At 66.7% G+C, this 57,671-nt stretch carries 45 protein-coding genes and 1 pseudogene (1 of these 46 running past the window's edge); 30 read left to right on the top strand and 16 right to left on the bottom strand.

The window, feature by feature from the left end; all coding sequences use genetic code 11:
• From ACIRA7_RS02695 to ACIRA7_RS02685, 3 genes are all read left to right on the top strand, one after another.
• A protein-coding gene (locus ACIRA7_RS02695) for an OmpH family outer membrane protein (protein ID WP_396219256.1) crosses the window boundary here: on the top strand, window positions 1-319 show its 3' portion. 290 nt of this gene lie to the left of the window's left edge; the window shows 319 of its 609 coding nt (coding positions 291-609); its start codon lies beyond the left edge, outside the window; it ends in the stop codon at window positions 317-319.
• Window positions 319-1,236 carry an ATP-binding cassette domain-containing protein gene (locus ACIRA7_RS02690; RefSeq protein ID WP_396219255.1) on the top strand — a complete coding sequence of 306 codons (918 nt, stop codon included), beginning with the start codon at window positions 319-321 and terminating at the stop codon, window positions 1,234-1,236. The genes ACIRA7_RS02695 and ACIRA7_RS02690 overlap by 1 nt, the downstream gene beginning before the upstream one ends.
• Before the next feature lie 147 nt (window positions 1,237-1,383).
• Complete coding sequence (locus ACIRA7_RS02685) at window positions 1,384-1,995, top strand: PH domain-containing protein (RefSeq protein WP_396219254.1); 612 nt, start codon at window positions 1,384-1,386, stop codon at window positions 1,993-1,995.
• 14 nt (window positions 1,996-2,009) lie between these two features.
• Here the strand turns inward: ACIRA7_RS02685 and ACIRA7_RS02680 are convergent, their stop codons facing one another.
• Entirely contained in the window at window positions 2,010-3,602 is a 1,593-nt protein-coding gene (locus tag ACIRA7_RS02680) for an amidase family protein (RefSeq protein WP_396219253.1), read from the bottom strand.
• Window positions 3,603-3,624: 22 nt separating this feature from the next.
• Window positions 3,625-4,053: a CBS domain-containing protein gene (locus ACIRA7_RS02675; RefSeq protein WP_396219252.1), complete on the bottom strand. Its 429-nt coding sequence runs from the start codon at window positions 4,051-4,053 to the stop codon at window positions 3,625-3,627.
• A 231-nt stretch (window positions 4,054-4,284) separates the two neighbouring features.
• On the opposite strand from ACIRA7_RS02675, the gene ACIRA7_RS02670 reads away from it, so the two are divergent.
• From ACIRA7_RS02670 to ACIRA7_RS02660, 3 genes are read left to right on the top strand one after another with little or no spacing between them, the layout of a single operon-like run.
• Window positions 4,285-5,838: a CRTAC1 family protein gene (locus ACIRA7_RS02670; protein WP_396219251.1), complete on the top strand. Its 1,554-nt coding sequence runs from the start codon at window positions 4,285-4,287 to the stop codon at window positions 5,836-5,838.
• 2 nt (window positions 5,839-5,840) lie between these two features.
• A complete protein-coding gene (locus ACIRA7_RS02665; protein WP_396219263.1) occupies window positions 5,841-6,302 on the top strand; it encodes a (2Fe-2S)-binding protein in 462 nt (153 codons plus the stop codon).
• Window positions 6,299-8,671: a molybdopterin cofactor-binding domain-containing protein gene (locus tag ACIRA7_RS02660; protein WP_396219250.1), complete on the top strand. Its 2,373-nt coding sequence runs from the start codon at window positions 6,299-6,301 to the stop codon at window positions 8,669-8,671. Before ACIRA7_RS02665 ends, ACIRA7_RS02660 begins: the two co-directional genes overlap by 4 nt.
• A gap of 18 nt (window positions 8,672-8,689) precedes the next feature.
• On the opposite strand, the gene ACIRA7_RS02655 is transcribed toward ACIRA7_RS02660, so the two are convergent.
• From ACIRA7_RS02655 to ACIRA7_RS02645, 3 genes are all read right to left on the bottom strand, one after another.
• The gene (locus ACIRA7_RS02655) at window positions 8,690-11,092 is read right to left on the bottom strand and encodes a carboxypeptidase regulatory-like domain-containing protein (RefSeq protein ID WP_396219249.1); all 2,403 of its coding nucleotides are present in this window, start codon (window positions 11,090-11,092) and stop codon (window positions 8,690-8,692) included.
• A 131-nt stretch (window positions 11,093-11,223) separates the two neighbouring features.
• Window positions 11,224-11,904: a TetR/AcrR family transcriptional regulator gene (locus ACIRA7_RS02650; RefSeq protein WP_396219248.1), complete on the bottom strand. Its 681-nt coding sequence runs from the start codon at window positions 11,902-11,904 to the stop codon at window positions 11,224-11,226.
• A 70-nt stretch (window positions 11,905-11,974) separates the two neighbouring features.
• Window positions 11,975-13,588: an ABC-F family ATP-binding cassette domain-containing protein gene (locus tag ACIRA7_RS02645; protein WP_396219247.1), complete on the bottom strand. Its 1,614-nt coding sequence runs from the start codon at window positions 13,586-13,588 to the stop codon at window positions 11,975-11,977.
• 49 nt (window positions 13,589-13,637) lie between these two features.
• Here ACIRA7_RS02645 and ACIRA7_RS02640 point away from each other — a divergent pair, with 49 nt between their 5' ends.
• The 7 genes from ACIRA7_RS02640 to ACIRA7_RS02610 all read left to right on the top strand — a co-directional run bounded on the left by ACIRA7_RS02640 (window position 13,638) and on the right by ACIRA7_RS02610 (window position 21,995).
• A complete protein-coding gene (locus ACIRA7_RS02640) occupies window positions 13,638-14,624 on the top strand; it encodes an alkaline phosphatase family protein (protein ID WP_396219246.1) in 987 nt (328 codons plus the stop codon).
• Window positions 14,625-14,695: 71 nt separating this feature from the next.
• Entirely contained in the window at window positions 14,696-15,697 is a 1,002-nt protein-coding gene (locus ACIRA7_RS02635; RefSeq protein WP_396219245.1) for an NAD-dependent epimerase/dehydratase family protein, read from the top strand.
• A 176-nt stretch (window positions 15,698-15,873) separates the two neighbouring features.
• Window positions 15,874-16,104 carry a hypothetical protein gene (locus ACIRA7_RS02630; RefSeq protein WP_396219244.1) on the top strand — a complete coding sequence of 77 codons (231 nt, stop codon included), beginning with the start codon at window positions 15,874-15,876 and terminating at the stop codon, window positions 16,102-16,104.
• A 134-nt stretch (window positions 16,105-16,238) separates the two neighbouring features.
• Window positions 16,239-17,669, top strand: coding sequence for an aminopeptidase P N-terminal domain-containing protein (locus tag ACIRA7_RS02625; protein WP_396219243.1), 1,431 nt, complete (start codon window positions 16,239-16,241; stop codon window positions 17,667-17,669).
• Complete coding sequence (locus ACIRA7_RS02620) at window positions 17,666-19,315, top strand: M1 family metallopeptidase (protein WP_396219242.1); 1,650 nt, start codon at window positions 17,666-17,668, stop codon at window positions 19,313-19,315. The genes ACIRA7_RS02625 and ACIRA7_RS02620 overlap by 4 nt, the downstream gene beginning before the upstream one ends.
• 165 nt (window positions 19,316-19,480) lie before the next feature.
• Window positions 19,481-20,095 (top strand): DUF305 domain-containing protein, encoded by a 615-nt coding sequence (locus ACIRA7_RS02615; protein ID WP_396219241.1) that lies wholly within the window; start codon window positions 19,481-19,483, stop codon window positions 20,093-20,095.
• Window positions 20,096-20,159: 64 nt separating this feature from the next.
• Entirely contained in the window at window positions 20,160-21,995 is a 1,836-nt protein-coding gene (locus ACIRA7_RS02610; protein ID WP_396219240.1) for an LVIVD repeat-containing protein, read from the top strand.
• Between the two features lie 86 nt (window positions 21,996-22,081).
• Here ACIRA7_RS02610 and ACIRA7_RS02605 read toward each other — a convergent pair whose 3' ends face one another.
• Entirely contained in the window at window positions 22,082-22,798 is a 717-nt protein-coding gene (locus ACIRA7_RS02605; RefSeq protein WP_396219239.1) for a hypothetical protein, read from the bottom strand.
• A gap of 201 nt (window positions 22,799-22,999) precedes the next feature.
• On the opposite strand from ACIRA7_RS02605, the gene ACIRA7_RS02600 reads away from it, so the two are divergent.
• Window positions 23,000-24,133 carry a serine hydrolase domain-containing protein gene (locus tag ACIRA7_RS02600; protein WP_396219238.1) on the top strand — a complete coding sequence of 378 codons (1,134 nt, stop codon included), beginning with the start codon at window positions 23,000-23,002 and terminating at the stop codon, window positions 24,131-24,133.
• A 146-nt stretch (window positions 24,134-24,279) separates the two neighbouring features.
• Entirely contained in the window at window positions 24,280-25,416 is a 1,137-nt protein-coding gene (locus ACIRA7_RS02595) for a PQQ-binding-like beta-propeller repeat protein (RefSeq protein ID WP_396219237.1), read from the top strand.
• 13 nt (window positions 25,417-25,429) lie between these two features.
• On the opposite strand, the gene ACIRA7_RS02590 is transcribed toward ACIRA7_RS02595, so the two are convergent.
• Complete coding sequence (locus ACIRA7_RS02590; RefSeq protein ID WP_396219236.1) at window positions 25,430-25,975, bottom strand: hypothetical protein; 546 nt, start codon at window positions 25,973-25,975, stop codon at window positions 25,430-25,432.
• A 262-nt stretch (window positions 25,976-26,237) separates the two neighbouring features.
• Here ACIRA7_RS02590 and ACIRA7_RS02585 point away from each other — a divergent pair, with 262 nt between their 5' ends.
• The 6 genes from ACIRA7_RS02585 (at window position 26,238) to ACIRA7_RS02560 (ending at window position 32,051) form a co-directional block, all read left to right on the top strand.
• Window positions 26,238-26,762 (top strand): hypothetical protein, encoded by a 525-nt coding sequence (locus ACIRA7_RS02585; protein WP_396219235.1) that lies wholly within the window; start codon window positions 26,238-26,240, stop codon window positions 26,760-26,762.
• 110 nt (window positions 26,763-26,872) lie between these two features.
• Window positions 26,873-27,754 (top strand): DMT family transporter, encoded by an 882-nt coding sequence (locus ACIRA7_RS02580; RefSeq protein WP_396219234.1) that lies wholly within the window; start codon window positions 26,873-26,875, stop codon window positions 27,752-27,754.
• Window positions 27,755-27,950: 196 nt separating this feature from the next.
• Window positions 27,951-28,541 carry a Tfp pilus assembly protein FimT/FimU gene (locus tag ACIRA7_RS02575; protein ID WP_396219233.1) on the top strand — a complete coding sequence of 197 codons (591 nt, stop codon included), beginning with the start codon at window positions 27,951-27,953 and terminating at the stop codon, window positions 28,539-28,541.
• Window positions 28,538-28,939, top strand: a complete 402-nt coding sequence (locus ACIRA7_RS02570; RefSeq protein ID WP_396219231.1) for a prepilin-type N-terminal cleavage/methylation domain-containing protein — start codon at window positions 28,538-28,540, stop codon at window positions 28,937-28,939. Before ACIRA7_RS02575 ends, ACIRA7_RS02570 begins: the two co-directional genes overlap by 4 nt.
• The gene (locus tag ACIRA7_RS02565; protein ID WP_396219230.1) at window positions 28,936-30,129 is read left to right on the top strand and encodes a PilW family protein; all 1,194 of its coding nucleotides are present in this window, start codon (window positions 28,936-28,938) and stop codon (window positions 30,127-30,129) included. Before ACIRA7_RS02570 ends, ACIRA7_RS02565 begins: the two co-directional genes overlap by 4 nt.
• Entirely contained in the window at window positions 30,126-32,051 is a 1,926-nt protein-coding gene (locus tag ACIRA7_RS02560) for a TadE/TadG family type IV pilus assembly protein (protein WP_396219229.1), read from the top strand. Before ACIRA7_RS02565 ends, ACIRA7_RS02560 begins: the two co-directional genes overlap by 4 nt.
• A gap of 125 nt (window positions 32,052-32,176) precedes the next feature.
• Here ACIRA7_RS02560 and ACIRA7_RS02555 read toward each other — a convergent pair whose 3' ends face one another.
• Entirely contained in the window at window positions 32,177-33,889 is a 1,713-nt protein-coding gene (locus tag ACIRA7_RS02555) for an FAD-dependent oxidoreductase (protein WP_396219228.1), read from the bottom strand.
• Between the two features lie 10 nt (window positions 33,890-33,899).
• Here ACIRA7_RS02555 and ACIRA7_RS02550 point away from each other — a divergent pair, with 10 nt between their 5' ends.
• The gene (locus ACIRA7_RS02550) at window positions 33,900-34,901 is read left to right on the top strand and encodes a hypothetical protein (protein WP_396219227.1); all 1,002 of its coding nucleotides are present in this window, start codon (window positions 33,900-33,902) and stop codon (window positions 34,899-34,901) included.
• Window positions 34,902-35,025: 124 nt separating this feature from the next.
• A complete protein-coding gene (locus tag ACIRA7_RS02545) occupies window positions 35,026-36,357 on the top strand; it encodes an amidohydrolase (protein WP_396219226.1) in 1,332 nt (443 codons plus the stop codon).
• Between the two features lie 92 nt (window positions 36,358-36,449).
• Here the strand turns inward: ACIRA7_RS02545 and ACIRA7_RS02540 are convergent, their stop codons facing one another.
• From ACIRA7_RS02540 to ACIRA7_RS02530, 3 genes are all read right to left on the bottom strand, one after another.
• Window positions 36,450-37,244, bottom strand: coding sequence for a DUF4397 domain-containing protein (locus ACIRA7_RS02540; RefSeq protein ID WP_396219225.1), 795 nt, complete (start codon window positions 37,242-37,244; stop codon window positions 36,450-36,452).
• A gap of 5 nt (window positions 37,245-37,249) precedes the next feature.
• On the bottom strand, window positions 37,250-38,761 hold the full coding sequence (locus ACIRA7_RS02535; protein ID WP_396219224.1) for a SusD/RagB family nutrient-binding outer membrane lipoprotein: 1,512 nt from the start codon (window positions 38,759-38,761) through the stop codon (window positions 37,250-37,252).
• A 71-nt stretch (window positions 38,762-38,832) separates the two neighbouring features.
• Window positions 38,833-41,919, bottom strand: a complete 3,087-nt coding sequence (locus tag ACIRA7_RS02530; RefSeq protein WP_396219223.1) for a SusC/RagA family TonB-linked outer membrane protein — start codon at window positions 41,917-41,919, stop codon at window positions 38,833-38,835.
• Window positions 41,920-42,194: 275 nt separating this feature from the next.
• Here ACIRA7_RS02530 and ACIRA7_RS02525 point away from each other — a divergent pair, with 275 nt between their 5' ends.
• Complete coding sequence (locus ACIRA7_RS02525; RefSeq protein WP_396219222.1) at window positions 42,195-43,214, top strand: fatty acid desaturase; 1,020 nt, start codon at window positions 42,195-42,197, stop codon at window positions 43,212-43,214.
• A 10-nt stretch (window positions 43,215-43,224) separates the two neighbouring features.
• Here the strand turns inward: ACIRA7_RS02525 and ACIRA7_RS02520 are convergent, their stop codons facing one another.
• Window positions 43,225-44,385 (bottom strand): flavin monoamine oxidase family protein, encoded by a 1,161-nt coding sequence (locus tag ACIRA7_RS02520; RefSeq protein ID WP_396219221.1) that lies wholly within the window; start codon window positions 44,383-44,385, stop codon window positions 43,225-43,227.
• A gap of 187 nt (window positions 44,386-44,572) precedes the next feature.
• Between ACIRA7_RS02520 and ACIRA7_RS02515 the strand changes: the two genes are divergently transcribed.
• Entirely contained in the window at window positions 44,573-45,268 is a 696-nt protein-coding gene (locus ACIRA7_RS02515) for a cyclase family protein (RefSeq protein ID WP_396219220.1), read from the top strand.
• A 91-nt stretch (window positions 45,269-45,359) separates the two neighbouring features.
• Window positions 45,360-47,738 carry a hypothetical protein gene (locus tag ACIRA7_RS02510; RefSeq protein WP_396219219.1) on the top strand — a complete coding sequence of 793 codons (2,379 nt, stop codon included), beginning with the start codon at window positions 45,360-45,362 and terminating at the stop codon, window positions 47,736-47,738.
• On the opposite strand, the gene asd is transcribed toward ACIRA7_RS02510, so the two are convergent.
• Window positions 47,739-48,584 carry an archaetidylserine decarboxylase gene (asd, locus tag ACIRA7_RS02505; RefSeq protein ID WP_396219218.1) on the bottom strand — a complete coding sequence of 282 codons (846 nt, stop codon included), beginning with the start codon at window positions 48,582-48,584 and terminating at the stop codon, window positions 47,739-47,741.
• Window positions 48,585-48,607: 23 nt separating this feature from the next.
• On the opposite strand from asd, the gene ACIRA7_RS02500 reads away from it, so the two are divergent.
• Together ACIRA7_RS02500 and ACIRA7_RS02495 are read left to right on the top strand one after the other, a co-directional pair.
• Complete coding sequence (locus ACIRA7_RS02500) at window positions 48,608-49,399, top strand: hypothetical protein (RefSeq protein ID WP_396219217.1); 792 nt, start codon at window positions 48,608-48,610, stop codon at window positions 49,397-49,399.
• A gap of 23 nt (window positions 49,400-49,422) precedes the next feature.
• Window positions 49,423-50,433, top strand: a complete 1,011-nt coding sequence (locus ACIRA7_RS02495) for an alpha/beta hydrolase (protein ID WP_396219216.1) — start codon at window positions 49,423-49,425, stop codon at window positions 50,431-50,433.
• A gap of 50 nt (window positions 50,434-50,483) precedes the next feature.
• On the opposite strand, the gene ACIRA7_RS02490 is transcribed toward ACIRA7_RS02495, so the two are convergent.
• The 3 genes from ACIRA7_RS02490 to ACIRA7_RS02480 all read right to left on the bottom strand — a co-directional run bounded on the left by ACIRA7_RS02490 (window position 50,484) and on the right by ACIRA7_RS02480 (window position 52,939).
• The gene (locus ACIRA7_RS02490; RefSeq protein WP_396219215.1) at window positions 50,484-51,341 is read right to left on the bottom strand and encodes a PEP-CTERM sorting domain-containing protein; all 858 of its coding nucleotides are present in this window, start codon (window positions 51,339-51,341) and stop codon (window positions 50,484-50,486) included.
• 212 nt (window positions 51,342-51,553) lie between these two features.
• Window positions 51,554-51,883 (bottom strand): DHCW motif cupin fold protein, encoded by a 330-nt coding sequence (locus ACIRA7_RS02485; RefSeq protein ID WP_396219262.1) that lies wholly within the window; start codon window positions 51,881-51,883, stop codon window positions 51,554-51,556.
• Window positions 51,884-52,024: 141 nt separating this feature from the next.
• Window positions 52,025-52,939 (bottom strand): alpha/beta fold hydrolase, encoded by a 915-nt coding sequence (locus ACIRA7_RS02480; RefSeq protein ID WP_396219214.1) that lies wholly within the window; start codon window positions 52,937-52,939, stop codon window positions 52,025-52,027.
• A gap of 101 nt (window positions 52,940-53,040) precedes the next feature.
• On the opposite strand from ACIRA7_RS02480, the gene ACIRA7_RS02475 reads away from it, so the two are divergent.
• Both ACIRA7_RS02475 and ACIRA7_RS02470 read left to right on the top strand, forming a co-directional pair.
• The gene (locus ACIRA7_RS02475; protein ID WP_396219213.1) at window positions 53,041-57,219 is read left to right on the top strand and encodes a serine hydrolase; all 4,179 of its coding nucleotides are present in this window, start codon (window positions 53,041-53,043) and stop codon (window positions 57,217-57,219) included.
• A pseudogene (locus tag ACIRA7_RS02470) lies at window positions 57,216-57,671 on the top strand (hypothetical protein); the annotation flags it as partial. The gene ACIRA7_RS02475 and the pseudogene ACIRA7_RS02470, both read left to right, overlap by 4 nt.

Genomic DNA, 57,671 nt, shown 5'->3' with positions numbered 1-57,671 from the left:
CAAACTCAACTTGCGGGCGAGGGAGCTGCTCGTGGAGCAGATGCTCGAGAACCTCGATGGCATCATTCAGCAGCGCCTCGACGAACTGCGTGGACCCCTATTGCTTCGGATTCGCGATGCCGTCCGCGTGGTACGCGTGCGCGAGGGATACCACCTCGCGCTCGATCGTGCGACGAGTGGCCTCGAGGTTGACGCCGATGACTCGATCGACATCACCAGGGCGATCGTGGCCGAGTTGCGACGTCCACTGGCCGAGCGCCCACCGTCGGCACCGCCTGAGGCACCTGGGCGGTCACTCCGCCCGCGGCCGGACAGCTGATGCATCCGTCGATCGCGATCGAGGCGCTCCGGGAGCGTCGCACGCAGCAGATGCGGGTGGATCACCTGACGAAGCACTACGCCCACTGCCCCCGCGCCCTGGACGACGTGTCGCTCACCCTGATGAGCGGGCTCACATGCGTGATCGGTCCACCGGGGGCCGGCAAGTCGACGCTGTTGAACGTGCTGGGTGCGCGCGAGCGACCCGATGAGGGCACCGTATGCTTCGGAGAGATCGATGTCCTCGGCAGTCCGGCGCTGCTGCGACCGATTGCCGCGCACGTACCGAGGGATACGCAGGTCCCGCTCCCGATGCCCGTCCATGTGGCGCTGGAGCACTTCGCCGCGCTCCACGCGCCGTCCGCTCCCCAGATCCGGTCGGCGCGTGTGGAGGCGCAGTTGAACCGTGTCGGGCTGTGGCACGCGCGGACGCTGCGCGTCGGTGAACTGACGCCTGCGATGCGCTGGCGAATGATGCTGGCTATCGCCTTGCTGGGATCACCACGACTGCTGTTGTTGGATGCGCCGTGTCACGAACTCGACGATGCCGACTTTTCTTCCCTGCTGGACCTTGCCGAGGAGGCCGCTGAGCACCGTCTCGTGCTTCTTGCGACTTCGAAGCCACACCTGATTCGTGATCGTCTCGTGCAGATCGTGCTGCTCCATCGTGGTCGCGTCCTGCGGGACGGGGCCGCAGATCGGGTACTCGATGAATTCCGGGGGCGGGTCTGGGAGGCCCGCGTTACGCCTGAAGCGGTACCGTACATGACGCATCGGCATCGCGTGCTGTCAACGCAGCCAGTCGGCGGTGCCGTGACCATCGTCGTGTTTGCCGACGAGCAGCCGGGAGCCGGCTTCGTGGCGATCGAGCCGGATCTGACACATGTCTACCACCACGACCTGGCGGCGTCCCGCTGACTACGTGCGGGCTGAACCTGGGGAATTCGCCGATACTCCTGCGATGCTGCGCCGTGCGAAATCCGTGGCCCGGTTGGCTGCGGTGATGGCGATGCAGTAGCCTTCGTCGGTCCCGCGCCGTCCCACCTTCCAACTTCTGGAGATGACATGTTCAAGAAATTCGCCGCCGAGGCGCTGGGCCTCAGCGACATCGGTGTGATCGTCGAATCCAAGGACTTCGACAAGGTTGACGCCGACGACTACCTGTTTCACGAGGATCAGGAACGGATCTACTTCCTGATCAAGTCACGGAAGGACGAGTACTGCTTCACGAACTTGGCGCTCATTCACGTGGATGGTGAATCCGCCATCTCGGCGAAGCGCGTGATCCGTCGCTACGACTACGCGCAGTACCCGATCGCCCACGTATCGATCGAGACCGCCGGCACGGTGGATCTCGACATCGAGCTCAAGTTCACGATCGGCGACAAGCCGTTCAGCATCGATGTGCGCAAGAGCCATCTGGAAGCGCTCAAGGACATGTACAAGGCGCTCCACACCATCGGCAAGCTGCAGAAGCGTGACGAAGTGGGACGGGCGCACGCGATGACCGCGGCCTCGGTGCTCGGTGCCATGATGAAGCTGAACAACACGGTCACCGATCCGGCGTCGGTGGTCAGTCATTATCGCGCCGTGCTCGATGCCATGAACGACGCGGTGCGCGACGATCACACGCGCAAGGATTTCAGCGCGGTCTTCGAGAAGTACATCCACGCGTGATGCCTGGATGACCCCTACTTGACCACCACCGCCTCGCCCGGCAGTGCCGGTGTCGTCACCGGCCGCCGGCGGGCGCGGGTGATCTGCTCAAAGCTGTAGCCGAGCGCGATGAGCTTCGGTTCGCTCCACGCGGTGCCCAGAAACGAGATCCCGATCGGCAGTCGGTTGTCGCTGAAGCCGGCCGGCACGATGAGGTCAGGAAAGCCGGTCAGATTGGCGATGTTCTGCGCATCGGGTGCCGCACTGCTCCCGGCGGCGTCGATGCGCCCGGGCTTCACGGACTGCGTCGGGTACACGATGGCATCGAGCTGGTTCGACGCCAGCACGCCGTTCACTACGTTGCGCATCATCGGCAGCGCATGATCGTACACCGAGCGATAGCGATAGTCTTCGGTGGTGCCGCTGGCCAATTCACTCACGAACTTCGCCCAGCGCGAGGCGTTCGGGGCCGTGCCGCTCGCGCCAAGCGACGTGAACCCTTGACTGCGCTCGATCAACTCGGCGAGCGTCTTCGGGTAGCCCGCCGGCGTGCTCCGCAGGTAGTCGGCAATCTGCGGAGGAAACTCGGGGAAGCGCACGGCCGTGTACCACGCATCCTTGGCCTCGAGCATCCACGTCGGAAAGCGTACCTCGACGATCGTGGCGCCAGCCTTGCGCATCGCGCTGAGCGACGACTCCACGATCCAGTCGACCTCGGTGTCGAAGCCGGTAAAGTCGCGCGCGATACCAATCCGCGCGCCTTTGAGCGCATCGGCCTTCAGGTACCTGGTGTAATCGCGCTCGGCATGTCCCTCGCTGCGACGCGTGGCGGTATCGGCGGCATCGACGCCGGTCATGGCGCCAAGTGCGATCGCGATGTCGGTGACGCTGCGCGCCATCGGGCCACCGGTGTCGAATGACAGTGCTAGCGGAATGATACCGGTGCGGCTGAGCAGGCCGTGCGTCGGCTTGAGCGCCACGATGCCGTTCACTGTCGCTGGTCCGCGAATGCTGCCGCCGGTATCGGTGCCGAGTCCGAACTGCGCGAATGCGGCGGCAATGGCCGCGCCAGTGCCGCCCGATGACCCCCCCGGCGCAAAGGCCAGCTGGTGCGGATTCAGGGTTTGGCCACCGAGCGAACTGTAGGCTCCCGATGACGCGAACTCCGACATGTTCACCTTCGCGAGCACGATCGCCCCGGCATCGCGCAGCTTCTGCACCAGCACCGCATCGCGGGCGGGGATGTAGCCCTCGAGCAGCACCGACCCACCCGTGGTCGGCAAATCGCGCGTGTCGTAGTTGTCCTTGAGTACGACCGGAATACCGTGCAGAGGCGACCGCGTGCCTTTCGTCTTGCGCTCGGCGTCAAGTGCGCGGGCGGTCTCGAGGGCCTTCGCATTCAGCGTGATCACGGCGTGGATCGCCGGTCCCTGCCGGTCATACGCGGCGATGCGCGACAGATAGCGCGACACGAGTTGCACCGAGGTGAGCGTGCCGGCGTCGAAGGCGGCGTTGAGCTCGGTGATGGTGGCCGCGTCGAGATCGACTACCCGTTGCGCGCGAAGGGTCGAGCCGAGGGACAGCAGCAGGGCAACCGCCAGCCCCCGGGCGGCCATGCCGCGTGTCATGATGGGCAACGATGGGGTGCGGTTACGAGTGGATGTAGCTGTGCAGCGTGGCGATGGTGCTCTCGTGATCGGCGATGATGTCATCCATGATGTCGCGGATGGAGATCATGCCGAGCACGCGGTCGCCATCGAGCACGGGCAGGTGGCGGATCTTCTTGGCACTCATCAGCGCCATGCAGTCGCGCGTCCGCGTAGTCGCGTTCACCGTGAACACATCGGCCGTCATGATCTCGGAGACTATGGTCTCCTTCGAATTGCGACCCTGCAACGTGATCTTGCGCGTGTAGTCTCGCTCCGAGAAGACACCCGCCAGCCGGTGTCCGTCCATCACGAGCAAGGCGCCTACACCATAGTGCGCCAGCTGCACGACGGCCGCATACACGGTTGTGTCGGGGGTCACGTGCCAGAGCGTCCCGTCGTGCTTCTTGAGGAGTTCGCCGACAGCTTTCATGACGCGGTACCAGGTAAGGGTGATCGCACCTCTCTAGGGTACGTCGTGGCCGGCGGGTACGCCAGAAGGGGAGTGCCACGGTTGGCCTGAGCTTGACTCGCACCGCCGCTCTAGCCCCGTGGCGCTGGTCGTCCTATTGTTGCGGTGGTCCGAGCCGCTACGCGAACGCTCCGGTGCGCGCAGCGGCTCGATACGAGCGAGCGATGTCTGATGGTACGAACGAGACGATGTGTGTACGCGGCGCTGGCATGGTGGATCGGTTTCGCGGGCGCGCTGTCGGCGCAGCCGGGCCGGCCCCGCTTCGTGCCGCTACAACCCGAACTGTTCGCGGCTGGTGGGGCCTTGGCCAACGCCTTCGCCGACATCGACGGGGATGGCGATCTCGATCTCTTCGTGGGCTTCAACGGGACGCCGAACCGGCTGTACCTGAACACGGGCGGCACGTTCCGCGACATTGGCGCCGAGGCCGGTGTGGCCGATGCGCGCGCCACCCGTGCCGCCGCGTGGAGTGATGTTGATGCCGACGGCGACCCCGACTTGCTGCTGGGCTTCACGCCGGGTGCGGGGCCTGTCTTGCGCCTGTACCGCAACGACGGGGCGCGGTTCACCGATATTACGGCGGCAAGTGGGCTCAGCGTGGAGACCGGGGCGGTACGTCAGCCGGCGTTTCTCGATGTGGATGGCGATGGTGATCTCGATCTGTTCGTGGCGTTTCGCGATCGCGCGAATATGCTCTTTCGCAATACCGGTGGGGTGTTCGCTGATGTGGCGGCGCAGGTCGGGCTGGCCGATCCGCGCAAGAGCGTGGGTGCGGTGTGGTTCGACTATCAGAAGGATGGGGACTTCGATCTGTACGTCGCCAATCAGGACGGCGATGCGAACGGCTTCTACCGCAATGACGGCGGCACCTTCACGGATGTCGCGGAGTCGCTCGGCTTGGCGTGGGGCGGGCGCGGGGCGAACGTCGCCACTCAAGGCACCGTGCGCCCCTGCGTCGCCGATGTGAACAACGACGGCGTCGCGGACATCATCGCCGCCAACTACGGACCCAACGGGCTCTTCCTCGGCTCGGTTAATGGATCGTTCCGCGACGTGAGCACGGCGTGGGGAGTGGCTATCGATGGGCGCTACGACACGTGTGCGCCAGCTGACATCGATCACGACGGCTTGCTGGATCTGTACGTGAACGGCACGGTGTCGGCCACGGAGAGCTTCCGCGACTATTTGTTTACCCGAAAAGCCTCCGCCTTCGTGGACGCCACGCCGGACAACCTGCTGGCGCTGACCGCCAGTCATGGGGTGCAGTGGGCCGATGTGGACGGCGATGGTGCGCTCGATCTCGCGTTGGCGGGCTCACGGCCGGAGGCATCGCATCCCGTCTTGCGCCACGCGCTGCCGCCGGCGGTAGCGCGACGATCGCTGCAGGTGCGCGTGGTCGATGCGAACGGCCACGCCACCGCCGCCGGCGCGGAAGTGCGTGTGTACCGCGTCGGCAGCCGCGTGCTGCTGGCCACGCGATGGGTCGATGCGGGCTCCGGATACGACGCGCAGAGCGACATGCCGGTGCACATCGGCCTCACGTCGATGCAGGCGGTGGACGTGGAGGTGACGCGGATGGTGGCCGGGCGGCGCGTGACGACCATCGTGCGGCGGGTCTCGCCAGCTGCGTATGCAGGGCGAGCGTTGGTGGTGCCCGCTCGCGCGGGCATGACGCGTGGTGCGCGTGTCCCGCTACGGTCGCAGGCGGACGTGCGTCCTGGATCCTACTTCGTGGAGACCCCGTGAGTATCGCCCCGATTTCCCTCACCGTGAACGGTGCTGCTCGCACGTTCGACGGCGATCCCACCATGCCGCTGTTGTGGTATCTGCGTGACGAGCTCGCGCTCACGGGTACCAAGTACGGCTGCGGTATCTCCCAGTGTGGTGCGTGCACGGTGCATGTGGACGGCGCCCCGGTGCGCGCCTGCCAGCGGCGTATGCAGTCACTGGCCAACACGAGTGTGACCACCATCGAAGGGTTGCATCCGACCGGCGGGCATCCGCTGCAGGTGGCGTGGCGCGAGATCGACGTGCCGCAGTGTGGATTCTGTCAGAGCGGCCAGATCATGCAGGCCGCCACGCTTCTCTCACGCAATGCGACGCCGAGCGATGCCGACATCGACACGGCCATGAACGGACATATCTGTCGCTGCGGTACGTATCCACGCATTCGTGCGGCCATCAAGGCGGCGGCGGAGGCGACACGATGAGCGCGACGCCGCGACTGCCCTGGATCACCCGCACGGCCAGCTCGCCGGAGCTCGGGTCGGTGTCCACCGGTACGTTGGACACGCATCGTCGTGACTTCATGAAGCTGTTGGGGATGGGCGGCTTGCTGGTGGCCGCGAGCACACTCGGTGTGCGACGGCTCGAGGCCACCGACGCGCCCTTCGCGCCCAACGCCGAGCCGTGGGAACCGCATGCGTACGTGCGCCTTGGCGACGACGGCATCATCACGATTATCTGTCATCGCTCGGAGATGGGGCAGGGCATCCGCACCACGATGCCGATGATCATCGCCGACGAGATGGACGCCGACTGGGCCACCTGCCGGGTGGAGCAGGCCCTCGGTGACGACAAGAAGTACGGCAATCAGAACACCGACGGCTCCACGAGTATCCGCGACTTCCTGCCGGCGTATCGCCAAGCGGGTGCCACGGTGCGTGCGCTGCTCGAGGATGCGGCGGCGAAGGAATGGGGCGTGGCGGTGAGCGAGGTACGCGCCAGCAACGGTGCGGTGGTGCACACGGCAAGTGGTCGCACGAAGTCGTTCGGCTCGCTGGTGGGCACGGCGCGCGCGATTCCGATGCCGGCCAAGGAGCGCGTGCGCATCAAGGCACCGAGCGAACGGCGATGGGAAGGGAAGCGGATGCCGTCGGTCGATCTCGTGCCGATGACGACGGGCACGGCGATGTACGGTGCGGACATAACGCTGCCGGGGATGAAGGTGGCGGTGATCAGCCGGCCGCCGGTGTGGGGCGGCAAGGTCGTGAGCGTCGACGACAGCCTCGCGCTCAAGGTGCCGGGGGTGGAGCGGGTGGTGCGCATTCCCGAGACGCCGGTGCCGAGTGCGTTCTTCCCGCTGGGTGGTGTGGCGGTGATCGCGACGAACACGTGGGCGGCGATCCGGGGCCGCGACGCGCTGCGTATCACGTGGGACAGCGGCCCTCACGCGACGTACGACAGCACCGCCTACAAGGCCACCCTGCTGTCGTCGGTGCGGGCGCCAGGAAAGGCGGGGCGTGCGGTGGGCGACGTGCCGAAGGCGATGGCCGGCGCGACGAAGCGCGTGACGGCGGAGTACTACATGCCGCACTTGTCGCATGCGCAGATGGAGCCGGTGGCCGCCTTGGCGAACGTGGCCAACGGCAAGGTGGAGGTGTGGGCGCCCACGCAGTCACCGCAGGACGCGCGCAATACGGTGGCGCAGTATCTCAAGGTGGACGCCGCACACGTGGCGGTGCATGTGACGCTGCTGGGCGGTGCATTCGGTCGCAAATCGAAGCCGGATTTCATCTGCGAGGCGGCGTTCCTGTCTCGCGAGGTGGGTGCGCCGGTGCGCGTGCAGTGGACGCGTGAAGACGACCTGCGCCATTCGTATCTGCATTCGGTGGCGGCGCATCGATTGGAAGCCGGGCTCGATGCGAACGGCAGGGTCACGGCGTGGCTGCACCGGTCGGCGTATCCGGCGATCGGCGCCACCTTCGCGCCGAATGTGACCGGCGCGGAGCCCGATGAACTCACAAATGGTGCGAGCGACATTCCGTTTGACATTCCGAACATGCGCGTCGAGATCTGCGAGGCGGTGGCGCACACGCGCATCGGCTGGTATCGCAGCGTGAATGCGATTCACCACGGCTTCGCGATCGGTTCGTTCGTGGATGAGCTGGCGTATGCCGCGAAGAAGGATCCGGCGGACTTTCTCCTTGGATTACTGGGCCCCGATCGCGTGGTCGATCTCTCCAAGGCGGGCTTGGTGGCACCGGCGAGCAACTACGGCGCCACGTGGGCTGATCATCCGCTCGACATTGCCCGCGCCCGCACGGTGGTGGAGCTGGCCGTCGAGAAGAGCGGATGGCGCGGGGCGAAACTTCCGCGCGGCAAGGGACGCGGCATCGCGATCCATCGCAGCTTTCTGTCGTACGTGGCGATGGTGGTGGAAGTCGAGGTGCAGCCCGATGGCACGGTGCTGGTGCCGAAGACCACGGTGGCGGTCGACGCCGGCTTCATCGCCAATCCCGATCGGGCGCGCGCGCAAATGGAAGGCGCGCTGATCATGGCGATGAGCAACCTGCTGACCAGCGAAGTCACCTTTGCCGGCGGCAAAGTGGTGCAGTCGAACTACCGCGACTATGGCGTCACACGTATGCGGGCGGCGCCGCACGTAGTGGATGTGCATCTGGTGAGCAGCGAAGGATTGCCGGGTGGTATCGGCGAGCCCGGTGTGCCGCCGGCCGGTGGGGCCATCGCGAATGCGATCTTCGCCGCCACCGGCGTGCGGGTGCGTCAGTTGCCGGTGGCAAAGCAGCTGGCGGGATGGCAAACGCGGACGGCGAGTGAAGTGCGCGGGGGCGAGTAACGCCCCCGCGGCCATCGGTCAGAACTTCCAGTTGATGCCACCCACCGGCAGGAACGACGTCTGCTCCCGCCACTGGGCGCGGCCGGTTTTCGGATTCCAGTCGAGCGTGGTCTTGTTGAGCCGGTTGGTCACGTTCTGCAGTTCGATGTACGTGGAGAGCCAGGTGCCGCGAATGGGGAGTCGCTTGTCCAGGCGGATATCCAGCCGGAAGTAGTTGGGCGCCCGACCGGTGTTCAGCTGTGCGACATCAAAGATCAGCCGGTTCTGTGCGGCACTCGCGCTGTTCAGCAGCGGCGTGGTCGGGCGGCCCGTTCCCCAGCTGAGCCGGGTGGAGAGCTCGCGCCGCGATCCGGATTTCACACCCAGAATCATCGTAACGAGGTCGGGGGTGTCGTACGCCCCGCGCCGCCACACGCCGTCACGGGCGCGATGCTGAACGGACGAGCGGGTGTAGCTGAGTTGCCCGTACGTGCGTCCCGTGAACTTCTGCTGCACGAACAGCTCGAGCCCCTTGGCCCGTCCCGTGCCTCGGCTGAGCATCGGCACCGTGACGGCGCCGATCCCGAAATCATCACCAGTGTTCGCCACCGACAGCATGGGGTAGTCGCGCGACACGGGATAGTCGGCGTAGCGCTTGTCGAAGCCCTCCACCGAAAACAGCAGGTCGCTGCGCGGCGTCCAGCGCAGCGAGGCGATGGCCTGATCGGCACGCATGGGTGATAAGTCGGCGTTGTCCTCAATGTTGGCGGTGATGAACAGCGGGACCTGCTGATGATACCGGCCCCAGGTTCCACTGAGCGCCAACTGATCGGAGAGGTGCCACGTGGCTGACGCCCGGGGCGACACGCGCACCGCCTGTCGCGCCTGATACCGGTCCACGCGGGCGCTGGCGACGAGATCCACCGCACCGATGGAGCGCGTGAGTTCGAGCCAACTGCCGAGCAGCGGGGTGGCGGTGGATTGCATCACCTCGATGGCATCCACGCGTCCGGGTACGGGTGTGAGTGGATTCTCGACACCGAACGGGGCCTGGAGATCGCTGCGAAGCGACAGCCGCTTCGCGCTGACGCCGGTGGAGAGATCGGCCACGCCGGGGAATGACCACTGGAGCTCGTACCGCGCGGTCAGGTCCGTGTCACGCGAATCGGTATCCAGCACCGGGGTGGTGCTCACCACCGTTTCGATCGTGCGCACGGCCGTATTCGTGGTGGCCGCGCTCAACACCAGCCGACTGGAGCCTCGCTGTCCGAGCAGCTGATTCCAGGTGACGCCGCCAATCCAGCGATCGCCGCGGAAGCGCGTGCTGCCCAGGGGGCGGGCGTCGCTGGTATCGGCGGCGCCGCTCTTGAAGGTGATGTTGTCGAGCCCACCCAGGCCGACGAAAGCGATGGTGCTGCGCGAAGTCGGATGCCAGGCCAGCTTGGTCTGGAAATTCGTGGTGTACGGGGTGGCCGTCAGCCCCAGCGCGGGAGCCAGCAGGTCGAGGTAGCTCTGGCGGGCGGACATGATGACCGAGGCGGAGCGGCCGAGTGGGCCTTCGGCGATCAGGCCGGCGCCGGCCGTGCTCAGATCGAATTCAGTGCGCCACGCGTCGGTGGTCCCTTCCCGCAGGCCGATGTCGAGGACGCTGGAGAGACGATTGCCGTACTTGGAGGCGAACCCGCCGGCCATGAAGGTGGCGTCGCGCACGAGTTCGTTGTTGATCATGCCGATGGGTCCACCGGTGGTCCCCTGATCGGCAAAGTGATTGATGTTGGCCACCTCGATGCCGTCGATCAGGGTGAGATTCTCGATGGGGGAGCCGCCCCGGGCGATGATATCGTTGCGCGAATCGTTGCCGGAAACCACGCCGGGGAGAGCCTGGACAAGGCGGCTGACGTCGCCGACGGCACCGGGGGAGCGTCGGATTTCCTCGTAGCTGAGGGCCACGCGCGAGTTGGGCATCTGGCGCGGGGGTGTGAGCGATTGGCCACCGCCCTCGACCGTGACCGCCGAGAGCGCGGCGGCGGCGGTTTCCAGCTCGACGATCGTTTGGGTGGTGCGGGCGGGCACGACCAGCAGATCCGGCTTGAGCGCGATGCGATAACCGAGGCGGGTGATGCGAAGGGTGTAGGTCCCATCGGGAACGCGCGCGACGGCGAAGCGCCCGGCGGAGTCGGTACGAGCGGTCAGGGTGGTGCCGACGACGGTGATCTGGGCGTCGGGCACCGGGTGTCTCGTCGTAAGATCGAGCACGGCGCCGGTGATCCGTCCGGTTGCCGCCGTGGGTGCGGATTGACGAGTGGCGGATGGGGGCGGCGTGGTCGACTGGGCCGAGGCGATGGGGGCTGAGGCCGCGAGGGCGGACGCCACGACGGTGGTGGCCCAAGCGAGCGTGGAGGCGGCGAGCGGGTGGCGGGGGCGGGGAGTGTTCGGGCGCATGGTGGCGAGTCGTGTGGTGTTGTTGGTAGTAGCGTGATGTACGGCAACGATTTTGTTAACGCTGTAATCTTTAAAGCCCAAAAAAAACGCGGTTCGCTTCGTGGGCCGATGGCGTCGGACCGGACCGGCGGTCAGGGAGAGTGAAATCCAGCAAGCACGACCTCCGACATGGCGTGGGTCATCGCGAGGAGCTGGGCGGGGGGGAGGAGGTTCATGGTGACCGCCATCGCCGCCATGCCGTGGACACCGCTCCAGAGGATGAGACTGGCCGGACCCACTTCCAACTTTCCCAGACCACCGGCCGCGGCGAGCGCCGCGACGGCGTCGCTGAGGACCATGAAGCCGGTATCTGCGGCAACGTCGTCCATGGACATTCCCATCCCCCAGTCGGGGCGCTCCAAGAACATCAGCTTGTAGATGGCCGGGTTCTCGATGGCGTACTGCACATAGGCCTGCGCCTGCGCCAGAAGCCGTTCCCGCGGCATGGTCGCCGACCGGTCGGCGGCGCGCAGTACCTCGCCGAACTGCGCGAAGTACCCCTGACACACCTCCTCCAGCAACGCATCCCGGTCGGCGAAGTAGCGGTACAGCGCCGTGGGCGAATACCCAGCCTCCTCCGCCACCTCGCGCAGGGAAAAGCGCTCGTAGCCGTTGGCCACCAGCTGCCGACTGGCGATCTCCAGCACCGTGTCCCGAAGCTGGAGTCGCTCGGCTTCCCGCCGCGCGATCGACCGGGTGCGAACGCGTTCCGCCCGCGTGGTCGGTGATTTTTCGCCCAAGTCGGCGGTGGGAGGCGCGTGATGTGCGATCATACGACTTTATGTTAACAGTGTAAACTTGAGCGGTCAAGGGGGGAGTCCGGTGGGCCGGTCTCCCCCCGCGCTACTTCGCGCGGCGTGCCTGATCCGCCTCCCATTCCTCGAACGGGCCATCGAAGTCCATCAGCCGCGTCCCGTTGAACCACCAGACGCGCGTGGCCACCTGGCGCAGGAACGCCCGGTCGTGGCTCACGATCAGCACCGTGCCCTCGTACTCGTCGAGCGCGTCTTCGAGCACTTCGATGTTCTCGACGTCGAGGTGATTCGTGGGCTCGTCGAGCACCAGCAGGTTGGCCCCGGTGAGCGTCATGAGGGCCAGCGCCATGCGGGCGCGCTCGCCACCACTGAGGGTGCGGATTTCACGGAACACTTCGTCGCCGCTGAAGCCGAAGGCGCCGAGATGGTTCTGGATGTTGCCGCGGCTCCAGAGCGGCCGCTGGGCCTGAATGGCGTCCGACAGTGACAGGCGAAGCGGGAGATCTCCCAGGTCTTGCCGGAACCACGCCGGCGTGATCGAACTGCCCACGCGCGCCTGACCACTGGCCGGCGCGAGATCTCCCAGCATGGTCGAGATGAACGTGGATTTGCCGGCACCGTTGGGGCCGACGAGCGCCACGAAGTCGTTGCGCCGCAGCGTCGTTGTGAAGTCATTCACGAGCACGCGCCCCGGCACTTCGACGCGCAGTTCATCGATGGAGACCACTTGGTCGCCGCCGCGCTCCGCGACGGTGAACTGGAGCGACATCGCGGCTGGATCACCCACCGGTGGCGCGAGGCGCGGCAGGCGTTCGAGTCGCTTGCGCTTGCCCTTCGCCTGGAACGAGTTGACGCCGGCCAGATTCCGGCGGATGTATTCCTCTTCCTTCTTCACGTACGCGCGCTGCTTCTCCACTTCGCGCTCGCGGGTGAGTCGTCGTTCGGCGCGCTGCGGCACGAATTGACTGTAGTTCCCCTTGTACGCCTCGCACGACTTGGCCTCGATGTGCAGGATGTTCGTGCACACGGCGTCCATGAACGCCCGATCGTGCGACACCACGAGCACGGTTTCGTCGCACTCCTTGAGCCACTCCTGCAGCCACGTGGTGGTGTCGAGGTCGAGGTGATTGGTGGGTTCGTCGAGCATGAGCAGGTCGGCGGGCGCGATGAGCTGCGCCGCCAACCCCACCCGTCCGCGCTCTCCGCCCGATAGCGTGGAGACGAGCCGCGTTTTCGACTCCTCGGCGTCGAAGCCGAGTCCCTGCAGCACGGCATCTACGCGGGCGTGGTAGATGTAGCCGCCGAGGTCGGCGAAGCGTTCCTGATCGTGCCCGAACTTCTCGAGCATCTCATCGGTGCATTTGTCGCCCATCTCCCCGAGGGCCATCGCTTGCTCGGCGATGCGCTGCTCGAGGGCGATGACCTCGCGCCATGCCGCGGCGCCGGCCTGCCACACCGTGGTGGCCCCTTCGAACGCCCGGTGCTGGTCGAGGAGCGCATGACGGAGCCCCGGCTTGCGGGCGACGGCACCGACCGTGGGCTGGATCTCGCCGGTGATGACGCCGAAGATCGACGTCTTCCCGGCGCCATTGCGACCGATGATCCCCCACCGCTCACCTTCGGCGACGGTGAAGGTGATCTCTTTGAGGAGTTCGGTGGCTCCGAACGAGATACCGATATTGGAGCAGGAAAGAAGCGTCACGAGGCGAAGGAAGGCGTCGAGTGGAAGAGATCGTCGTAAATTACACCGGATGCGTACCCTCCTCCCCGTCCTGCTCGGCCTCACGCTGTTGTCGGCCTGCCGCGTGCCCGTGGGTAAGACCGCGGGAATCCCCCGCAAAGCCGTCTTCATCCTGCTCGATGGCATCCCGGCCGATGTGATCGAGCAAGTCCCCACGCCGGTGCTCGATGAGATCGCCAAGGCCGGTGGCTACGCGCGCGCCCACGTGGGTGGCGAGAAGGGAGGCCGCACCGAGACCCCGACGATTTCGGCGCCCGGCTACATGAGCCTGCTCACGGGCACGTGGGCCAATAAGCACAACGTCTGGAACAACAACAACCAGTCCCCCAACTACGCGTACTGGAACATCTTCCGCATCGTGGAGTCGGTCGATGCCTCCCGGAAGACCGCGTTGTTTTCCACGTGGCTGGACAACCGCACCGTGCTCGTGGGCGAAGGGCGCCCCGGGGCGGGCGACTTCCGGCTCGATCATGCGGCCGACGGATTCGAACGGGATACGGTCGCCTTTCCGCACGATCCGGCGTCGCGATATATCCAGGCCATCGACGAGCGCGTTGCCTCCGAGGCCGCTGCGTACATTGCGGCGAACGGGCCCGACCTGACGTGGGTGTACCTCGAACACACCGACGATGTGGCGCACGCGCGCGGCGACAGCGACGCATTCCACACGTCGGTGCGGGAAGCGGATGAACGGGTGGGGCGCATCTGGGCGGCGGTGAAGCAGCGTCAAGCCCTCGGCGAGGATTGGATGATCGTGGTGACGACCGATCACGGGCGCGACGCGCGCAACGGTAAGGGGCACGGCGGTCAGTCGGAACGGGAACGCACCACGTGGATCGTGACGAACCAGTCGCGTCTCCGTGCGCGCTTTACCAGCGGAGCATCGGCGATCGTGGACATCGCGCCCTCGATCCTGCAGCATCTGGGTATCGCGGTGCCGACGGCCGTGAGCCGAGAGATGGATGGCGTCTCGTTCCTGCAATCGCGTGCGCGATGAGCCCTCGCGCGGCGTCGCGTACGCGCTCTCGATCCCCGTTCTTGCCCCTCTCGCACTCAGCGGAGTAAACCATGGCGCGTGTCCTTGTGATCGGCGGCACCCAACTCATCGGGCGCGCGCTGGTGGAGCAGTTGCTGGCGCGTGGCGACGAGGTGGCACTGATGCACCGGGGACACGACACGCCCTTTGGCGACCGCGTACGATCCATTCGCTGCGATCGTAACGATGCCGCGGCGGTGCAGGGTGCGCTGACCGGTGAACGGTTCGATGTCGTGTACGACAATGTGTACGATTGGCAGCGCGGGACGACGCCCGAGCAGGTGCTGGCGGCGGCGCGCGCCACGGCTCCCGGTCTGTCCCGCTACGTGTTCACGTCGAGTGTCGCGGTGTATCCCACGGGTGGCGTATATACCGAGGATTCCGCGCTGGTGGCCGAGGATCATCCGGAGGTGTACGGCGCGCAGAAGGCCAATACGGAGCGCGCGCTGTTTGCGCTAGGTGCGCACGAAGGGGTGCCGGTGAGCACCTTGCGTCCGGCGTTCATTTACGGACCGAATAACGCATTCGATCGCGAAGCGTTCTTCTTCGATCGCCTGCGCGACCACCGGCCCATCATCATTCCCGATGCTGGGCAGGCGACGATGCAGTGGGTGTCTGCGCACGACGTGGCCCGGGCGGCCATCCTCGCCGCCACGCACGACGTCGCGATCGGGCAGGCGTACAATCTGGGGAGCTTTCCGCCGATTACGCAGCTTGATTTTGTGAGGCTGCTGGCGCGGGCATCGGGACACGCGTTGCAGGTGGCCCACGTGCCGCGCGCACAGATTCAGCAGATGGGCGGCGGTCTGATGCAGCCACCCAATTACTTCGGTGTGTATCTCGATCTCCCCGCCATCACGGTTGACTCCTCGGGCGTGACGGAGCAGCTCGGTCTTACGCTCACGCCGCTGGAGGCGGGGATGGGCGACACGTATGCGTGGTATGCAGCGCAGCCGCGCGTGACGCGGGATTATGCGTGGGAAGACGCGCTTCTCGCGAGTGATGGCGTCGAGGTCGTGTCACACCACGGGTAGCGCGCCGCACGGGTCAGTCGCGGGATCGATGCGAAACAGGTGCAGCCACCCGTGCTCGACCAGCGGTCGCACCAGCGCGTGTTTCGCGATCATGCCATCGATCACCTCCGCCAACGAGTCAACAACTGCTCGAAATTAGGTGCGTTGTGGTGCGCTGCACGGTTCTGGGCATCGCCATGTCGTCCGCCTCGGCGATGATTGTCGGACGCACCCTGCGCCTGCTGGCCCGCGAACTCAATGCCATGGCCCCGGTGCCCGCCGTGGTGGTGCGCGACGAGCTCCGTGACGTCGCGCTGCGGGAGCACGGCGCGGTGCCGGATCTCCTCGAGGAGTTTCACGCGATCCGTGTGACGCGACAGTATCAGCCGCCGCTGTTGCGCGCGCTGCTTGCCCGGCGTCCCACCTAGTGGCTCGGTGAAGGTTCATAGTCGGCGTTGATGGGGTGATCGATCGCGAAACTCAGGGATTGCTGCCGCCGCGACAGGGGCCGTATGCTTTCCGGGTCCTCGCCCACCCGCCGCCCTCGCCTCCCCGCCGCCTCATGTGTTCTCCGCGTTCGTGGTGTCTGACCGCCTGTCTGCTGCTCGCCGCACCGTCGGCCAGCCGCGCCCAGGAGAAGCACGCCTACCAGACCGACTTCACGGTGGCGGAATTCGCCGCTCGCCGCGCCAGGATCTTCGACGCGATCGGCACGCAGGCGATCGCCGTCGTGCAAGGCGCCAGCGGCGTGCCCGGCTTCAGCGTGTTTCGCCAATCGAACGATTTCTACTACCTGTGCGGCCTCGAATCGGCGCACGCGTACCTGCTGCTGAACGGCCGGACACGAACGGCCACGCTGTATCTCCCGCATCGCGACGAGGGACGGGAGCGCTCCGAGGGGAAGATTCTTTCGGCGGAGGATTCGGCCCTCGTGACACGACTCACCGGCGTCACGCAGGTGAAGGGACTGGAGAGTCTCGCGCTCGATCTCGTAAGCGCCGACCTCATTCGTCCGCCGGCGTTGGCGCTTTACACGCCACTCAGCCCCATGGAGACCGGCAACGACAGTCGCGACGAACTGTTGGCGGGTCAGGCACGCGCGGCGAGTGATCCGTGGGATGGCCGCCCGTCTCGCGAGGCGCATTTCGTGCGACTCGTGAACGAGCGCTTCCCGCAGTTCGTAGTGCGCGATCTGTCGCCCGCGCTCGACAGTCTGCGGGTGATCAAGAGCGCCGCCGAGATCGTGCTCATTCGCCGGGCCACGCAACTCGCAGGACTCGGCATCATGGAAGCGATGCGTTCCACGAGCCCCGGCGTGTACGAGTATCAGCTCGATGCGGCCGCCAAGTACGTGTTCCATGCGGGTGGTGCACGCGGCGACGGCTACGCCTCGATCATCGGCGGCGGCACGAACGCGTTTCTGGGCCACTACTTCCGCAAGTCGGATGCGCTGCGCGACGGCGATCTGGTGCTGATGGACTACGCCCCCGACTACCGCTACTATACGAGCGACGTGACACGCATCTGGCCGGTGAACGGGACGTACACCGCGGCCCAAGCGGCGCTGTACGAGTACATCGTGGCATATCGCGATGCGCTCTTCCGGTATATCAAGCCCGGCGTCACCGCTGATGAGGTGCTCGACCGCGCGGCCGCCGACATGACGCAGTATCTGGTCGGGAAAACATTTGCGTCACCGGCCCATCTGAAAGCCGTGCAGCAAGGGCTGGTGTTCCGCGGACACTTCCAGCATCCGGTGGGTATGGCCGTGCACGACGTGGGTCGGGTGCGCGGCGTGCCACTCAGGGCGGGGATGGTGTTCACGATCGATCCCATGATCTGGATTCCCGAGGAGCGACTCTACATCCGCATTGAAGACATGGCACTCGTCACCGCCGACGGCGTGGAAAATCTGAGTGGCTTTGTGCCGACTCGCATCAGTGATGTACAACGCACGATCGGCGAAGCCGGCGTGATTCAATTCCGCAAATGAGATACCACCTTTCCGCCGCCGTGCTGGCCGTCGTGGGCGCGTTCCTCGCGCCACCCACGCGCACGGATACGTACCCCAAGAATCCCAACATCGATGCGCTCAACTACGCGTTCACGATCGAGCTGTCGGATACGACCGACCTGATCGTGGGCGAGTTGACGCTGGACCTCCGTTTCGTGGGGCCCGGCGTGCGTGTGGTGCGACTCGATCTCGTGAGTACGAGTGCGGCGCGAGGCGGCACAGGGATGCGCGTATCGGGGGTGACGATGGATGGCACACCGATGCCGTTCACGCACGACAACGATGTGCTCCTGGTGCCGCTGGCGTCGGCGCCGGCGGTGCATCAGCGCGCGCGGTTGGTGGTACGCTATCGGGGCAAAGCCGCCACCGGGCTCAAGATCGGCAACAACAAGTACGGCGATCGCACGTTCTTCAGCGACAACTGGCCCGATAAGGCCCGCCACTGGCTGCCGACGATCGACCATCCGTACGACAAGGCCACCAGCGAGTTCATCGTCACGGCCCCGAGTCAGTATCAGATCGTGTCCAATGGCGTGCAGGTGGAGATCACCGATGTGGCCGGTGGCCGCCGTCGCACGCACTGGAAGAATTCGGTGCCGATTGCGCCGTGGCTGTACGTGCTGGGTGCGGCGCGCTTTGCCGTGCAACGCGTGGGGACGTTCGAGGGGAAGGCCATCGAGACGTGGGTGTATGCGCAGGATCGCGACGCCGGGTTTGCCGATTTTGCGACGCCCACGAAGGACGTCCTGGCCTACTACAGCGACTACGTCGGGCCGTTTGCCTACGAACGCTTGGCCAACATCCAGTCGAATAGCGTGAGCGGTGGTATGGAGGCGGCATCGGCCATTTTGTACAGCGAGAGTTCGGTCACGGGAACCGGCAGTGTGCGGTGGCGCAATGTGGTGATCCACGAGATCGCCCATCAGTGGTTCGGCAACGCCGTGACCGAGGCCGACTGGGACGATGTGTGGCTCAGTGAAGGCTTCGCGACATACTTCACGCTGTTGTACATCGAGCACGCGTACGGCCGCGACGAATTCGTGCGCGGGCTACAGGCCAGCCGCAACACGGTCATGGGCTTCGCGGCGAAGAATCCGGCGTACACCATCATCCACAACAACCTGAGCCGCATGGAGGATGTCACCAGCTCCCACACCTATCAGAAGGGGAGCTGGACGTTGCACATGCTGCGCGGCGTGATCGGCGAGGCGGCGTTCCAGCGCGGCATTCGCGCGTATTACGCGCGGCATTTCAACGGCAGCGCCACCACCGCCGACTTCCGGCGTGCCATGGAGGAAGCGTCGGGCCAGGAGCTCGGGTGGTTCTTCGAGCAGTGGCTCTACAAACCGGGCACCCTCGAGCTGGCGGGCCGTTGGACGTATGATGCTGCGGCCCGCCAAGTACGCGTAACGCTCGATCAGGTGCAGCGCGACGGGAGCCTGTTCACGATGCCGATCGAGATCGGCGTGTACAGCAAGGGGCAGCCCACACCGACCTTGGAGCGGGTGCGGGTGTCGGCGAAATCCAACTCGTTCACCATCGCCGCCCTGACCGCGCCGGATAGCGTACGCTTGGATCCGAACCTGTGGGTGCTGATGACGGCCACGTTCGAGAAGAAACCGTAGGGCTGGTCCGCGAGATGCTGGATCAGCGCCCGGTGGACCCGACGAGAGGGCACGACGCCTAGTGCGCCGCCCCTTCGCGCCGTATCCTCAAGTACATTTCTCATGCTACGACCCCCCTCCGCCCGGCTCGCGCGTTGGCCCGGCACACCGATGGAGCACCCCTCTATGATGTCCCGACGTCCGATTCTCGCGTTCTCGGTCCTTTCCCTGCTGGCGGGCGCCTCGTCGTCCGCATCCGCTCAGGCGGGCATGGACCACAGCATGCACCGGATGGGCCCGGAGATTGTCATCCCGAACGGTGTGCTGTACACGAAGGCCGACGTTGAATTCATGCAGGGCATGATCGCCCATCACGCGCAGGCGATCGTGATGTCGCGCCTAGCGGAAAAGAACGGCGCCAATCCGCAGGTGCTCAAGTTGTCGCGGAAGATCGATCAGTCGCAGGTGCCCGAGATCGAAATCATGCAGCAGTGGCTGCGCCGACACGATCAGTTCGCACCGGACACCGCGTCGTGGCACGGCATGCGGATGGACGGCATGCTGACGGACGAGGAGATCGCGGCGCTCGATAAAGCGAAGGGCGTCATGTTCGATCGGCTCTTCCTCGTCGGCATGATCAAGCACCATGAGGGCGCGCTCAAGATGGTCGATGATCTCTTCAAGGTGAAAGGCGCCGGTCAGGAGGTAGACGCCAACACTTTCGCCAACGATGTGGTCAGTGCGCAGACCGCCGAGATCGGCATCATGCGCGGCCTGCTGGCCAAGCTCCCCCCGAAGTAGCACGGACGTACAACGCCAGCCGGCGTTTCGTTTTCCCCATCCTCACCGAGTGGAGTGTGAACTGATGCGCGTCATGCGTGGCTTGATTCTGCTGTTTGCGACTGCCGTTGTGCCGACGCTGGCGTCGGCGCAGACGTACCCGAGCAAGTCCGATCCCCGGAACAATCTGAAGTCGGGCCGACTCGATGCGGGCGTCGCGGCGAGCAACATGAAGCTGTTGTCGTTCACGCCGAAGCCGGCCCAGTTCGACACGGTGCGCGGCCTGACGTTCGTCAACTCCGACCTCGCCTTCGGCACGCACTACGTCTACCAGGCGAACTTCGCCGGCTTCTCGATCTGGGACATCACCGATCCCGCCAAGCCGACGATGACGGCGGTGGTGCAGTGCATCACCTCGCAGGGTGATCCGTCGATCTACGGCAACCTGCTGTTCATCTCCGCCGAGGGAGCGGGCAACCGCAACGATTGCGGCAGCGGCGGCGTGCAGGATCCCAAGGATCACATGGCTGGCGTGCGCATCTTCGACGTGTCCAATCCGAAGGCGCCGAAGCTCGTGAAGAACGTGCAGACGTGCAAAGGTTCGCACACGCACACGATCGTGCCCAGCCCGACTGATCCGCGCACGATCTACATCTACGTGTCGGGACAGCAGGCGGCGCGGCCGGAGACGGAGCTGGCCGGGTGCAAGAACGGCAGTGATCCGGCGGATCCCACGAACTCCCTCTTCCAGCTCGACATCATCAAGGTGCAGCTCGATCGTCCTGAGCAGGCCAAGGTGATTCCCGGTGCGCGTATCTTCACCGGTCTGGACGGGGCGAGCGAGTGCATGCGCTTTTGCGCGCCGACCGACGCGCGCCGCGCGGCGGGGCGCGCCCGCCCGGTGGCTGATCCGACCATGCCCACCGGACCGCGCAACTGCCATGACGTGACGGCGTATCCCGCCATGAATCTGCTCGCGGCGTCCTGCTCGACGCACTCCATTCTCGTGGACATTTCCAACCCCGAGAAGCCGTTCCGCATCAGTGCCCTCGCCGACACGAACAATTATCAGGGGCGGCACACGGCGGCGTTCAGCAACGACGGCAAGAAGCTGATCCAGACGGACGAGTGGGGCGGCGGCACGGGCCCGATGTGTCAGGCCTCCAGCATGATCGAGCTGGGCGGCAACACGGTCATCTCGCTCGACGCGAAAAAGAAGCAGAATCAGCGCGCGTACTTCAAGCTGCCCTCGGCGCAGACGGCCGAAGAGAACTGCGTGTCGCACAATGGTGGCATCATCCCCGTGCCGGGACGCGACCTGTATGTGCAGGGCTGGTATCAGGGCGGCGTGAACATCATGGACTTCACCGACCCCGACAAGGCGATTGAAATCGGCTACTTCGATCGTGGTCCGATCGATCCGCCGCAGCCGGTGGACGTTCCCGCCGCCGCCGCGTCCGCCGCGCCGGGCGCGCGTCCGCGCAGCAACACCATTGGCGGCTCATGGGGCGCGTACTACTGGAACGGCCTCATCTTCTCGTCTGAGCTCGATCGCGGCATGGACATCCTCGAACTCACGCCGAGTGCGCAGCTGTCGGCGAACGAGATCGCGGCGGCCAAGCTGGTGACCTTCACGGATTACAATCCGCAGAGCCAGCCGAAGATGACGTGGCCGGCGGCGTTCGTGGTGGTGCGCTCGTACCTCGATCAGCTGGTGCGCGGCAACGGCCTCGCGTCCGATCGCACGACGGCGATTTACGCGGCGCTCGATGCGGCGGAGATGAAGTCGGGGCTGGCGCGCGCGACGGCGCTCAACGCGCTCGCGTTGCAGGTGGACAAGGACATCGCCGGCGCCAAGGATGGCGCGCGGGTGAAGACGATGGCCGGCGAGATCCGGCGGCTGGCGGCGGCGTCGAAGTAATCCGACACCGACCAGCATGAACGATCACGGGCGCCCTTCTTGCGAGGGGCGCCCGTGTTGTTGGTGTACAGGCCGTGACGCGTGGGTTACCGACGCCAGAGCACCAGCGCGCCGCAGCTTCCCGCGTCTCTCAACTCAGCGGGCATGGTGGCGTACAGTTCCACGGCCGACAGGTCGTCGGTGAAGATCTTGTCGAGATCCGGCGGTGCGGCATTCTCGAACGGATACACGCGCAGGCCGTCGCGAATCACTGCCGCGTAGCAGGTCGCGCGGCCGCTCGCGGCAAGGAATGATTCGCCGTTCGGTCCCGTGGCAATGCCGGCACCGGCATCGACCTTCAGCAGGTTCGCGAGCGGACGTCCGTCGGCCGCCTTGAGCTGTGCGAGGGTAAAGAATCGTCCTTGCCCCTTGGCGCGACGTGCGGCCACGCCCTCGAGTGTAAGCGTTGTCATCACGCCCTTGGGCTTGGTGGGCGGGGCAAAGGCCAGAATCTCGAGATCGATCGGCATGGGCACGCCGGGGCCGCTCGTGAACTTGTCGAAGAACGCCTGATAGCCGCGCGCCACCGCCTCGACGATGTGTCCACCGTCCTCGAGGTCCGGGATCGACACCATGCCGAGCGAATCCGTGACGCCGGCCTCGATGGTGTGATCGATGGTGATCTGGGCATTGCGAATGGCGACCGTGTCGCCCGCCTTGCGGAAGCGCAGGACCACGGTGCGTACGTCCTGGGCGTGGGCCTCGCTCGCCACGAACATCCAGGCGGCGGCCGACAGCAGATACAGCGCGTGTGTGATTCTCATGCAGAGGAACGATAGCGAGAAATCGTGTCCGCGTGACGCCAACCTGAGCCGGTGGGGGCGGACCGCTGCGCGCCCACGCACGGTCCGTCGTTCGACGCGCCATTAACGCCGGGCTCATCGTGACGTCATTCTTCAGGAACGCGGGAGCGCGCGGTGCGCCCCGCCCGGCGCCGTCCCTCTCGTTACGCGGAGTATTCCCGGATGCCTGCCCGCCTCTTGATCGCCGTGATCGGCGTGCTGATCGTGTGCGCCAGCACGGGTCCGATCGCCTGCACGTCGTCGGCGCCGACCACGGTCGATACCTCGATCCCCTCACCGCCCACCGTCGCCGTCGATACGACATGGATGGCGCGGATGCAGCGGACGCTCGACAGCGCCGTCCGGGCCGTCCCGCTGCGCGGGGCCTCGGCGGCCGTGGTGCTGGCTGACGGCCGCATCTGGCGCGGGGTCGCCGGTTTGTCCCAGCCCGGCGTGCTCATGGACACCGCCATGCGCCTGGGGATCGGTAGCATCTCCAAGAGCATCACGGCCACGTTGCTGGTGCGCCTGGCCGAACGGGGACGGCTGTCGCTGGACGATCCGGTCGGGCGCTGGCTCCCCCCCATCGCGTATGTGGACCCGGCCATCACGGTGCGCCAGCTCCTCAACCACACCAGCGGTGTTTACGATGTCACCGACGCCCCCGGGTATCGCGACTCCATTCTGGCGAACGTGAACGCCCGGTGGACGCCGCAGCGGATGCTGGCGCTGCTGCGCCCGCCGCTGTTCGCGCGTGGCACGGGGTGGAGCTACTCCAACTCCAATTACCAGCTGGCGGGGCTGGTGGCCGAGGCCGTCGGCGGGCGCCCGCTGCACCAGCAGGTGCGCGACGAGCTGCTGGCCCCGCTGGGACTCACGGCGCCCTTCCTGGACCAACACGAGGCACCCACGGGGCCGCTCGCCGGCGGGTGGGCGGGAGGGACCCAGAATGTCATGGACGCGCGCACCTCCACCTACAGCGCCGCGTGGGCTGCGGGGGCGTACTTCTCCACCCCCGAGGAACTTGCCCGCTGGTGGCAGGGGCTCATGACTGGGCGGCTGGTGGGGGCCACGTCGCTGGCCGCCATGATGACCACCGTGGGGAGTGAGGGGTACGGGCTGGGGATCGTGCGCCGGCAGCTGGCGGGGCGGCCGGTGTGGTCGCACACCGGGGAGATCCGCGGCTTCGCGTCGGTGGCGGCGCACGACCCGGCGGGGCGTTTCACCGTGGTGGTAATCGCCAACGAGAACCCCGCGCCGGTCATCGTCATCGCGGGTGTGCTGGTGGGCGTCGCGGCGTCGGTGACGGTGCCCTGAGGGGTGCCGCAGAGCCGCGTCGGCGCGGCACCCGCACCGCGCGCTGATGGACACGCGGTCCCGATCCGAAGATCCGGCGACACCTCCGACCCGGCTGGATCGTCTGGCGCACAGACCAGCGGGCACGTCCGCTGCGCGCCCACGCGATGCCCACCACCCGCCGCCTCACGACATACCCCATGGCTTTCCTGCGGCTTCCCGCAACACGCTCCGGGCAGGTGGGCCTCGGCGTCATGGCCGTCGTTGCCCTGCCGATCGCGCTCTCGATCGGGCTCGGCCAACGCGGCGACGATCGGCTGGTGTTCAGCTACGCCACGTACCATCCGCGCTTCTGGGACGGCGATTGCGTTTGCCCGGCTCCCGTGGCCACCGACGACCTGCTCGTGTTCTGCGGCGGCAATGGCTGGAAGGATCAGACGCGGCTGGTCGCGGTCGACCGCCGGACGAAGCAGGAAGTGTGGCGGCAGCTGCGGCCGAGCGGATGCGGGGCCCTCCGGGTGATCGGGGGGGTGATCTCCCTCTGGGACGGCCGGGAGCTCAGCGCGTTCAACACGGGCGGCTCTACGCTGTGGACGCGGGGCGATGTGGTGGGGCTGCCGTTCGAGGTCGACGGTCGCGTGTTCCTGAGCGCCGGTACGAGTTCCGCCTTGCTGGTGGTGGACCCGCGCAACGGGACATCGGTCGATGAGATCCCGATCCCGGAGCGCCCGGATGGAACCCCGTTGATCGACGGCAACACGATCACCTACGGGACGCACAGCGGCCGGCTGGTCTCGCTGAATCTGATGGACCGCACGGCGACGGTGGCGACGGTGGCCACCCGCATCCTGAGCCCGCTGGTGCGTCACGGGTCGTTGCTGGTGTTCAACGCGGAAGTGGCCAGCGGCTTTTCGCTGATCGCCTACGATGTCGCGCGGGCGGAGGTCCGGTGGTCGGTCGATACCCGGACGCTGAGCCAGGCGACGCCGCTGATCGACGGCGAGTGGGTGTACTACGGCGCCGACCGCCTGTACGCGGTCCGTCTCGCCACCGGGGCCGCCCGAACGTACGCACTGGCCGAGGGGCCGGTCGGGACCCCGGTGATGCACGACGGGATCATGTACGTGGCCGGTGGGCGGTTTCTGCACGCCCTCGATCCGGCCACTGGGGTGGTGCGGTGGCGGTTTGCCGCCAACGAGTGGATCAACGCCCCGGCGACGACCGGTCCGCCGGTGCTTCGGGACAACGTGCTGTACTTCGGCAGTCTCGACTGCCGCGTGTACGGCATCCGGGCCGGCCCCTAGGACGGCCCGTCGGTTACGGTTGCGGCGTGGTCGCCCGCTTCCGGATCCGGTCGATCACGATGGTCTCGAGGGCACCGGTGGAGCCGCACCCGGCGCTCCGGCGCGTACTCGGGTCCAGGTCCTGTGCCCCGGCCACCAACGCGATGCGCACGCGACTCCCGGCGTCGCCGGCCCGTTCGACCCACAGCATGACCGCGGCGGTCAGGCGCCAGATATCGGCTTGTGGCCCACTCAAACCGGTGCCGCATTCGAAGAACGTCGAGAGGCGATCGTTGCCGAAACGGCGGAGGAGCCGGAATCCACCATTCCCCACGAGTCCCGCGGGATCGTTGGTCGTGGCCGGGATCTTGAGCTCCTCGAGGACGGCCGCGGCGGCGGCGCGCGTGACCTCGAAACCCGCCGAGATCGTTTCCGGTGGTCCGGCCACCGAATCGAGCGACAGGGGGAGATTGTAGCCGGGGAGGCGCACCCGGACCGGTGCGAGCTGCGCCGACGCATCGGTGGCGAGCACCCCGCACAGCAGCGCTGCCGCCGTGGCCGCGTGGGCAATGGTGTTCATGGCTGATACTCCAGCGGAGCGTTCGTCGTCATCGCGCGGTGGCGTGTCGTGCAGGCATCGTCGCGGTAATGTCGTACGCGACGGGCCCGCGCGTGAGTGCCGCCGCGCCGGCGCCGGCTCACACGGACGGATCGGAAACGCACCGATGACGGGCGTCGTCTCCGTACACACCGGCCGGCCGGCGACACCACAGGTGAGTCGCCTGGACGGCCCCGCTCCCCCGACTACGTTCGGCGCCACGCGGTGTGGCGCCCGAGGCCCCATGTCCGCTCGTTTCCGCATCGTGTTCGTGTCGCTGCTGGCGCTGCTGCTCGCCGTCGACGCGCAGCGCGTCATCCGTGAGGCCCCCGACAGCGCGGGGCTGTTTGGCGGGATCACGCTTGGTGTGCATGAACTGGGGCATGTCCTCTGGAGTCCCTTCGGCGAGTTCATGGCGGTCGCCGGTGGCAGCCTTACACAGCTGCTCGCGCCGCTGGCGGCCTGCCTGGTGCTCCGACGGCAGGAAGACCGCCTGGGGGCGCTCATCCCGCTCTTCTGGCTGGCGAGCAGCCTGGGGAATCTGTCGGCCTACATTCGCGATGCGCGGGACATGGCCCTCGATCTCGTGAGTCCGGGCGACGGTGACATCATTCACGATTGGAACTACCTGCTGGAGCGCCTCGATCTGCTGCCGATGGATCAGGCACTCGCCAACGCCTGTGTCAGGACAGCGTGGCTGGTGCTGCTGCTCTCCGCCCTGCTGTTCGCGCGGCGCGCGCGCGCCCTGTGGCACGAGGTGGGCACGTAGCGCGTGGTCGCCGCGGGTCGTGACCATGTCGCTCGATGGCGGCGTTCGTTTGATTTCGCGATGCTCGATTTCCGTTTCGCGATCACCTCGCGCATCGTGGTCGCTCCCCAGTGACCGAGTCCTCGCGCCGGGCCACCCTCGCGGCGACGGTCGCGTGTATCTGTTTCGGGTCCTCGGTGGTCGTGACGCGATACGTGGTGCCGCAGACGACGCCGCTGGTGCTGGCGTTTCTGCGCTACACGATCGCCACGCTGTGCATGCTCACGATCGTCGGTCGCGGCGCGTTCTGCCCGATGCCTCCGCGCGACCGGTGGCGGGTTGCGGCGCTGGGTGTGCTGTATTTCGGCGTCTTTCCGTGGAGCTTCAGTGCGTCGTTGACCCATCTGCCGTCGGCCACGGTGGCGCTCGTGGTGGCGACGATGCCGCTGGTGACGCTCGCGCTTTCCGCGCTCCGTGGGACCGAGCGCCTCACCGGTCGGGCGATCGCGGGGCAGCTGCTGGCGCTGGGCGGAATCGCCCTCGCCCTCCCACCCGGTGCTGCCCGCGCGCTGAGCACCGATGCCGGCCTGTGGATCGGGTACGCCGAGGTGGGCACCACGGTGCTGTGTGGCGCCGTGTACAACGTGTGGTCCCGTTCCTTGCTGCTGCGCTATCCCTCGGCGGTGATCACCGTCCAGGCCATGGCCGCGGGGACGCTGGCGCTGGCACCGCTGGCGCTGGCGCAGGGGCTGGCCGTGCACACCCGCTCCATCGCCCCGGGGGGATGGCTGGCCGTGCTGTTCCTCGGCAGCCTCGGCGGCGCGCTGGGCTTCGGGCTGTGGGGCTACGCGCTGCGCCGCTCCACGCCGTCGAAGGTGGCGGTGTTTCTGGCGCTCAATCCGATCACCGCGATCGCGCTCGGCGTGGTGCTGTTGGGCGAACCCGTTACCGGCCGACTGCTGGCGGCGCTGCTGGCGGTGTTCGCGGGCATTCAGCTGTCCACGCGCACGTAGCGGCGACGTTGCCACGACCCCACCGTCGTTGTGACCCGGGCCGCCTTCCGGCCGTCTTGAGGGCGTATGGGCCTCGCACCGCCCCGCCAATGCACGCGATTGAACGAAATGCACCAGTGATGTGACGATTCGTGACCCCCTGAAACGAGTGGGCGTCGGTGTGCTGAGACAGCCCCCCTCACTCCAGGGTACAACCGTGACAACTGCGCCTCCACGATCACTGCGATCACGAATCTCGCGAGGCTATTCGCTCCTCGAGCTTCTGATCACGATCGCCATCGTCGGCACCATGGCCGCGCTGGTGATGCCACGAGTGCGACTCGACAATTCCCAGGTGGACACCGCCGCGCGGTCGTTCGGCATGGCTCTGATGGTCGCCCAACGCGATGCGGCGTCGCGGCAGCACAACGTGCTGCTCGTCTTCGACACGACGGCGCATTTCATCCGGACCGTGTGGGACGTCAACAACAACGCGCGATTCGACAGCGACGAGAAGAGTCGGTTGTTCCTGCTGCCGGAGCGCGTGGTGCTCGGACGCCCCTCGTCGGTGGGTGCGCTGGGCACGGCGACGGCCAGCATCCCGGAGATGCTGACCAGCAACAGCAGTCCCATGCTAGTGCTGCAGCGCAATGGCAGCGTCGATCGCTCGGTCACGATCTATCTCTCCACGATCAGCGCAATGGCCGGGGGGACCGACAAAGACACGCGAGCCGTGGTGATCTCGCGCGCGACGGCCCGGCCCGAATGGTACGCGTGGGGCAGCACCGAATGGCGGCACGGACGATGAGTACCCACCGTCATCCGAGCGTGCACACCCGGAAGGGGTTCACGCTCATCGAGGTCATGATCGCGCTGGTGATCCTCGCCGGGGTGATTCTGGCCATGGGCATGAGCACCACCACCGCGTCGAAATCCGTGCGCGATGCGGACTTCAAGAACCGCGCCCAGTCGGTCGCCGAGATGCAGATCGGGCGGGCGCGTACGTGGCCGACCTATTCCACCCTGTCGGAGCTGACCGCCGCCCGGTACAACGGCACGGCGGACGGGCTCGTCACCGCGACCACCGTGTCGCGTGATACGCTGAACGGCATGAACACCACCACGGTGACCGTACAGATCTCGGCAGTCGTTTCGTCGAATCTGCCAACACCCGTCAGTCGAACCATCACCATCGCCGCGCCATGAGCCAACCTACCTATTCCTCTCGTCCTCGCCGCGGATTCACGCTCGCTGAGGTCATGGTGGCCCTGGTCGTCTTCGGGCTCATCACGAGCGCGGCCTTCGGATTTCTGCTTGCCCAGAGCAAGGGATTCCGCGCACTCTCCGACAAGTCCATCTCCGTGCAGAACGGACGGTTCGGTCGCGACATCATGCGAACGGAGCTCCGGACCGCCGGGACGAACGTGTTGGACAACCAACCGATCGTCGTGTACGCCAACGACAGCGTCTTCGCGTTCAACGCCGATCTCACCACCAACGACGCGGACTCGGCACGATTCACCGGGGCCGTGTACGTGGATCCATATGCTACCCCGGCGGAAGTCGGTGCGATCACGCTTGCCAACGCGATCACGATTCCCGGGTCAGGGTTCTCCTATCCGCTGGCCAACTATACGAGTATCGCCGGGACGAGCGGCGATGCGGAGCTCGTGATCTTTCGCTTCGCGCGCGACACGTCCTCGACGAATGCCGCCGACTACATGCTGCTGCGACAAGTGAACAACGTGGCGCCGGAGATCATTGCGACGGGACTCCGGAAGTCGCTGACGACGCCATTCTTCCGGTACTGGTACGACCCGACCCGCTACAACACGACGCTGACCGCGCTCGACACCGTGCCGCGTAGCTGGCTCCCGCTCGCGAAGACCGCGATGTATCGGGGCGTCACCCCCGACACGGGCACGGCCGTCACGACGCGGATCGATCAGGTGCGTGGCGTCGAAGTCACGTACGAAGCGACCAAACCCAGCGGTGGCACGCGCAATGTGGTGCGCTACATGGTGCCGATGCCCAACACCATGGGGGCGCGTCAGTCCCGCGCCTGCGGGCGAGCACCCATTGCCCCCAGTGCGGCAGCGGTGGCGTGGAATGCCGACAGCAACGCCGTCATGCTCTCGTGGGGCAAGGCCGTCGATGACGGCAGCGGCGAAACGGATGCGGTGCGCTACGTACTGTGGCGCCGTCTGGCCGGCGATCCGATCTGGGGTGAGCCACTCAGCACCGTCAGCGTGGTCGGCGGTACCACCACATACTCGCTCAAGGATGCGGGGGTGGAGCGCGGCCTCGGGAGAACGTACCAGTATGGAATCGCGGTGCAAGACTGCACGCCCAATCTGTCCACACTTTCGGCCTCAGCCACGGTGGTGGTGCCATGACCAAGCAACGTATGCTCCGGGGCGCACGGCGCCTCGTCTCCGATCGCCGTGGATTCGCGCTGCTCGCCGTGCTGCTGATCGCGATTGTCGCGACCGTGCTCGCGCTTGCCTCCGGGATGATGGCGATGTCGGGCAAGCTCGTCCAGGCGGGCTCCGAGCGCGCGTCCAGTGTGGACGATGCCGCGTTGACCGCGCTATCGCTCGCGCGCTCGCGGCTCAACGCGCGCCTCGACACGGTGCCGCTGGAAGGCTATCGCACGGTCGCCAACAACCAGAGTGCCGGTGGGGGCATCACGCGCTCCGTCTGGATCTCTCGCATCGGCAATTCCGACTCGCTCGCCAGCGTGGGCGAGTTCGGCGTGCAGGCGGAAGTGGTGGCGCAGGCCAAGGACGCGCACGGCAACACCACGATCCTGCGCGAGCAGCTGTATCAGGAGTCGTTCGCCCGATACGCGTCGTTCACCGACAAGGCGCGTTCGACGGCGGGCTGGATTCTCTGGTGGGCGCTCGGTGCGCAGGCGCAGGGCCCGGTGCACAGCAACGACACGATCAATATCTGGAACGGCGGATCTCCGTCACCGCAGGCGACCTTCCACGACGTCGTCACGTCGGCCCGCATCGTTCGGAACAAGACCTTCGCGCTGTTCAAGAAGGGGCCGCCGAGCGAGAACATCGCCAAGATCCCGATGCCGACGTCCGCGGACCTGAACACGCTCAAGACCATCGCCACCAAGGCGGGCTATAGCTTCACCCCCAATGTGGTGATCGGCGATTCGGCGCTCGCGACGATGCGCATCGAGTTCGTGGCGATCGACGCCGATGGCGACGGCAACACGACCGGTCCTGACGACGGCTACTTCCGTGTGTTCCAGACCAAGGCGGGGTCGCCGCTCGGGGCGGGCTATGCCATGGCGCGGCCACCCGTGCCTCCGGCGGCCGCGACCGGCGCGCCCGTCCCGGCGGGCGCCCCCGTACCGATCGACAGCCTGCTCTATTCGCCGAACTGCGGTCGCGTGGTGAATGTGGCCGGGCGAAACGCGGTGCCGGTCACGATGCAAGCGATCGCGCATCGCGCCGCCGGCGACTACGCCACCCGCATGGCGGACAAGGCCGCCGCCTTCGATGATGTCTCGACCCGCTGTTTTCTCGGTGGCGACGAGCGGTTGACGCCGACGGGCGTGTTCCAAGCCGAGGACGTCGGCGGATACTGGATGCCGCGCACCTCGGGCAGTGTCCCCGCCGCGGTCGCGGCGCGGGCCGACGGCGCCTACCTGTGGCCGCTGAGCCCCGCGTACAACCACAACTTCCGGGGTGTGATCTTCGTCGAAGGGAAGGTGGCCGTGAGTGGCGTGGCGCGTGGTCGCGTGACGGTGGCGTCGCGGAACGTCATGGTGATCGCGCACAACCTCACGCAGGCCACCAGTCCGGCGGTCGTCGCCGGCGTCTGCACCCCGGATGACGACGTGATTGGCCTGATGTCCGGCGAGTACGTGATGTACTCCGACAACACGCTGGCCACCCCACAGGGGAGACGGACGGGCGCCACGGGCGCAGCGTGGTCGTGGCCGCGGAAGGATTTCGATCCGTCGCCCAACAGTCCCGACGTGGTCATCCACGCGTCCGTGCTCGCCTTGAAGTCGGTCGCGGCCGAGAATGCCTCGCCCGTGGGAATCCCCGCGAATCGCTTCGTCACGCGCGGTACGACGCGGCTGATCGGTGGAACCATCGAGGATCGCATCGGGCAAACGGGTACCATGAGCGGCACCTTTCTCCACGGCTACCACGACGATCTCTCGTTCAATCGCTGCCTGCTGCAGTATCCGCCCCCGTACTTCCCGACCACGGGGCGGTGGACACGCAGTCAGGTGTTCGTGGTCAATCCGCAGGGCTTCAACCCGGCGACGTGGTTCGCCGGGCGCTGATCGTTCCGGTCGGCGTTCGCGCTGCATGAGCCTACTGGTCCTGAGTCCTCACGTCGTGTCTGCGATGTGAGGACTCGGCGCATTCGGGGCGGGCGAGTCGAGGCCGAATCGCGAGCGGAGCGTGACTATCGTGGCAGCTCGCGCGGCCACTGTCGTGGCACTCCGTCGCGCTCGAGTTCCCGCTGGAAATCCTGCAGGCGCGGCTGCTGCCGACGCACGGCGCGTGGCGGGCAGCGGTGGGCGAGGCAGAAGGCCACCAAGCTCCCCACGCTTTCTCCGATGTTCCATTCGATCGGATGCAGGCGGTAGCAGCCGTTCGTGAGGTGCGTCACGCCCAGGTTCTTGCATGCGGGGAGCAGGTTCTCCATGCGCGTCGGCAGCAGCGCGCCCAGCGGAATCTGAAAGGGCAGGGTGGCGCCGTAGCGTCCGTAGTCACCGCGGGTGGTGCGGTGCAGGTCCATGCTGTAATGGCCGATCCCCACGCTGTCGGGAAAGTCCGCCGCGTGCGTGGCGTTGGGACGGGCGTCGGCGGTCACGTGCTGCTCACACACGGTGAACTCGGCGGCCAGGCGACGGCTTTCGCGGATGTATGGATACTTCGCGAAGCCGTCGTCGGTGCCCATGATATCCGGGCGAAGTTGCAGCCCCGGCCAGCCGGCGCCGCCATCGGGGCGTGGGGCCTCCGTCTGCAGCCAGTACAGCAGCGAGCGGCTCTGCATTTTCGCGCGCGCCACATGCTGCTGCGCCGTGGCCGTGTCCACGTCGATGAGCGACCCGAACGAGTAGTCGTTCAGTCCCCAATTCACGATGCTGACATCGTGCTGGTACCGCGCATCGCCGGTGGGTTGCGGCGTGAACAGGTCGCGGTCGATCACGCGACGGTACGACCAATAGCCGGTGCGCCGCTCGGGGTCGAAGCCGATGCGCTGGTTGGCCGGCTCGTCGAAGCTGAGCAGCCGATACGGCACGCCGTCGGCGGCGGGAATCGCGAGGTCGCGCCAGTAGGCATAGTCACTCGGCCGGTCGATCACGTGGTGCTCACCCGATCGATGCTCGAGGGCGAAACACATCGTGAACGCTTGCACGTTGTCCGGCTCGGCCTCGCGCTTGGCGTGCGGCTCGCCCGTCTGCGCGACCGACTCGGCGCCCGTGACATACTCGGTGCGCGTCAGCGGCAGCAGATCGCCAAGCTCGGTGGCGTCGGCGAAGTAGGGGGCACGGAGCACGACATCGCGTGCGCTGTCGCGATGCCGCACGCGTACCGCCTGCACGCGGTCGCGGTGCACGTCGGCCGCCACGGCGGTGTGCTCGCGCAGGATGCGCAGCTGTCCGCTTTGCACATACGGAGCGAGCATCGCCTCGATGACCGCCAGGGCGACGCGCGGTTCGCAGCCGATGCGCGACACCCAGCAGTTGCCGGGATTGAGACGGGCGTTTGCTCTGGCCCGCGCGGTGAGCGGGGCGTGCGTGCGGTAGTAGTCGCGCATGCCGGTGCGCAGCGCCAGGTAACTGCGGGTCCCCCCGATGGTTTCGATCCACGCGTTCTCGTCGGGCGGCACCGCTTGCTGCGTGAGCTGTCCGCCGATCCAGTCGGTCTCTTCGGTCATGATCACGCGGAGGCCGCGTCGCGCCGCGGCCAGCGCGGCGGCCGAGCCGCCGAGGCCGCCGCCGATGATCACGAAATCGGCGGCGAGTTCGTCGGCGGAGCGTTCGTTGGCATTCGCGCTTGATCGGCCTGTTCGCACCGCGAGGCAACCCGGCGCCGCCAACACCAACGGGGCCGCCACGGCGAGCTGCTTGAGAAAGTCGCGTCGGTCTACGTTGTCGGTAGATTTCACATCACGCCTCATGCGCGCCCTGCTGTTCGCCCCGTCGTTCGCACGGAGATCCATGGAGTGGTTCGATAGGGCCGCGAACGGCGGTCGGGTGCTGCGCGCGGTCATGGTTGTCGTGGCGCTTGCGTGGCCGCTGGTGCCGGTGTCGGCGCAGGGTCCCGTGGTGCCGCCGCCAGCCCCGCAAAATCCGTCGCCCATGCTGGAGTCTACACGGGCGCACGAACGGCTGACATCGCGTGCGCTGGGCGGCACCGTGCGCGCCTTCCCCGGCCCCGGGGGCAAGGCGGTGGAGTTGTGGGTGCCCGAGCGCGCGCGGACCCGCGACGCGTGCGATGTCGTGATCCACTTTCATGGGGCCGCGTGGCTGCCCGAGCAGGCGGTGGCCGCGCTCGGAGCCCGCACCGTAGCCGTGGTGCTCAACCTCGGGGCCGGCTCGGGCATCTACGATCGCAGCTTCGCCGATCCCTCGGTATTCGACACGCTGCTGGCCACCGTTACCCGCGAGGTCGCCGCGGCCACCGGTCGCCCCTCGCGGCTGGACCGCGTGACGCTCGTGGGGTTCTCGGCGGGGCATGGGGCGGTGCGGGCGATCCTGCGCGAGCCACGCCACATGGGCCGGGTGGATGCGGTGCTGCTGCTGGACGGCATGCACACGTCGTACGTACCGGAGGGGCAGGTGCTGGCAGCGGGCGGTACGCTCGATACGATGAACCTGCAGTCGCTCGCGGCGTTCGCGCGGGCGGCGGCGCGGGGCGAGAAGCGGATGCTGATCGCGCACTCGGAGATCTTTCCCGGTACGTATGCCAGCACCACCGAAACGGCCGACTGGACGATTGGCGCGCTGGGGCTGCGCCGGACGCCGGTGCTGAACTGGGGGCCGCGCGGCATGCAGCAACTCAGTGAGGTGCACGCGGGGCACTTCCGGGTGCTGGGATTCGCGGGGACGACGGCGCCGGACCACATCGATCAGCTGCACGCGATGCCGGAATTGCTGAAGCGTTTGCTCTCGCGGTAGCACGTGGCCAACGGCCAGTGGCGATGATCGTCCCCCCGGCGGGGGCAGCGAAAACGCGACGCGTCCCCCATCTTCTCCAGGATTCGCCATCCGCGCTTCACGCGTTCTTGCCCCGAGTCCTGCCATGTACTCTTCCCGTGTGTTCGCCGTCCTGCTGCTCTCGGCGTCGCTGAGCGTCGCGCCCTCTCTGCGCGCGCAACAGGTCACCGCCGACCCTGCGTTGGCCGCTGAGATCGATCGTCGCACCGCCGCGATCGCCGACAAGGTCACTGCCTGGCGGCACGACATTCACCAGCATCCTGAGTTGGGCTACGCCGAGAAGCGCACGGCGGCGTTGGTGGCGGCGCATCTCAAGGCGCTGGGGATGGAGGTGCAGGAGAACGTGGGCGGTATTCCCGGCGTGGTGGGGATTCTCAAGGGTGCCAAGCCCGGCCCCACGGTGGCGCTGCGGGCCGACATGGACGCGCTGCCGGTGACCGAACTGGTGGACGTGCCGTTCAAGTCCACGGTGCGCACGGTGTACAACGGGCAGGAAACCGGCGTGATGCACGCCTGCGGCCATGACATGCACACGGCCATGCTGATGGGCACGGCCGAAGTGCTGGCCGGCCTCAAGGATCGGCTCCCGGGCACGGTGAAGTTTCTCTTTCAGCCGGCGGAAGAAGTGCCGCCGCGCGGTGGCGCGCAGCCGATGATCGACGCCGGGGTGATGAAGGGCGTGGACGGCGTGTTCGGCTTGCATGTGGGGCCTGGACCGCTCGGCGCCATGCGGTACCGCGCCGGTGCGATCTCGGCCAGCGCCGACGGCTGGCGCATCGTGGTGCACGGCCGTCAGGGGCATGGGGCCATGCCGGCGAATACGGTCGATCCGATCGTGGTGAGCGCGGAGATCGTGACGGCGCTGCAGACGATCGTGTCGCGACAGCTCGACTTGTCGAAGGCGCCGGCGGTGGTGACCGTGGGTGCGATTCACGGGGGACTGCGTGAGAACATCATCCCCGACTCGGTGTGGATGATCGGTACCATCCGCGCGTTCGACGCCGAGGCGCGGAGGACGATTCACGAGCGCATGAAGCGCATCGCGACCAACATTGCCGAAGCGCACGGGGCCACGGCCGACGTAATCGTGGACATCGGCTATCCGAGCTCGGTGAACAGCGACGCCATGGTCGCTAAGTTCTTCCCCACGCTCAAGCGCGTGGCGGGGGCGGCGGGCGCCACGGAAGGTGATGTCACGATGGCCGGCGAGGATTTCTCGCGCTTCTCCGAGCTCGCGCCGGGGTTCTTCTTCAACCTGAGTGTTACGCCGCCGAATCTCGATCCGAAGACGGTGGCCAGCAATCACTCACCGCTGTTCCAGGGTGACGACCGCGCGTTGGCGGTCGGTGTGCGCGCCATGACGAACATGGCGATGGACTTCCTGCGTTCGGGCGGAGCACCGAAGCCGATTCCGTGACGGCGCGCTGCGGCGTGGTACGCTGACAACAAAAGGCCCCCGGTGCATACCGGGGGCCTTTCGTCCTACATGGTTCTTCACGCGCGACGACGTTACCGGTTCGGCGTGTTGTCGAGCTGGGCGCGATTGACGTTGGTGGTGCCGCCGATCGTGATATCGCCACGCGCCGTGATGGTGTAGATACGACCGGCCGCGAATGAGACCGCGGTGCGAGTGATCGGGCCTGTGGTGCTGCCGACCTCGAGCGCGGAAAGATCGTAGACACCCGCCGGTACACCCACGAACGCCCCGGCCGCCTTGTAGGCCACCGCGGCACCGATCGGAGTCTGTGTCGTGGTGGTTGTGTTGCGTACGACGAGCGCCAACGGGTTTGCGTTATGGCTGGCGTTCACGAAGCGCACCAGCGCTTGGCTGAAGTCCGTGCTGTCCGAGAACGGATCTTCAACGATGAACGAATCCTGCTGCTTCGCCGTCGCATCGTAGAGGCCGGCGAGGTACACCGAGTAACGCTTCCCGTCAGCAAGGGTGACCGGCAGGCGCGATACCGGCACGTCTTTGTCGACGGCGGCCGCTATCCTTCCGGAAATGGTGTAGCCGCCTGGCGCGATCCCGGCGTAGAGGCCGCCGAACGACACGCCGCCGAAGTTCACTCCCGTGACTGCCTCCACACCTGTCGTAGACGACGTCGCCGACACTTTGGTGTCATTGGCGTAGAAGTTCACGCTGGGTGCGTTCAGCCCGAAGTTGAAGAATCGGATGCGGGACGCCGGCAGTGTACCGGTGATATCCTGCACGGCGTTCTTCTCACACGCCGCCAACGTCAAGGCGCAGCCGATCGCCGCGAGCGCGCGGCGGGCGGCGGAGCGAATGGAAATATGGGAGGTCATCGCCTTCACGGTTGAGTGATCCACATGGGCTTGGTGTGGAAGTCGGCATCGAGCCCGCCGAACTTCGCGAGCGCATCACGGTTCCACACATACTCCGAGTTGAAACGGGCGCGGATGCGCTGCGCGAACTTGCCGGCGTTGTCCACGAAGATGTTTGCTTGTGACGGCAGCGTGAAACCGCGGAAGACCTGCAAATCGCGTGCGTTCGGGTCGAGCGCCGTGTAGTTGTAGCGACGCATGTCCATCCACGCCTCATTGAACCCCCATCCCCAGAGCGCGATGAACTTCTGGCTCATGATGTGGCTGAGCGTGAGGTTCGCCGCCGTGGGGACGATGGCCGGGTTGGCGAGGAACGCCGCGCGCTCCGCCGCCGTGATCTGCGGCGGTGACTGTCCGGCGTCGTTGTTGCGCGCGTTCACGAAGTCGATGTGCGCGGCGATACCGTTCGTGTACGCCTGCAGTGCCAGCGCACGATTCCCCAGCTTGAACGCCGCCTCCGCCTTGACGAACTGCAGCTCGGCGTAGGTGAGGATGAACGGCATGCGCGACCGGTCGTCAAACAGATAACGTGCCGCCCCGCCACCGTTCGCGGCGGTGTAGCCGTAGAAGTTGTTCGGTGCCGTATTCGCCGCGGTGAACTGCGTGCTGCCGACGACGTTGATGTCGTAGCCGCGATACTGGCCATCGGGGGCTGGCGAGAGCATGCGGCTGAGGCGGGGATCGACGGCCCCACCGAACTGCGTGCCGTTCATCAGGTTGACGGCGAAGGCCGTTTGCCGGTACCCGCGAACGTTGTTACGCGTCCACCCGAAGAAATTGCGGTCGTCGTTTACCGTCCCGCCGAAGGAGAGCAGGGGGTCCTCGGCGTTGCTGGCCAACGAACGGTCGACGTTGGCGATCACATCGAGCGGCTTGTAGCTGCCCTTATTGGAGTACTGGTTCTGCAGGGTTGCCAGCATGCCGTACGCCAGCTTGAGCCACCGCGTGCGATCACCACCATAGATCCTGTCGCTGCGGGCCAGGTAGGTCTGATTGACGCTGCCGTCGGTCCGCTGCAGGTTCTTGATCGCCTCGTTGAGCAGGCGCTCCGCCTCCTGGTACGCGAACTCCTGCGAATCAAAGTTGAAGAAGAAGGTGTTCGGTGTGAACGCTTCCTTGATGATGATCTCGCCGTGCAGCTGCGTGGTAGACAGCCAGCCCCACGACTTGAGAATGTAGCCGACGCCGAGGACGTCCCATCGCTGCTCGCGTTCGGCGATGGTCATCATGTCGACGAGGTTCTGACCAAGGTGCCAGTAGGCGTTGCGCCATTGCTCGCCGCCGCCATCCGAGCCCTGATCGTAGCCATGCCGCGTCCACGTGGGGAGCGCCGTTCCGGGCACGGTCCACATCTGGGTGTACTGTCCCACGAAGCGGCCGTCCAACAGCGGTCCCGTCACCACGTTGTAGATCATCGGCGCCAGATACAGGTTGGCCGAGACCGTTTCCGGGGCGTTCGGGTTTTGGTTGACATCCACGAATCGGTCACAGCCCGTGGATGCGATGGCGAGGCTCCCGGAAAGGAGCAGAAGGGAAAGTCGCTTCATGTTCAGTACCCCACGCGCATGCTGAAGGCGATGCCGCGCGGCATGGCGAAGTTGCCGAAGTCGATGCCCGCGGCCCCGGAACCGCCAACGGCCGCCGTGTTGCCGTTCACGATGGGGTCAAGGCCGGAGTAGTTGGTGATCACGAAAAGGTCGGTCATGGTCAGCGCGATGCTCGCGTCGCGGGCGCCCAAGAGGCGCGGCGGGATCTGGTAGCGCACCGTGACGTCACGCAGGCGCATCCAGTTCACGTCCTTCTCGATAAACAGCTCTTCGCTCATGTTCGAGTAGTACCCGGTCTGGATGGCCGGCGTCACGACGATGCTGTTCTTCGTGGGGTTGGCGCTGTTCTCGCGCCCGTCACGGATCACGCCGTCGATCACGCGCGGTACGTCGCGGTCGAGCGTCCGCGGCGTGAGTCCGCGAATGGTGAGGAAGTGCTGCGTGGCGTTGAACACATCACCACCGCGGCGGAAGTCGACCAGCGCCGTCACCGAGAGCTTGCCCCAGCGCACCGTGTTGGTGAGGCCGAGCGTCCAATCGGGCTGACGGTCGTAGCCCGCATCGAGGAACGCCGTCGGTTCACGCAACGGTAGTCCGGTCGTGGGATCGATGAGCAGCTGTCCCTGGTTGTTGCGGAGATAGTAGCGCCCGGTGAGCGATCGGGTGGACATGCCGGGGCCGACGCCGTTGCGCACGTTGCCATACAGCCACGTATCGGACACGTACGACTCGGGGAGCGCGTTGGGCAGCTTGAGCACCTTGCCTCGGGCGCGCTCGAAATTGGCCAGCACGTCCCAGCCGAAGTTCTTGGTCGACACGGCCTTGCCACGAAGGGTCATTTCGAGACCCGTATTCTCGGTCTCGGCGCCGTTCAGATTGAACAGAATGAATCCCGTGCCGTAGCTGCCACGGATGTCGTTCACGATCTGGTCGCGTGTGCGCTTGCGGTACGTCGTGACGTCGATCCCGAGGCGGTTGTCGAGGAACCCGAAGTCACCACCGTACTCATAGGAGACGGCGAACTCCGGGCGCAGCGAGAAGTTCGGACCCGTAAAGCCGTAGCTGAAACCACCGCCTGTGGAGAGCCGGGACTCGAGCGCCGGGCGGAAGGCATACGGCCGCGCATCCTTACCCACTTCAGCATATCCGGCGCGCAGCCGCGCGGTGCTGAAGATCTTGCGTGTTGCGGGCAACGCGTCGGTGAGAACGAAGCTGGTGTTGACCGACGGATAGAAGAACGAGTTGCGATCAATCGGGATGGTGGAGGTCCAGTCGTTGCGCGCCTGCACCGTCACGTACCAGTAGTCGCGGAAATTCGCGACCGCCTGTGCGTACACGCCCATGAGGCGGCGCTGGGCAATGGTCGAGCGGCTGGTGCGCACCGAGGCGTTGTTCACCGACACGAACTCCGGCTCGAGGAACTGGAGTCCCTGCGAGGCCTGGACGGTGGACTTGTAGTCGTTGATCTGGCTGCCGACGAGGCCGCCGAGGGAGAGGCCGCCAAACAGCTTGACGGGCTTGATGTTCAGCACGAGCTGACTGTTCAGACTGCGCGTGATGTCGTTCGCCTGATCGATCACACCACTGTTGTCGAAACCGGCACCGGCGGTTTCGGGGTGACGGAGGACGAGGTTCTCGTTGGTGTATCCGTCGGACCCCATGTTGAAACGGATACTGCCCCACGACATCGGGGTGAACACGAAGCCAAGGTTGGCCACCAAGCGGTTGTTCCGCGCGCTCAGCTGGTTCTTGTTGAGACTGAAATACGGATTGTCGACCTCACCGCTCGGCGACGCTGCCGTGGTGATGCGACGACGAGTGCCAGCCGGTGTCAGGAAATCCTGCGCGTTATCGGTGGCTGGCCAGAGGAGCAAGCCGAGGAGCGGACCGTTGTTGCCTTTCAGCGCCTGGTCGTTGTCCGACAGCGACCACTGCAGGCTGAGGTCGGTCTTGAGCCACCTGTTCACTTGCGCCGTGGTGGCACCCGTGAGGTTCAGTCGCGTCAATCCGGTGTTCGGCACCACGCTTCCCTGCGACAGGCCGCCGAGACCCACGCGGTAGGTGACCTTACTGTCACTCGTGCCGCCGCTGAAGGTCAGGTTGTGCGTCTGCGACATGGCGGTGCGGAAGAAGCCGTCCACGTTGTCGTAGAGCTGGGTGTTCGGTGCGTACTGCGGGCCAAAGTAATTGAACGAGGACAGGAGGTCGCCCACCACGGTCGTGGGCCCATAGACCCGCTGCACTTCGGGGAGGCCGCGGGGCGCGTCCATCCGAACGTTGTTGGTGTACACGAACCCGCCGGTGCCCGGCTGGCCGCGCTTGGTCGTGATGACAATCGCGCCGTTGGCCGCATCGATGCCGTACAGGGCAGCGGCTTCCGGTCCCTTGAGCACCGTAATGCTTTCGATGTCATCCGGGTTGATGTCGGCCGCGCGGTTGGTGAAGTCCACGCCGCGATTGCTAAAGGCGATCGTGGAGCCCGGTGCGTCGGAGGCCAACACGCCGGTATTGAGCGTCTTGTTATCGAGTGGCAGGCCGTCCACGATGACCAGCGGCTGGTTGCTCCCGGAGATCGAGCTGACGCCTCGGATGGTGATCGAGGACGAGGCACCGGGCATGCCGGAGCTGCTCGTGACTTCGACGCCGGCGATTCGACCTTGCAGCCCGTTGATGAAGTTCTCGCGGCCAGTCTGCGCGATGTCGCTACCGGCCACCGACTGCTGGGACACACCCAGGGTTCGCCGGGTCCGCTCCTCACCAAGCGCCGTCACGACCATGGCGTCGAGGCTGGTCGCGGACTTGTCCATGTCGACATTAATGTTGCCGGTGGACGGTACCGTGCGCTCCTGGGGGAGGTAGCCGATGAGGCGGAATTGCAGCACCTGACCGACGTCGGCGCGGATGTTGTAGTCGCCGTTGTTGTTGGTCTGCACGACTGTCGGCGTACCCTTCACGACGACGGAGACGCCGGAGAGCGGGACGCCGACGTCGCGGGTCACTTTGCCCGTCACGGTTCTCGTCTGGGCGAACGCCTGTGACGCGCACAGGAGCGTCCCCATGAACACCGTGAGTATTCGTTGCTTCATCATGAAGGGTGCCGGGTGATGGTGATCAGCGCGCGAGTCCCGTGCGACATGGGTATAAATACGGTAGGGCCAATACATACGAGAAAGGCTATTCAGCAAGGACATGGCTGTCAAACCCGCGTCGTGCAGCCGTCGACGGTCGTGGGGATGCCGGCGAGATTGGCGCGATTCCCTCGTGGTCGGGACTATCGCCGAGTTCGCTCGCCCAGCGATACTTTGGGACCTACCGGCGCGCCGTTCGAGCGCCTTCCTGCCCTCGTATTCAGGTGTCGTCCTGCATGGCTGAGTTGCTCCAGTCCCGCACGTTGGAGGTCCCCCGGTCGGAGTGGACCGCGATCGTGGCCAAGTACGCCGGTGCCGACGTCCGTCGCGCGTTGTGGCAGGTCGTCAATACGCTGGTGCCGTTGGGCGCCCTGCTGTGGGCGATGTTCTACTTCCTCGACGTCGCCCCGTGGGTGACGGCGCTGCTGGTGCTGCCGGGCGCGGGGTTGCTGGTGCGCACGTTCATCATCATGCACGACTGCGCGCATTCGTCGTATCTGCCGTGGCCCAAGGTGAACGATGCGCTGGGCTTCGTGACCGGGGTGCTCACGCTGACACCGTTCACCCAGTGGCGTCGTGACCATGCGTTGCATCATGCCTCGTCGGGCGATCTCGATCGCCGCGGCCATGGCGATGTGCCGACGATCACCGTGAAGGAATACCTTGCCCGTGATGCGCGCGGCCGTCTGATCTACCGGTTGATCCGCCATCCGCTGTCGCTCATGCTGGTGGGCCCGTTGCACCTCATGCTGAACCAGCGCTTCCGCGGGCGCAGCAAGGCTACGAAAACGAAGCAACTCTACAGCGTGTGGTACACGAACCTCGCGATCGCCGCCGCGATCGTGGCGTCGATCCTGCTGTGGGGCCCGCGCGCGTTCCTGCTGGTGTACCTGCCATGCATGTACGTCGCTGCCGCCGCCGGCATCTGGCTGTTCTACGTGCAGCACCAGTTCGAAGATGCCTACTGGGAAACGCACGACGAGTGGGACTACGCGACCGCCGCCATCACCGGCAGTTCGCACTTGCGCCTCCATCCGATCCTGCAGTGGTTCACCGGCAGCATCGGCCTGCATCACGTGCACCATATCGGCCCGAAGATTCCGAACTTCCGGTTGCAGGAAGCGCACGACAACAACCCCATCTTCGACGCCGCGCCCACGATGACGATTCGCGAGGGCATCAAGGCCCTTCGTCTGGCGCTGTACGACGAGGACACAAAGCGGCTGGTGCGCTTCAGCGACGTGCGGGCGGCGTAATACACCGACTTCACGTCGGGATGTGGAGGGCACGCAGGATGGCGGTGGCGGCCCGCCACCCCGACGCCACGGCTCCATCGAGATACCCGCCGCCGATCGCCGAGCTTTCGCTGCCGGCCCATAGCAGACGGCCACGCCACGCCTCATCGGTGACGCGCGCGTCGCCGTAGGCGGGATGGGCACTCGGCGGTATGTCGTCGTTCGGTCCGCAGCTGCGCGCGTCGCGTGTCCAGTCGTATTCGGCGTAGCCCGTCGCGTTGAGCGCCTCGGGACCGAACAACCGTGCCAGCTGCGCCAACACGGCCGCGCGGCGCGCCTCGGCGCTCGCGTCGCGGAACGCTCGCGCGGCAGCACTCGTGCGCGGTGCCACAAAGCCCATGAGCGCGTAGCCGGCCGGCGTACCATCGTGCGACGGCATGCAGGCGTCGTGCATCTCCTGCAGCGGTCCGCTCCAGCTCACCGCGTATCCGGAGCGCCCCGCGCCGCGCCAGAACGGCGCGTCGTAGGTCGCGACGCACTTCATCGCGTGCCCCATCCACGTGACCGTGTCGGCGAGGGTCGCCTGCAGCGCGGGGGACAGCGGGGGCGCAAAGGTGATATCGCGCGCGACCACGCGCGGCGGTGCGGCAACGACGACGCGGCCCGCGGTGCAGCGGAATCCGTCGCCCTCGATCGCCACGCCGCCCGGCTGCCAGCTGAGCTCGCGCACGGCGGCGTCGAGCTGCACCGTGACGGGCGTGGGCGCCGCTTGCGACGCGGCGTACAAGGCGCGCGTGAGGGCAGACATGCCTCCAACCAGCCGGAACGAGGGATCGGCACTCCCCGACGGATCGAACGACTCCGGCGGGCTCCCGGCGCCCGCCTCGTACCTCGCCAGTCCGTCCCGGTGCTGCTCGAACACGGGCAGCGCCAGTTCGGCGACGAGCGCGCGGATGTGTTGCTGGTGTGGCCAGAACCACGCGGGGCCCAGATCGACCCACGGGACCTCGGTCACGGACAGCACGCCCGTGGTCAGCATGCGGCCGCCAAGGCGGGAGCGGGCCTCGAACAGGGTCACGCGCAGTCCCGACGCGGCAAGGCAGCAGGCGGCGGTGAGGCCCGCCAGACCGCCGCCCACGACGGCCACGTCGGTATCGAACGGTTGGGGTGGGACGAGTTGTCTGTCGGTCATTGGGCGGGCAAGCTACCGTGAATCGACGCCCCGAGCACGCCCCGAGCAGGTAGACTTGTGTCTCTGCCTCGTTTTTCACGTCTGCCAGGACACCGCTCCATGCGCTCCTGCTCGTCCCCCGTTGCCAGACGCGCCACGGCCGTACTCGGCGTCGCGCTCCTGCTCGCCGCGTGCAGCTAAACGCGCCGTGACCACACGTTCTCCTTTGCATGGGGCCACGCTGGTAGACCTGAGCCACGCCATCGAGCACGGGGTGGTGTACTACAAGGGGCTGCCCGCGCCGGTGATCTGCGACTACCTCAGTCGCGAGGACTCCCGTGCCCGTTACGAACCAGGCACCGAATTCCACATCGGTCGCGTGGAGCTGATCACCAACACGGGGACGTACATCGACTGTCCGTTTCATCGCTACGCCGACGGACGCGACACGGCGTCGATGCCACTCGAGCGGTTCGTGGATCAGCCCGCGCTCGTGGTACGGGCCACGGCGCGTGAGGCGCGCGCCATCGACGCGGCGCAGCTCTCGGCGCAGCTCTCGGCAAGTGATGTGCGCGGCAAGGCCGTGCTGGTGCACACCGGATGGGACACCCTCTGGGGTAGCGACGCGTACTTCGAAGGGCACCCGTATCTCACCGAGCAGGCCGCCGTCTGGCTGCGCGACGCCGGCGCGGTGCTGGTGGGGATCGATTCGTTCAACATCGACAACACCGACGGCGGCACACGTCCGGTGCATACGGTGCTGCTGCGCGAGGAGATCCTGATCGCCGAGCACCTGTGCAACCTGCAGCAGCTGCCGAGTGCCGGTTTCACGTTCACCGCGGTGCCGCCCAAGCTGGTGGAGGTGGGCACGTTTCCCGTGCGCGCCTTCGCGACGGTACGCTAGGAGGCGCCTCCCTTCGGCGCAGGCTCGGTCAGGGTGCCGACGCAGCCTTCCGGAGCAAGCGGAGAGCTCGACCGCGGTCTACTTTTCCCCGATGCCTTCCGCCCACTCCACCGTCGCGACCCCGCCCAGCGCCGGGCCGACGCGCTCCTTCGCGCTCGATCATACGCTCGCCTTCGCGCTGTGCCTCGGCGCCGCGATGCTGTTGCTCTGGCCGCTCCTCACCGGACAGATGCTGTTCGGGGGGAGTCGCTCCGACATGTTCATCGCCGGGTACTCGTTCCGGTTGTTCGGCGCCGAGTCGTTCTTGAAAGACGGCGCGATTCCGCAATGGAATCCGTATCTGTTCGGCGGCCTGCCGTACATCGCGGCCATGCACGGCGACATTTTCTATCCGACGGCGTGGCTGCGCTGGATCATGCCGGTGGATGTGGCCATTACGCTGGGCATGGCGATTCACTTCGTACTGACCGGATGGTTCACGTATCGCTTCTGCCGATCGCTGGGGCTCTCGTGGAACGCGAGTGTGATTGCCGGCGTGGCGTACGAACTCACGGGGATCGTGGCGTCGCAGATGAGCCCGGGGCATGACGGCAAGCTGTTCGTGTCGGCGCTCGCGCCGCTCGCCTTCTGGACGCTGCTGCACGCCATTCGCCATGCGAAGACGTGGTGCTACGGCGCGTTCGCGTTCGTGGTCGCGCTCATCGTGCTCGGCCACTATCACATGGCGTACTTCCTGTTGCTGGCGCTGGGATTGTGGGCGATTTACCTCGCGTTCTTCGATGCCGAGCGTCCCGCCGATTTGAACCCGTGGAAGGCCTTGGGCTTCTCGGCCATTGCCGTGGCCGTGGGTGGCGGCATCACGGCGCTGCAGGTGATGCCCTTCCTCGAGTACATCCCGTTCTCACCGCGCGCCGAAGGCGGCCCCGACACCGGATGGGAGTTTGCGACCAGCTATGCGCTGCCGCCGTCGGAGCTGTTCACGCTGCTGCTTCCGCAGTTCAACGGCGTGCTCGATCAGTACTGGGGTCGTAACCCGATCAAGTTCCACACCGAGTATATGGGCTTCCTGCCGCTGGCGCTGGCGGCGCTGGCGTTGGGTGACACGGCGCGTCGTCGGTTCGTGATCGCCTTCAGCATCGGCGCGCTGTTCTTCCTCATGCTGTCGTTCGGTGGCTATACGCCGTTTTATCGGCCGTTCTACGAGCTGCTTCCGCTGGTGAAGAAGATCCGCGCGATGGGCATGGTGTTCTACCTGCCGGCGTTCATGGTGTGCGTGCTGGCGGGCGTCGGCTTCGATCGGCTGCTGGCGCGCGCCGTACCAATGCGCACGGTGTTGATCGTGATCGGCGGTGCGGTGGCGTTCGCGCTGCTGGGCACCGTGGGTGGCTTGCAGGGACTGGCCGAATCGCTGGCGATTCCGGAGCGACTTGAAGGCGTGGCGGCCAACGCACCGTATCTGCAAAGCGGTGCGCTGCGGTTGCTCGTGTTCGTCGCACTCGGCAGCGTGGTGCTCTGGGCCGTGGCGGCGGGACGCATCGCGCCGCGCGTGGCGACGGCGGCGCTGCTGGTGTTCCTGGGGCTCGACTTGTGGAGCGTGGACAAGCAGTTCTACACCTTCTCGCCGCGCGCCAGCACGTTGTTCGCCGACGATGCCGTGACCACCTATCTCAAGAAGGTGCCGGCGCCGTATCGCGTGATCGACGGCGGCAACAGTTATGGGCAGTCGATCCTGATGGCGTATCGCATTCCGAATGCGATGGGCTACCACGGCTTGCAACTGCGTCGCTACAACGAGTTGGCGGGGGCGAAGGAAGGCTTCCGCAATTTGCTGACGCCCCAGATGTTCGACCTGCTGTCGGTGCGCTACCTGATTTTGCCCGACACGCAGCCGGTGCCAGGCTTCCACGTGGTGGTGCCGCCGTCGCCCACGGCCTTCAGTACCACGGCCACGCTGTACGAAAGCGACGTGACGCCGGCGTACGCGCGTGTGCTGCCGGTTTCGGCCAAGCTGAGTGAAGAGCAGGGGCTGGCCACCGTGATCGATCCGCGCTTCCCGATCAGCAACGTGGCGTTGCTGCCCGATACCTCCACCGCCACGTCGCCGACTGCCACGCCGCCGTTCCCCGCGCCGCAGGTGAAGGCCACGGTGACGGAGTGGAGCGCCGGACGCATGCGCATCGCGCTCACGGGCGCCGAAGCGGCCACGAGTCAGTTGCTGGTGTCGGAGAATTGGTATCCCGATTGGCACGCCGAAGTGGATGGCAAGCCGGGCATCGTGCGTCGCGCCGATCACACGTTGATCAGCGTGGATGTGCCGCCGGGGGCGAAGGAGGTGCGATTGTGGTTCGACTCGCCGACCTACGCGCGCGGAAAGATCGTCAGCGTGATTTCGCTGCTGCTGGCGGCGGCGATGATGTTCGTGCCGATGTTTGTTCCGGTCGGCACGAAGAAGTCGGCGAAGGCCGTGTAACTACGGCCGGCTTCCCATCGGTTCGCCCATGCGCACGGCCACTTCGGTGGCCCACTGCGCCGTGAACGCGACGGTCTTGGGTGGGAAGAGCATCACCACGGTGGAGCCCAGCAGAAAACGTCCCATCTCGTCGCCTTGGGCGAGATGGATGGCCTGGTCCGTGTAGTGCCAGTCGCGCACCGTGCCCGGGCGCGGCGGGTTCACGATGCCGTGCCACACGGTGGCCATACTCCCCACGATGGTGGCGCCTACCAGCACCATCACGAACGGGCCGTGCGCACCCTCGAACAGGCACACCACGCGTTCGTTGCGCGCGAAGAGCCCCGGCACGCCGCGCGCCGTGGTGGGATTCACCGAGAACAAGTCGCCCGGCACGTGGATCATGCGCACCAGCCGCCCGTCGCACGGCATGTGAATGCGATGATAGTCCTTGGGGCTCAGGTAGATCGTGGCAAAGGCGCCATTCGTGTACGGCGCGGCCAGTGCCGCGTCACCGCCCACCAGCGCGGTGGTGGAGTAGCTGTGCCCCTTCGCCTGAAAGACTTGATCGCCGGTAATGGGGCCGAGCTGACTGATGGCGCCATCCACCGGGCAGACGTAATCGGCCGCCGCGATGGGTCGCGCCCCGGGCTTCAGGGCGCGGGTGAAGAAGTCGTTGAACGTGGCGTAGCGCGTGATGTCCGGCTCGGCCGCCTCGCTCATGTTCACGCCGTACTTGCCCACGAACCAGCGGATCACCGAGGTGGTCTGCTGGCCGCGGCTGGCCCGCGCGAAGGCGCCGGCCAGCGACGTGAGGGCCTGCTTGGGGAGCAGGTACTGGGCGATGACGAACAGAGGCGCGGACACGGGACAGAATGTAACGTACGGGAATGAATTTCTGGCGACCTTCCGTGCTCGCGGCGGCATTACTCACGGCGGCTGCGTGCGCGATGCCCCGCACGCTCCCCGCGCAAGTCATCGCCGGCCGCGTGACCGACGACCGCACGATGCAGCCGGCCATCGACTACGTCGTGCGCCTCGTGCAGCTGTCCGACACCGGCGTGGTGACGCTCGCCGAAACGACCACCGACCCCAAGGGGCAGTTCACGGTGGTGGCGCCGAGCGCGGGGAGCTATGTGTTGTCGTTCGGACGCGTACGTCCGCGCGTGCATCGGGTGCCGGTCGAGGTCGCGGCAGGCGTGACACCAACGCCACAGGATTTCCCGCTGCCGATCCAGCGGGAGTCGGACACGCGGCCGTATGCAGACGTGGATGTAGACTCGGCATCGATCTTTCCGAAGGGCGGACGCGCCCCGGCGTTTCCCAAGGAGCAGCGACTGGCTGGTGCGCGCGGTTCCGCGTTCGCGATGTTTGTGGTCGATACCACGGGGCACGCGGAGAAGAACAGTGTGCGCCTGTTCGCGGGAACGCACGCGGACTTCGTGCAGTCCGTCGAGCAATGGCTGTCGGTCGGAACCTTCCGCGTCTCGCACGTTGGCCGGGTTCCGGTGCGCCGACAGGTGTGCCTGGCGGTGGCGTTTCAGGTCGACACCAACCCCCGTGAGGCGCGCCCGCTTGCCAAGCCACGCGTTCCCCCGGCGGGTCTCGCGAACGCATCGCGGGCGCTCTGTTCGCGCGCCGTCGAGGGAGCCGGGCTGATCACGGTTTCTGTGCCGCGCTAAGCGCTTGTCGCTACACTCACCGCATGCGTCGATCCTTGCTGTTCGCCTTCCGCCTTCTGCTTCTCGTGCTCTGCCTCCCCGCGCCCGCAACGGCGCAGGGACGCATTCTGGTGGACACGATTCGCTCGAACGCCATCGCCGGCAACGCCATCGGCGACACGCCGAATCGCGAAGTGTTCGTGTACACGCCGCCCAGCTACGACCGCACGCCCACTCGCCGCTATCCGGTGCTGTACCTGCTGCACGGCTTCACGTCACAGCCGCGCGAGTGGCTCGATGGCACGTATCAGGGGCTCGACCTGCAGCAGACGATGGACAGTCTGTGGCGCGTGGATGCCGGCGAGTTTCTGGTGGTGATGCCCAACGCCGACAACGCGATGGGTGGCGGGTTCTACGTGAACTCGGCGGCGTTCGGCAAATGGGAAGACTTCGTGTCGCAGGAGTTGGTGTCGTACATCGATGGGCGGTACCGCACGCGCCCCGACCGCGCGTCGCGCGGCTTGGCTGGCCAATCGATGGGGGGATTCGGCGCGCTGTATCTCGCGCAACGGCACGCCAACGTGTTCGGCACGGTGTACGCAATGAGTCCGTGCTGCACCGGCCTGATAGGCGAGCTCGCGCCTACGAGCGACGTGTGGCGCTACGTGCGTGATTCCACGATGGCAGCCCCGCCGGCAGTGGCCGGCAGCGTGCGGATCGCGCGCGCGATGACCGCCGCCTTCGGCGCGCCGTTCGATCAGGCTGGCGCGTGGGCTCAGTTTCTGCCGGTTGATCTGCTCACGAAAGACGCCACGGGGCTGCGGCGGAGCTGCGCGGTGGTCATCGAATACGGTGTCGACGACGCCATCACCAGTGTGCCGCTCGGGTCACGCGCCTACGCCGATGCGCTGGCCCGCGCGAAGATCCCGTTTCGGCTCGATGCGTTCGCGGGCGGGCACACCGACCGCACGCGACAACGCTTCGAGCAGCGCGTGTTGCCGTACTTCGCGCAGCAATTTTCCGGCGCGGCACCTAGCGTTGATTGTACGCCGTAGGGTTCACACCAAGGAGCGCGCTATCGGTTCCTTGCTGGTACCGCGACGTGCTACGCCGCCCCGTTGCGACGCCGCACGGCACGCCGCCGCATAGCGGCAACGGCCAGCAGCCCGGCGCCTGCCAACAACGCGGTGCTCGGCTCCGGCACCGTCGTCACCGGCGATGCAAACAGCGAGATGTCGTCGAGCAGCGTGGTGCGATCCTGAATCGAACCGTCGGTGTTGAACGGTGACAGGCTGCTGAAGTTCAGAGTGTACGATTGACCCGGCAGCAGCGTGAACGTCTGACCGGTGCGGCTATACCAATACTGCTTGTTCGCGAGCGACCAGCGGTCATCGCCGAAGTTGTTCGCGCTGTTGAACTCGGTCCCGCCGGCGACCTGACTGGTGAAGCTGCCGATTGTCTGGGTAACGCCCGCGCCGGTGATGGTGACGAGGTAATCGTTCGGCAGCCCGAACCACGAATCACGGCGCCACGAGGGACGCCCGGCGTCGTACCAGTTGAGCGAGCCGATCGCTTCCTCGGTCCCGTTGTAGGTGAAGGTCTGCGACATCACCTGCCGGTCTTTGATGCCGCCGAAGATCACCCCCGAGCGCGCCCACTTCCACCCGGCGCCGAAGTCCTCGGTGCGATTGACGAAGCCGCCCGACCAGAAGCCCCCCGCCGGAGCATACGTCCACGAGCTGGCAAGCCCAGCCGCGTCCCAGCCGCCGATCCAGGGGCGCCCCCAGGGTTCCCCCCCGGGGCCAGTCGAGTAAACCGGCACCTTGAATGGGTCGTTGTAGGCCTCGAAGTCGCCGTTCTGGAGCAGGTTGGGCTGCGCCGATGCCGTGGGCGCCGCGGCCGCCAGCCCCATGACGAGGGCCAACCCGAGCATCGCCCATCGCCGTTCACGCGTTACCGACATAGCAGCCTCGATTCGTTTGGAAGCGGGTGGTCCGGGCCTCCCAGTGGCTATCGCCGAGGATGCCGAAGATCACGCTCGCCTTCGGAAATACACTACGGAAGAATATAGCAAGCGGCGTGCCACCGTTGGCGACTCGGGTTGACCCCACCATATGGTCTCGTCCGCTGCTTCTTTCCAGCAGGTGTTGATCGTGTCCTACACCTGTGATGCGTTCAATCGACAATGAACAACGTCGCCCCGATCGCCGTGCGCGACCGATGTGGCTCGGTGTCGTCGGCCACCAGATAGCTCATCCCCGGCTCGAGCGTGACCGTGCGACCGTCCTGCAGGTCGGTCTCGAGGCGACCGCTCAGGCACAAGAGGATGTGTCCCTTGGCGCACCAATGATCGGCTTCGTAGCCGGCGGTGTACTCGACCATGCGCACGCGAATGGCGCCGACCTGTTGGGTGCGCCAGTACGCAACGCCGGTGGTCCCGGCGTGCTCGGTGCGCGGAACGGTGTTCCAGTCGGTAATGCCGAAGGGGATGTTCGTAATGATCATGGGCGCACGTCGGAGTGTCGCGGCAAGCAAACCCGTCATGAAGGCGCTCCCGAGCGCCTCCTCCAATATGCATCGCGCGTCAGCGACGTCAGCGACGTCGGCGCCGGAATCGGCTTCGAGACCAACGCGCTGGGCCGTGGCTCAGGAACGGCTGGTCGCCCCGACCGTGGGTGTCTTGCCGTCGTGCTCACCAAACCACGCCAGCGCCTCGCGCCACAAGGGCTCGGCCCGTGGCCGGAAGTAGCCCATGTGGCCGATCGGCCCGAGTCCGCGCTGCACCGGGTCGATATCCACCGCTTGCCATGGGGTGCCGCGGTAGCCGGCCATGAACGCGTCGCGCGAGGCCGGTGGCGCCCACCGGTCGTCGAGCGCCGTGGCCGCGACAATCGGCGTGGTGACCTGCGCGAACTGCGCCGCCACATGGCCCATGGCCGGATCGTCGAAGAAGTAGCGTGGGAATCGGCACCAGCGCTTCCAGTCACGGTAAACGCCCAGCGGCAGGTCTTCTCCCATCCCGAGCCGGCTCCACGCCAGATAGCCGAATGTGCGCACCACCAGCGGCCCCAAAGCGTGCCACAGCAGCAGGACGCGCGCCCGCTCCCCGCGAGGCATCCAGCCGTGCCACCCCGCGCCGGTAGCGAAGGTGTAGAACCGCGCCACGCGCGCGTGGTTGGGCAGCACCCCGAAGGCATGACCGCCGAACGAATGCCCCACCATGAACAGCGGGACGGCTGGGTCGCTCATGAGATCGACCGCCGCCGCCAGATCATGGTGCGCCCAGTCGAGGTACTCCATGCGAAAGCCCTTCAGCGAGCCGGGGCGCGACAGCCCAACGCCACGATAGTCGAGCGTGAGCGTCGTGAAGCCCTGCGCCGCCGCGTACTCGGCAAAACTGCGATAGAAGCGTTGGGGCACGCCGGTCGCACCGGCGACGATGAGGTGGCCGCGCGGCGCACCCACCGCGACATAGCGCTGCACCGTGAGCGGATATCCGTCGCGCGCCGCGAGCGTCAGGCGCTCAACGGGGGTCATGTCCGGAGTCGGGGGTCGGTCCATGAGCGAAACTATGCTGTCCGGTCCGCCTCGTGGAACCCAGCCGGGCGCCGTACTTTGATCACATCGCTTCTCTTCCGCGTCCGACGCCTGCACCCCGCCACATGCGCCCTCGCCGTCGCTCTGTTGCCGCCACCCGCCTGACGCTGGCCCTGGCCGGCACCGCGCTCGCTAGCCGCCTCGCCGCCCAGGCACCGGCCGCACCCACTACGCCCGCCACGCGTTCGATCGCCTTCACCACCGCCGAAGGCACGTGGGTCTCGCTCGATGTCACGCGCGATGGCAACGCCCTTGTCTTCGAGCTGCTCGGCGACATCTACCGGGTGCCGGTCAATGGCGGAGCCGCCACGCCGCTGATCACCGGCCGCCCGTTCCAGTCGCAACCACGGCTCTCCCCCGACGGAACGCAGCTGGTGTTCATCAGCGACGAGACGGGCTCCGATAATGTGTGGATCGCCGGTGCCGACGGCCGCAACGCGCGCGCGGTCACCCGCCTCCCGCGCGCCGGCATGCTCTCGCCGGCGTGGTCCACCGATGGGCAGTCGATTGTCGTGACGGTCACCGATCCGCATGGCACGCGCACCGCCGAACTCTGGCGCTACGATGTCGCCAGCGGTCAGGGCACGCGGCTCGTGCCCAACGGCAACGGTCCGGCGCAACCGCTGGTCTCCGCGCCGGCCCCGGGCCCCTATGGCGCTTGGCCATCCCCCGATGGGGCGAGTCTCTGGTTCACCGCCGTGACGCCGCGCCCTTACGGCAGCCGCAACGGCGCCTCGAGCGCGCTCATGCGCGTCCCCGTGGGAGGCGGGGCTGCGGTACCGGTGGCGGTGGAAGGGCTGCCGGCCATGAAGCCCCTGCTGTCTCCCGACGGCGGCACGCTCGTGTACGGCACCGTCCGCGAAGGCAAAACCGGCCTGCGCGTGCGCACGCTGGCCACCGGCGCCGAGCGATGGCTGGCGTACCCGGTGGACCGCAATCAGCTCGAGTCCCGCGCCTCCCGCGATGTGCTCCCCAACGCCGCCTTCTCCCCCGATGGCCGCTGGGTGTACGCCGCCTTCGGCGGGAAGATTCACCGGCTGGGCGTGCAGGACGGCAGCGATACCGTGATCCCTTTCACGGCGGCTGTCGCGCTGGAGGTGACCCCCACGCTGCGCTTCCCACAGCGGCTGGCCACCGGCCCCGTGCGCACCCGCCGTGTGCAGCAGCAGGCCACCGCCCCCAACGGACAGGTCGCCTTTTCGTCACTGGGGCGCATCTGGATTGCCGACCCCACCGGCGCGCCGCGCCGTCTCACCACCACGGCACGGGCCCGGGAGTTCATGCCCGCGTGGTCGCCCGATAGCCGGTGGGTGGCGTTCGTGACGTGGGACGAAAGCGGCGGCGCGCTCTGGAAGGCGCGCGCCGACGGCCGAGAGGCGCCGGTGCGGCTCACCACGGCGCCGGCGTGGTGGGCCGATCCCGCGTGGACGCCGGATGGTCGCACGATCATCGCCAACACCGCGCCACTTCGCGCCACCCTCATGGCGCCGCCCGGTGCGCTCCCGCCCGACGCGCAGCGCGCCGAAGTGGCCGCGACCGGCGGCCCCGTGCGAATCACCGGACCCGCGCCTCGCCCAACGGCCCCAGCGCCCACGCTTGGGGGACCGCTCCCCGTGCCGGCCACGTCCGCCGCTGCGCCGCGCGTCTTCGAGGTGTCGCTGCCACGTGCGACGACGACCGGCACCATCGTGCTCCGCGGCGCGACGGTCATCACGATGCGCGGCACGGAGGTGCTGCGTGATGCTGATGTGATCGTCACCGACGGGCGCATCGCGAGTGTTGGCGCGCGGAGTGCCGCGATCACGCCCGCCGGCGCCACCGTGATCGACGTGACTGGCAAGTTCATTGTGCCCGGGTTCATCGACATCCACGCGCATTGGGGCGGTGCCGGAGCCCTCCTGCAGCCCGAGTCCACCAACGGCTTCGCCAACCTCGCGATGGGGATCACCACCATCCGCGATCCGCAGGTCACGCCGGACATCTTCGATCTCGCCAACCTCGTGGAGGTCGACGGTGTGCCAAGCCCACGCGTCTTCTCCACCGGCCCCGGCATCGGTGCGAACACCAACTTCCAATCGCTCGACGACGCGCGTCGCCTGCTGCGGATGTATCGCGACGATTATGGCACGGTGTACCTCAAGTCGTATCAGACCGGGAACCGACAGCAGCGACAGTGGCTGGTGGAAGCCGCGCGTGAGCTGGGGCTCATGCCCACCACGGAAGGTTCTGCCGACGGCAAGGAAGATCTGACGCACATCATCGACGGCTTCAGCGGGCTCGAACATGCGATCCCGGAAGCCCCGATTCGTGATGACATCGTACAGCTGATGTCGCGCACCGCGATCACCAACACGCCCACCCTCGTGGTGGCGTTCGGCGGGGCGTTGCCGATTTATCGGCTGCTCGCCGAGGAACGGCCGCACGAGGATCCGCGCATCAACCGCTGGTTTCCCGATGGCGCGCTGTTTCAGCGCACCTCCACGCGCTTGCTCTGGTTTCCGCCGGAAGAGTTCAACGAGCGCGAAGCCGCCGCTGGTGCGGTGGATGTGCTGCGCGGCGGTGGTCACATCGGACTTGGCGGGCACGGTGAAGTGCAGGGACTCTCCAATCACTGGGAGATGGGACTGCTCGCCGATGGCGGCATGTCGCCGCACGACGTGTTGCGGGTGGCCACCATCGAAGGGGCGCACGCGATCGGACTCGATGCCGATCTCGGGTCGATTGAATCGGGGAAGGCCGCCGATCTGGTGGTGCTCGACGCCAACCCGCTGCAGTCCATTCGCAACAGCCGTGCGATCGCGTATGTCATGAAGGGTGGCACGCTGTATCGCGGCAGCACGCTGGCGCGCGTCTGGCCCAACCCGGCACCACTTACGCTGCCGTGGTCGCTGCGCCGTGAAACGCTACCGGCGGCCGCCGCGGTGGACACGCTGGTGCGACGCACGATGGAAACCGCCCGCATTCCCGGTCTCGCCATTGCCGTGGTGCGGAACGGCGAGCTGCTGGTGTCCCGTGGTTTTGGTGTGGCCGAGCTGGAGAACCGCACGCCCGTGACCGATGCCACGATGTTTCAATCGGGTTCGCTGGGCAAACAGTTCACGGCGGCCGGTGTGCTCTCGCTGGTGGAGGACGGGAAGATCGCGCTCGACAGCTCCGTGCGGCGTTATCTCCCCGAGGTGCCGGCCAGCTGGCAGCCCATCACCATCCGGCATCTGCTCAGTCATCGCGGCGGCGTTCCTGATTACACCAGCGATGGCTTCGACTATCGCAAGGATTACACCGACGCCGACCTCGTCGCGATGGCGTCGGCGCTTCCGCTCGAATTCCCCGCTGGCACCCGCTGGAATTACTCCAACACCGGCTACGTGTTGCTGGGCATTGTCATCACGCGCGTCACCGGCCGTCCATACGATGAGTTCCTGCGCGAGCGGATCTTCACGCCGGCGGGGATGCCCACCATTCGCGTGATCACTGAAGCCGATGTCGTGCCGAACCGCGCGCACGGATATCTCCCCACCGCCTCGGGGTGGGAACATGCCGCCTGGGTCGCGCCACGACTGAATACCACGGCCGATGGTTCGATGCTCGTCTCCATCCGCGACCTCATCGCGTGGAACGAGGTGGTGCGCACGCGACGGCTGCTCCGCCCCGAAAGCTGGACGCTGATGCTCTCCGCGAGCCGACTCCCCAGTGGTCGCGACTATCCGTATGCCCTTGGCTGGTTCCTGGGCGAAGCCGGCGGACATCCCATGCAGGAGCATGGGGGCACGTGGCAGGGATTCGTGTCGCAATACACGCGCTTCCCCGATCAGGACCTGGCCGTCATGGTGCTCTCGAATGCGCGGGCCATGGCACCGGCTACGCTCGCGATGCAGGTGGCCGCGCTCTATGACGCATCGCTGGTGCCCACGCCGCCACCCACGACGGCGATTCCTGATCGCGAACCGCAGGCTACGGCCACCGTGCAGGCTATCCTCACGCGCGTTGCCGCCGGCTCACTCGCCCTCGAGGATTTCGAAGTGGTGCGGCAAACGATCTTCCCGCGCATGCGCGCCGCACTCACGGCCACCGTGCAAGGGAAAGGCCCGATCACCCGTCTCGAACTGCTGGCGCGGCGCGAGATCGGCGACGATGTCGAACGACAGTACTTCGCGTGGTTCGGCCCGCAACGCTTCCGCGTGCTCGTCACCTTGGGACCGCTGGGCAAGCTGACGGGGCTACGCATCACGCCGGAGCAGCCATGATACGCTTATCCGTTGTAGGCACATCGCGCCGCGGGCGCGGTGGCCGAATACTCGCCGCACTCCTGATTGCGGTGAGTAGCGCCTGTGCGCCGGCGGCGCCGACGTACGACTTGCTGCTCACCGGTGGCACCGTGATCGATGGCACCGGCGCCGCGCGCCGCGTGGCGGATGTGGCGATTCGCGGCGATCGCATCGCGGATATCGGGGCATCACTCCCGCGCCGCGGCGCGGCGCGCGTGGTGGACGTGAGCGGACAGATCGTGTCGCCAGGCTTCTGGGACAATCATGCCCATCTCGTCACGCTCGCCGATCATGGGCTGGCCGAAAATTTCGTGCGGCAGGGGATCACCACCGTGCTGGCGCCGCTGCATTCACAGGATCAGCCGTTTCCGATGGATCAGTATCGGGCGCGGGTGAAGATGGCGCCGAATGTCGGGCTCTTCGCCGGCCAC

This window comes from Gemmatimonas sp. (genome assembly GCF_044376735.1).
Lineage (GTDB): Bacteria > Gemmatimonadota > Gemmatimonadetes > Gemmatimonadales > Gemmatimonadaceae > Gemmatimonas.
The sequence above is the reverse complement of the archived record's forward strand: the minus strand, read 5'-3'. Positions and strand labels throughout refer to the sequence as shown.

Coding starts and splice junctions, on each gene's coding strand:
- ACIRA7_RS02690 (WP_396219255.1), top strand. CDS start 319: ATGCATCCGTCGATCGCGATCGAGGCGCTCCGGGAGCGTCGCACGCAG.
- ACIRA7_RS02500 (WP_396219217.1), top strand. CDS start 48,608: ATGAATTTCTGGCGACCTTCCGTGCTCGCGGCGGCATTACTCACGGCG.
- ACIRA7_RS02630 (WP_396219244.1), top strand. CDS start 15,874: ATGTCGTCCGCCTCGGCGATGATTGTCGGACGCACCCTGCGCCTGCTG.
- ACIRA7_RS02655 (WP_396219249.1), bottom strand. CDS start 11,092: ATGCGCCCGAACACTCCCCGCCCCCGCCACCCGCTCGCCGCCTCCACG.
- ACIRA7_RS02620 (WP_396219242.1), top strand. CDS start 17,666: ATGAGATACCACCTTTCCGCCGCCGTGCTGGCCGTCGTGGGCGCGTTC.
- ACIRA7_RS02490 (WP_396219215.1), bottom strand. CDS start 51,341: ATGTCGGTAACGCGTGAACGGCGATGGGCGATGCTCGGGTTGGCCCTC.
- ACIRA7_RS02480 (WP_396219214.1), bottom strand. CDS start 52,939: ATGGACCGACCCCCGACTCCGGACATGACCCCCGTTGAGCGCCTGACG.
- ACIRA7_RS02600 (WP_396219238.1), top strand. CDS start 23,000: ATGCCTGCCCGCCTCTTGATCGCCGTGATCGGCGTGCTGATCGTGTGC.
- ACIRA7_RS02510 (WP_396219219.1), top strand. CDS start 45,360: ATGCCTTCCGCCCACTCCACCGTCGCGACCCCGCCCAGCGCCGGGCCG.
- ACIRA7_RS02585 (WP_396219235.1), top strand. CDS start 26,238: ATGTCCGCTCGTTTCCGCATCGTGTTCGTGTCGCTGCTGGCGCTGCTG.
- ACIRA7_RS02530 (WP_396219223.1), bottom strand. CDS start 41,919: ATGATGAAGCAACGAATACTCACGGTGTTCATGGGGACGCTCCTGTGC.
- ACIRA7_RS02685 (WP_396219254.1), top strand. CDS start 1,384: ATGTTCAAGAAATTCGCCGCCGAGGCGCTGGGCCTCAGCGACATCGGT.
- ACIRA7_RS02520 (WP_396219221.1), bottom strand. CDS start 44,385: ATGACCGACAGACAACTCGTCCCACCCCAACCGTTCGATACCGACGTG.
- ACIRA7_RS02680 (WP_396219253.1), bottom strand. CDS start 3,602: ATGACACGCGGCATGGCCGCCCGGGGGCTGGCGGTTGCCCTGCTGCTG.
- ACIRA7_RS02570 (WP_396219231.1), top strand. CDS start 28,538: ATGAGTACCCACCGTCATCCGAGCGTGCACACCCGGAAGGGGTTCACG.
- ACIRA7_RS02525 (WP_396219222.1), top strand. CDS start 42,195: ATGGCTGAGTTGCTCCAGTCCCGCACGTTGGAGGTCCCCCGGTCGGAG.
- ACIRA7_RS02495 (WP_396219216.1), top strand. CDS start 49,423: ATGCGTCGATCCTTGCTGTTCGCCTTCCGCCTTCTGCTTCTCGTGCTC.
- ACIRA7_RS02640 (WP_396219246.1), top strand. CDS start 13,638: ATGCGTACCCTCCTCCCCGTCCTGCTCGGCCTCACGCTGTTGTCGGCC.
- ACIRA7_RS02565 (WP_396219230.1), top strand. CDS start 28,936: ATGAGCCAACCTACCTATTCCTCTCGTCCTCGCCGCGGATTCACGCTC.
- ACIRA7_RS02560 (WP_396219229.1), top strand. CDS start 30,126: ATGACCAAGCAACGTATGCTCCGGGGCGCACGGCGCCTCGTCTCCGAT.
- ACIRA7_RS02475 (WP_396219213.1), top strand. CDS start 53,041: ATGCGCCCTCGCCGTCGCTCTGTTGCCGCCACCCGCCTGACGCTGGCC.
- ACIRA7_RS02605 (WP_396219239.1), bottom strand. CDS start 22,798: ATGAGAATCACACACGCGCTGTATCTGCTGTCGGCCGCCGCCTGGATG.
- ACIRA7_RS02675 (WP_396219252.1), bottom strand. CDS start 4,053: ATGAAAGCTGTCGGCGAACTCCTCAAGAAGCACGACGGGACGCTCTGG.
- ACIRA7_RS02550 (WP_396219227.1), top strand. CDS start 33,900: ATGCGCGCCCTGCTGTTCGCCCCGTCGTTCGCACGGAGATCCATGGAG.
- ACIRA7_RS02595 (WP_396219237.1), top strand. CDS start 24,280: ATGCCCACCACCCGCCGCCTCACGACATACCCCATGGCTTTCCTGCGG.
- ACIRA7_RS02545 (WP_396219226.1), top strand. CDS start 35,026: ATGTACTCTTCCCGTGTGTTCGCCGTCCTGCTGCTCTCGGCGTCGCTG.
- ACIRA7_RS02635 (WP_396219245.1), top strand. CDS start 14,696: ATGGCGCGTGTCCTTGTGATCGGCGGCACCCAACTCATCGGGCGCGCG.
- ACIRA7_RS02540 (WP_396219225.1), bottom strand. CDS start 37,244: ATGACCTCCCATATTTCCATTCGCTCCGCCGCCCGCCGCGCGCTCGCG.
- ACIRA7_RS02625 (WP_396219243.1), top strand. CDS start 16,239: ATGTGTTCTCCGCGTTCGTGGTGTCTGACCGCCTGTCTGCTGCTCGCC.
- ACIRA7_RS02610 (WP_396219240.1), top strand. CDS start 20,160: ATGCGCGTCATGCGTGGCTTGATTCTGCTGTTTGCGACTGCCGTTGTG.
- ACIRA7_RS02615 (WP_396219241.1), top strand. CDS start 19,481: ATGATGTCCCGACGTCCGATTCTCGCGTTCTCGGTCCTTTCCCTGCTG.
- ACIRA7_RS02660 (WP_396219250.1), top strand. CDS start 6,299: ATGAGCGCGACGCCGCGACTGCCCTGGATCACCCGCACGGCCAGCTCG.
- ACIRA7_RS02650 (WP_396219248.1), bottom strand. CDS start 11,904: ATGATCGCACATCACGCGCCTCCCACCGCCGACTTGGGCGAAAAATCA.
- ACIRA7_RS02485 (WP_396219262.1), bottom strand. CDS start 51,883: ATGATCATTACGAACATCCCCTTCGGCATTACCGACTGGAACACCGTT.
- ACIRA7_RS02590 (WP_396219236.1), bottom strand. CDS start 25,975: ATGAACACCATTGCCCACGCGGCCACGGCGGCAGCGCTGCTGTGCGGG.